This window comes from Caulobacter sp. GW821-FHT10A06, from assembly GCF_059415805.1.
Map to the genome: position 1 here is coordinate 217,404 of NZ_JBWKNY010000004.1, position 53,915 is coordinate 271,318.

General features: G+C 67.6%; 59 protein-coding genes and 2 pseudogenes (2 of these 61 cut by a window edge). 29 read left to right on the forward strand and 32 right to left on the reverse strand.

Going from position 1 to position 53,915, the window contains the following annotated elements:
• The 5 genes in view from dnaQ to AC07NF_RS12515 are tightly spaced (at most 31 nt apart) and all read right to left on the reverse strand, a layout consistent with a single transcriptional unit that may run on beyond the window.
• A protein-coding gene (gene dnaQ / locus AC07NF_RS12495) for a DNA polymerase III subunit epsilon (RefSeq protein WP_494626278.1) crosses the window boundary here: on the reverse strand, positions 1–641 show its 5' portion. It extends 70 nt beyond the left edge of the window; the window shows 641 of its 711 coding nt (coding positions 1–641); it begins with the start codon at positions 639–641; its stop codon lies beyond the left edge, outside the window.
• Between the two features lie 31 nt (positions 642–672).
• Positions 673–1,272, reverse strand: coding sequence for a dephospho-CoA kinase (gene coaE / locus AC07NF_RS12500; RefSeq protein ID WP_494626280.1), 600 nt, complete (start codon positions 1,270–1,272; stop codon positions 673–675).
• Positions 1,273–1,275: 3 nt separating this feature from the next.
• Positions 1,276–2,127, reverse strand: a complete 852-nt coding sequence (aroE, locus tag AC07NF_RS12505; RefSeq protein WP_494626282.1) for a shikimate dehydrogenase — start codon at positions 2,125–2,127, stop codon at positions 1,276–1,278.
• Positions 2,124–2,717: a Maf family protein gene (locus AC07NF_RS12510; protein ID WP_494626284.1), complete on the reverse strand. Its 594-nt coding sequence runs from the start codon at positions 2,715–2,717 to the stop codon at positions 2,124–2,126. The genes aroE and AC07NF_RS12510 overlap by 4 nt, the downstream gene beginning before the upstream one ends.
• Positions 2,714–3,619, reverse strand: a complete 906-nt coding sequence (locus tag AC07NF_RS12515) for a pyruvate, water dikinase regulatory protein (protein ID WP_492816160.1) — start codon at positions 3,617–3,619, stop codon at positions 2,714–2,716. Before AC07NF_RS12515 ends, AC07NF_RS12510 begins: the two co-directional genes overlap by 4 nt.
• 447 nt (positions 3,620–4,066) lie before the next feature.
• Between AC07NF_RS12515 and hemE the strand changes: the two genes are divergently transcribed.
• From hemE to rho, 5 genes and pseudogenes are all read left to right on the forward strand, one after another.
• Entirely contained in the window at positions 4,067–5,110 is a 1,044-nt protein-coding gene (gene hemE, locus AC07NF_RS12520) for a uroporphyrinogen decarboxylase (protein WP_494626286.1), read from the forward strand.
• The gene (hemH, locus tag AC07NF_RS12525; protein ID WP_494626288.1) at positions 5,111–6,139 is read left to right on the forward strand and encodes a ferrochelatase; all 1,029 of its coding nucleotides are present in this window, start codon (positions 5,111–5,113) and stop codon (positions 6,137–6,139) included. It abuts the gene before it with no gap.
• A complete protein-coding gene (locus AC07NF_RS12530; RefSeq protein WP_494626290.1) occupies positions 6,136–6,603 on the forward strand; it encodes a CopD family protein in 468 nt (155 codons plus the stop codon). The genes hemH and AC07NF_RS12530 overlap by 4 nt, the downstream gene beginning before the upstream one ends.
• Positions 6,604–6,702, forward strand: a pseudogene (locus tag AC07NF_RS12535) (hypothetical protein); the annotation flags it as partial.
• Positions 6,703–6,962: 260 nt separating this feature from the next.
• Positions 6,963–8,396, forward strand: a complete 1,434-nt coding sequence (rho, locus tag AC07NF_RS12540; RefSeq protein WP_492816152.1) for a transcription termination factor Rho — start codon at positions 6,963–6,965, stop codon at positions 8,394–8,396.
• Positions 8,397–8,477: 81 nt separating this feature from the next.
• Here rho and AC07NF_RS12545 read toward each other — a convergent pair whose 3' ends face one another.
• Both AC07NF_RS12545 and AC07NF_RS12550 read right to left on the reverse strand, forming a co-directional pair.
• The gene (locus AC07NF_RS12545; RefSeq protein ID WP_494626292.1) at positions 8,478–9,443 is read right to left on the reverse strand and encodes a quinone oxidoreductase family protein; all 966 of its coding nucleotides are present in this window, start codon (positions 9,441–9,443) and stop codon (positions 8,478–8,480) included.
• Positions 9,443–10,138, reverse strand: a complete 696-nt coding sequence (locus tag AC07NF_RS12550) for a dienelactone hydrolase family protein (RefSeq protein ID WP_494626294.1) — start codon at positions 10,136–10,138, stop codon at positions 9,443–9,445. The genes AC07NF_RS12545 and AC07NF_RS12550 overlap by 1 nt, the downstream gene beginning before the upstream one ends.
• Positions 10,139–10,265: 127 nt before the next feature.
• Between AC07NF_RS12550 and AC07NF_RS12555 the strand changes: the two genes are divergently transcribed.
• The 6 genes from AC07NF_RS12555 (at position 10,266) to AC07NF_RS12580 (ending at position 16,268) form a co-directional block, all read left to right on the forward strand.
• Positions 10,266–10,508 (forward strand): DUF6489 family protein, encoded by a 243-nt coding sequence (locus AC07NF_RS12555; RefSeq protein WP_454718555.1) that lies wholly within the window; start codon positions 10,266–10,268, stop codon positions 10,506–10,508.
• Positions 10,509–10,512: 4 nt separating this feature from the next.
• Complete coding sequence (gene mnmE / locus AC07NF_RS12560; protein WP_494626297.1) at positions 10,513–11,853, forward strand: tRNA uridine-5-carboxymethylaminomethyl(34) synthesis GTPase MnmE; 1,341 nt, start codon at positions 10,513–10,515, stop codon at positions 11,851–11,853.
• A 168-nt stretch (positions 11,854–12,021) separates the two neighbouring features.
• Positions 12,022–13,878: a tRNA uridine-5-carboxymethylaminomethyl(34) synthesis enzyme MnmG gene (gene mnmG / locus AC07NF_RS12565; RefSeq protein WP_494626299.1), complete on the forward strand. Its 1,857-nt coding sequence runs from the start codon at positions 12,022–12,024 to the stop codon at positions 13,876–13,878.
• Entirely contained in the window at positions 13,868–14,521 is a 654-nt protein-coding gene (rsmG, locus tag AC07NF_RS12570; protein ID WP_494626300.1) for a 16S rRNA (guanine(527)-N(7))-methyltransferase RsmG, read from the forward strand. Before mnmG ends, rsmG begins: the two co-directional genes overlap by 11 nt.
• Positions 14,511–15,314 carry a ParA family protein gene (locus AC07NF_RS12575; RefSeq protein ID WP_492816138.1) on the forward strand — a complete coding sequence of 268 codons (804 nt, stop codon included), beginning with the start codon at positions 14,511–14,513 and terminating at the stop codon, positions 15,312–15,314. Before rsmG ends, AC07NF_RS12575 begins: the two co-directional genes overlap by 11 nt.
• Positions 15,315–15,356: 42 nt before the next feature.
• A complete protein-coding gene (locus AC07NF_RS12580; RefSeq protein ID WP_454718560.1) occupies positions 15,357–16,268 on the forward strand; it encodes a ParB/RepB/Spo0J family partition protein in 912 nt (303 codons plus the stop codon).
• Positions 16,269–16,497: 229 nt separating this feature from the next.
• Here AC07NF_RS12580 and holA read toward each other — a convergent pair whose 3' ends face one another.
• The 4 genes from holA to AC07NF_RS12600 form a co-directional block, all read right to left on the reverse strand.
• Complete coding sequence (gene holA, locus AC07NF_RS12585) at positions 16,498–17,550, reverse strand: DNA polymerase III subunit delta (protein WP_492816136.1); 1,053 nt, start codon at positions 17,548–17,550, stop codon at positions 16,498–16,500.
• Between the two features lie 6 nt (positions 17,551–17,556).
• Positions 17,557–18,063: an LPS assembly lipoprotein LptE gene (gene lptE / locus AC07NF_RS12590; RefSeq protein ID WP_492816134.1), complete on the reverse strand. Its 507-nt coding sequence runs from the start codon at positions 18,061–18,063 to the stop codon at positions 17,557–17,559.
• Between the two features lie 5 nt (positions 18,064–18,068).
• Positions 18,069–20,654, reverse strand: coding sequence for a leucine--tRNA ligase (leuS, locus tag AC07NF_RS12595; protein WP_494626301.1), 2,586 nt, complete (start codon positions 20,652–20,654; stop codon positions 18,069–18,071).
• Positions 20,655–20,790: 136 nt separating this feature from the next.
• Positions 20,791–21,318, reverse strand: coding sequence for a DUF3576 domain-containing protein (locus AC07NF_RS12600; protein ID WP_492816130.1), 528 nt, complete (start codon positions 21,316–21,318; stop codon positions 20,791–20,793).
• A gap of 237 nt (positions 21,319–21,555) precedes the next feature.
• Between AC07NF_RS12600 and AC07NF_RS12605 the strand changes: the two genes are divergently transcribed.
• On the forward strand, positions 21,556–21,966 hold the full coding sequence (locus AC07NF_RS12605) for an NtrZ family periplasmic regulatory protein (protein ID WP_494626304.1): 411 nt from the start codon (positions 21,556–21,558) through the stop codon (positions 21,964–21,966).
• A gap of 6 nt (positions 21,967–21,972) precedes the next feature.
• Here AC07NF_RS12605 and AC07NF_RS12610 read toward each other — a convergent pair whose 3' ends face one another.
• Complete coding sequence (locus AC07NF_RS12610; protein WP_494626306.1) at positions 21,973–22,596, reverse strand: thiamine phosphate synthase; 624 nt, start codon at positions 22,594–22,596, stop codon at positions 21,973–21,975.
• 14 nt (positions 22,597–22,610) lie between these two features.
• Between AC07NF_RS12610 and AC07NF_RS12615 the strand changes: the two genes are divergently transcribed.
• The gene (locus AC07NF_RS12615) at positions 22,611–23,264 is read left to right on the forward strand and encodes a YggS family pyridoxal phosphate-dependent enzyme (protein ID WP_494626308.1); all 654 of its coding nucleotides are present in this window, start codon (positions 22,611–22,613) and stop codon (positions 23,262–23,264) included.
• On the opposite strand, the gene AC07NF_RS12620 is transcribed toward AC07NF_RS12615, so the two are convergent.
• Positions 23,261–23,767, reverse strand: coding sequence for a L,D-transpeptidase family protein (locus tag AC07NF_RS12620; RefSeq protein ID WP_494626310.1), 507 nt, complete (start codon positions 23,765–23,767; stop codon positions 23,261–23,263). The two genes, AC07NF_RS12615 and AC07NF_RS12620, sit on opposite strands and share 4 nt — an antisense overlap.
• Positions 23,768–23,842: 75 nt before the next feature.
• Here AC07NF_RS12620 and AC07NF_RS12625 point away from each other — a divergent pair, with 75 nt between their 5' ends.
• On the forward strand, positions 23,843–24,529 hold the full coding sequence (locus AC07NF_RS12625) for a response regulator transcription factor (protein WP_252635320.1): 687 nt from the start codon (positions 23,843–23,845) through the stop codon (positions 24,527–24,529).
• Positions 24,530–24,589: 60 nt separating this feature from the next.
• Here AC07NF_RS12625 and secB read toward each other — a convergent pair whose 3' ends face one another.
• Positions 24,590–25,078 carry a protein-export chaperone SecB gene (gene secB / locus AC07NF_RS12630; RefSeq protein ID WP_492816120.1) on the reverse strand — a complete coding sequence of 163 codons (489 nt, stop codon included), beginning with the start codon at positions 25,076–25,078 and terminating at the stop codon, positions 24,590–24,592.
• 126 nt (positions 25,079–25,204) lie between these two features.
• On the opposite strand from secB, the gene timA reads away from it, so the two are divergent.
• From timA to AC07NF_RS12645, 3 genes are read left to right on the forward strand one after another with little or no spacing between them, the layout of a single operon-like run.
• On the forward strand, positions 25,205–25,834 hold the full coding sequence (gene timA, locus AC07NF_RS12635; RefSeq protein ID WP_494627562.1) for a TIM44-related membrane protein TimA: 630 nt from the start codon (positions 25,205–25,207) through the stop codon (positions 25,832–25,834).
• Positions 25,834–27,000 (forward strand): murein transglycosylase A, encoded by a 1,167-nt coding sequence (gene mltA, locus AC07NF_RS12640; protein ID WP_494626313.1) that lies wholly within the window; start codon positions 25,834–25,836, stop codon positions 26,998–27,000. The genes timA and mltA overlap by 1 nt, the downstream gene beginning before the upstream one ends.
• A 1-nt stretch (position 27,001) precedes the next feature.
• Complete coding sequence (locus AC07NF_RS12645; RefSeq protein WP_494626315.1) at positions 27,002–27,571, forward strand: Smr/MutS family protein; 570 nt, start codon at positions 27,002–27,004, stop codon at positions 27,569–27,571.
• Here AC07NF_RS12645 and AC07NF_RS12650 read toward each other — a convergent pair.
• Genes AC07NF_RS12650 through AC07NF_RS12675 form a run of 6 tightly spaced genes read right to left on the reverse strand, consistent with a single transcriptional unit; the run spans position 27,568 to position 31,625 of the window.
• Positions 27,568–27,891: a phosphoribosyl-ATP diphosphatase gene (locus AC07NF_RS12650; RefSeq protein ID WP_494626317.1), complete on the reverse strand. Its 324-nt coding sequence runs from the start codon at positions 27,889–27,891 to the stop codon at positions 27,568–27,570. The genes AC07NF_RS12645 and AC07NF_RS12650 overlap by 4 nt on opposite strands.
• Positions 27,888–28,664 (reverse strand): imidazole glycerol phosphate synthase subunit HisF, encoded by a 777-nt coding sequence (gene hisF / locus AC07NF_RS12655; RefSeq protein ID WP_454718573.1) that lies wholly within the window; start codon positions 28,662–28,664, stop codon positions 27,888–27,890. Before hisF ends, AC07NF_RS12650 begins: the two co-directional genes overlap by 4 nt.
• A complete protein-coding gene (gene hisA, locus AC07NF_RS12660) occupies positions 28,664–29,398 on the reverse strand; it encodes a 1-(5-phosphoribosyl)-5-[(5-phosphoribosylamino)methylideneamino]imidazole-4-carboxamide isomerase (RefSeq protein ID WP_494626320.1) in 735 nt (244 codons plus the stop codon). Before hisA ends, hisF begins: the two co-directional genes overlap by 1 nt.
• Positions 29,386–30,027, reverse strand: a complete 642-nt coding sequence (hisH, locus tag AC07NF_RS12665) for an imidazole glycerol phosphate synthase subunit HisH (RefSeq protein WP_494626322.1) — start codon at positions 30,025–30,027, stop codon at positions 29,386–29,388. The genes hisA and hisH overlap by 13 nt, the downstream gene beginning before the upstream one ends.
• Before the next feature lie 9 nt (positions 30,028–30,036).
• The gene (gene hisB / locus AC07NF_RS12670) at positions 30,037–30,627 is read right to left on the reverse strand and encodes an imidazoleglycerol-phosphate dehydratase HisB (protein ID WP_492816106.1); all 591 of its coding nucleotides are present in this window, start codon (positions 30,625–30,627) and stop codon (positions 30,037–30,039) included.
• An 8-nt stretch (positions 30,628–30,635) separates the two neighbouring features.
• On the reverse strand, positions 30,636–31,625 hold the full coding sequence (locus AC07NF_RS12675) for an adenosine kinase (RefSeq protein WP_494626324.1): 990 nt from the start codon (positions 31,623–31,625) through the stop codon (positions 30,636–30,638).
• Positions 31,626–31,856: 231 nt separating this feature from the next.
• On the opposite strand from AC07NF_RS12675, the gene AC07NF_RS12680 reads away from it, so the two are divergent.
• A complete protein-coding gene (locus AC07NF_RS12680; RefSeq protein ID WP_494626326.1) occupies positions 31,857–32,717 on the forward strand; it encodes an ATP-grasp domain-containing protein in 861 nt (286 codons plus the stop codon).
• An 8-nt stretch (positions 32,718–32,725) separates the two neighbouring features.
• Here AC07NF_RS12680 and AC07NF_RS12685 read toward each other — a convergent pair.
• Both AC07NF_RS12685 and nth read right to left on the reverse strand, forming a co-directional pair.
• Positions 32,726–32,838: pseudogene (locus AC07NF_RS12685) on the reverse strand (hypothetical protein); the annotation flags it as partial.
• A gap of 5 nt (positions 32,839–32,843) precedes the next feature.
• A complete protein-coding gene (gene nth / locus AC07NF_RS12690; protein ID WP_494627564.1) occupies positions 32,844–33,551 on the reverse strand; it encodes an endonuclease III in 708 nt (235 codons plus the stop codon).
• A gap of 98 nt (positions 33,552–33,649) precedes the next feature.
• Between nth and AC07NF_RS12695 the strand changes: the two genes are divergently transcribed.
• Positions 33,650–34,555, forward strand: a complete 906-nt coding sequence (locus AC07NF_RS12695; protein WP_494626328.1) for a methylated-DNA--[protein]-cysteine S-methyltransferase — start codon at positions 33,650–33,652, stop codon at positions 34,553–34,555.
• A 6-nt stretch (positions 34,556–34,561) separates the two neighbouring features.
• On the opposite strand, the gene hslU is transcribed toward AC07NF_RS12695, so the two are convergent.
• From hslU to hslV, 3 genes are all read right to left on the reverse strand, one after another.
• Positions 34,562–35,857 (reverse strand): ATP-dependent protease ATPase subunit HslU, encoded by a 1,296-nt coding sequence (gene hslU / locus AC07NF_RS12700; protein WP_492816098.1) that lies wholly within the window; start codon positions 35,855–35,857, stop codon positions 34,562–34,564.
• Entirely contained in the window at positions 35,854–36,666 is an 813-nt protein-coding gene (locus AC07NF_RS12705; RefSeq protein WP_494626331.1) for a DUF4440 domain-containing protein, read from the reverse strand. Before AC07NF_RS12705 ends, hslU begins: the two co-directional genes overlap by 4 nt.
• Before the next feature lie 70 nt (positions 36,667–36,736).
• Positions 36,737–37,336 (reverse strand): ATP-dependent protease subunit HslV, encoded by a 600-nt coding sequence (gene hslV, locus AC07NF_RS12710; protein ID WP_494626333.1) that lies wholly within the window; start codon positions 37,334–37,336, stop codon positions 36,737–36,739.
• Positions 37,337–37,341: 5 nt separating this feature from the next.
• On the opposite strand from hslV, the gene AC07NF_RS12715 reads away from it, so the two are divergent.
• Together AC07NF_RS12715 and AC07NF_RS12720 are read left to right on the forward strand one after the other, a co-directional pair.
• Complete coding sequence (locus AC07NF_RS12715) at positions 37,342–38,079, forward strand: HesA/MoeB/ThiF family protein (protein WP_494626336.1); 738 nt, start codon at positions 37,342–37,344, stop codon at positions 38,077–38,079.
• Between the two features lie 59 nt (positions 38,080–38,138).
• The gene (locus tag AC07NF_RS12720) at positions 38,139–39,092 is read left to right on the forward strand and encodes an alpha/beta fold hydrolase (RefSeq protein ID WP_494626338.1); all 954 of its coding nucleotides are present in this window, start codon (positions 38,139–38,141) and stop codon (positions 39,090–39,092) included.
• Between the two features lies 1 nt (position 39,093).
• On the opposite strand, the gene AC07NF_RS12725 is transcribed toward AC07NF_RS12720, so the two are convergent.
• Positions 39,094–40,080 (reverse strand): 2-hydroxyacid dehydrogenase, encoded by a 987-nt coding sequence (locus AC07NF_RS12725; RefSeq protein ID WP_492816088.1) that lies wholly within the window; start codon positions 40,078–40,080, stop codon positions 39,094–39,096.
• A 72-nt stretch (positions 40,081–40,152) separates the two neighbouring features.
• On the opposite strand from AC07NF_RS12725, the gene AC07NF_RS12730 reads away from it, so the two are divergent.
• The 6 genes from AC07NF_RS12730 to AC07NF_RS12755 all read left to right on the forward strand — a co-directional run bounded on the left by AC07NF_RS12730 (position 40,153) and on the right by AC07NF_RS12755 (position 46,207).
• Positions 40,153–40,677: an SH3 domain-containing protein gene (locus tag AC07NF_RS12730; RefSeq protein ID WP_494626340.1), complete on the forward strand. Its 525-nt coding sequence runs from the start codon at positions 40,153–40,155 to the stop codon at positions 40,675–40,677.
• Positions 40,678–40,737: 60 nt separating this feature from the next.
• Entirely contained in the window at positions 40,738–41,253 is a 516-nt protein-coding gene (gene fabA, locus AC07NF_RS12735; protein WP_291876404.1) for a 3-hydroxyacyl-[acyl-carrier-protein] dehydratase FabA, read from the forward strand.
• A gap of 72 nt (positions 41,254–41,325) precedes the next feature.
• Entirely contained in the window at positions 41,326–42,540 is a 1,215-nt protein-coding gene (gene fabB / locus AC07NF_RS12740) for a beta-ketoacyl-ACP synthase I (protein WP_494626343.1), read from the forward strand.
• A gap of 234 nt (positions 42,541–42,774) precedes the next feature.
• Positions 42,775–44,358 carry an O-linked N-acetylglucosamine transferase, SPINDLY family protein gene (locus AC07NF_RS12745; RefSeq protein WP_494626345.1) on the forward strand — a complete coding sequence of 528 codons (1,584 nt, stop codon included), beginning with the start codon at positions 42,775–42,777 and terminating at the stop codon, positions 44,356–44,358.
• A gap of 57 nt (positions 44,359–44,415) precedes the next feature.
• Positions 44,416–45,318 carry a phytanoyl-CoA dioxygenase family protein gene (locus AC07NF_RS12750; protein ID WP_494626347.1) on the forward strand — a complete coding sequence of 301 codons (903 nt, stop codon included), beginning with the start codon at positions 44,416–44,418 and terminating at the stop codon, positions 45,316–45,318.
• Between the two features lie 73 nt (positions 45,319–45,391).
• A complete protein-coding gene (locus AC07NF_RS12755; RefSeq protein WP_494626349.1) occupies positions 45,392–46,207 on the forward strand; it encodes an enoyl-ACP reductase FabI in 816 nt (271 codons plus the stop codon).
• 60 nt (positions 46,208–46,267) lie between these two features.
• Here AC07NF_RS12755 and AC07NF_RS12760 read toward each other — a convergent pair whose 3' ends face one another.
• The 4 genes from AC07NF_RS12760 to AC07NF_RS12775 all read right to left on the reverse strand — a co-directional run bounded on the left by AC07NF_RS12760 (position 46,268) and on the right by AC07NF_RS12775 (position 51,476).
• Positions 46,268–46,876: a TetR/AcrR family transcriptional regulator gene (locus AC07NF_RS12760; protein WP_494626351.1), complete on the reverse strand. Its 609-nt coding sequence runs from the start codon at positions 46,874–46,876 to the stop codon at positions 46,268–46,270.
• Positions 46,876–48,450, reverse strand: coding sequence for a DHA2 family efflux MFS transporter permease subunit (locus AC07NF_RS12765; protein WP_494626353.1), 1,575 nt, complete (start codon positions 48,448–48,450; stop codon positions 46,876–46,878). The genes AC07NF_RS12760 and AC07NF_RS12765 overlap by 1 nt, the downstream gene beginning before the upstream one ends.
• A 12-nt stretch (positions 48,451–48,462) precedes the next feature.
• On the reverse strand, positions 48,463–49,566 hold the full coding sequence (locus AC07NF_RS12770; protein ID WP_494626355.1) for an HlyD family secretion protein: 1,104 nt from the start codon (positions 49,564–49,566) through the stop codon (positions 48,463–48,465).
• 119 nt (positions 49,567–49,685) lie between these two features.
• The gene (locus tag AC07NF_RS12775; RefSeq protein WP_494626357.1) at positions 49,686–51,476 is read right to left on the reverse strand and encodes a methyl-accepting chemotaxis protein; all 1,791 of its coding nucleotides are present in this window, start codon (positions 51,474–51,476) and stop codon (positions 49,686–49,688) included.
• A gap of 394 nt (positions 51,477–51,870) precedes the next feature.
• On the opposite strand from AC07NF_RS12775, the gene AC07NF_RS12780 reads away from it, so the two are divergent.
• A complete protein-coding gene (locus tag AC07NF_RS12780) occupies positions 51,871–52,005 on the forward strand; it encodes a hypothetical protein (RefSeq protein ID WP_454718595.1) in 135 nt (44 codons plus the stop codon).
• Here AC07NF_RS12780 and dut read toward each other — a convergent pair whose 3' ends face one another.
• Entirely contained in the window at positions 52,006–52,476 is a 471-nt protein-coding gene (dut, locus tag AC07NF_RS12785; protein WP_454718596.1) for a dUTP diphosphatase, read from the reverse strand.
• A 63-nt stretch (positions 52,477–52,539) separates the two neighbouring features.
• Positions 52,540–53,757 (reverse strand): bifunctional phosphopantothenoylcysteine decarboxylase/phosphopantothenate--cysteine ligase CoaBC, encoded by a 1,218-nt coding sequence (gene coaBC, locus AC07NF_RS12790; protein WP_494626361.1) that lies wholly within the window; start codon positions 53,755–53,757, stop codon positions 52,540–52,542.
• A gap of 120 nt (positions 53,758–53,877) precedes the next feature.
• On the opposite strand from coaBC, the gene AC07NF_RS12795 reads away from it, so the two are divergent.
• Positions 53,878–53,915 carry the 5' portion of a hypothetical protein gene (locus AC07NF_RS12795; RefSeq protein ID WP_494626363.1) on the forward strand. Its footprint extends 526 nt past the window's final position, so the window shows 38 of its 564 coding nt (coding positions 1–38); its start codon is at positions 53,878–53,880; its stop codon lies beyond the right edge, outside the window.

Sequence of the window (53,915 nt, forward strand, 5' to 3'; positions counted from 1 at the left end):
GCGGCGTGGACTTCGCGTTCGGCGTCGGTCGAGCGGAAGGGCAGGGGACGCTGGCGGGCGCCGTACGAGCCCTGGACCGCGGCCGAGACCGACAGGGCCTCGACATGGGTCAGTTCCAGGGCGCGTTCCTTGCCGCCCTGCAGTTCCAGATAGACCTCGGCCAGCAGGTGCGAGTCGATCAGCGCCCCGTGCTTGTCGCGGCTGTCGAGGCTGATCTTGAATCGCTTACAAAGCGCGTCGAGCGAGTTGTACATGCCCGGAAAGCGCTTCTTGGCCATGGCCAGGGTGTCGATCCAGCGTTCCTCGGCGATCGGCGCGCGGCCGCACTTTTCCAGCTCGAAATTGATGAAGCTGCGGTCGAAGGCGGCGTTGTGAGCGACGACGACGCTGTCGCCGACGAACTCCAGGAACTTGTCGGCGACCTCGTGGAACTTGGGCTTGCCGGTCAGGAAGGCCGACGACAGGCCGTGGACCTTCTCGGCCTCGGCCGGCATGTCGCGCAGCGGGTCGCAATATTCGTGGAACGAGCGGCCGGTCGGCATGAACTCGACCACCTCGATGCAGCCGATTTCGACCAGGCGGTCGCCCGTCTTCGGATCGAAGCCGGTGGTTTCGGTGTCGAGGATGATTTCCCGGGCCATGGCCCTTCAATGGAGCGCTTCGAGCGCCGCTTCAAGCGGAGCCGGGAGTTCTCAACAGAGTCAGAAGGTCGCGGACCTGGGCATGGGCGTGCTCAAGGCCTTGGCCGGTCTCGATGACGAAGTCGGCGCGCGCGCGCTTTTCGGCGTCGGGGGTCTGGCGGGCCAGGATCGCCTCGAATTTTTCCGGCGTCATCTCCGGCCGGGCCAGGACGCGGGCGCGCTGGACGTCGGCAGGGGCCGAGACCACCACCACCTTGTCGACCTTCTTCTCGCCGCCGGTCTCGAACAGCAGCGGGATATCGAGGACGACGATCTCGTGCCCCTCGGCCTGGGCGGTCTCGAAGAAGCCGATGCGGTGGGCGCCGACCAGCGGGTGGACGATCTGCTCCAGCTTGGCCAGGGCCTCGGAATTGCCGACCACCTGGGCGCTGAGCTTGGCGCGGTCGATCGCGCCGTTCACCACTACGCCCGGAAACGCCGCCTCCACCGGCGCGACCGCCGCGCCGCCGGTGGCGTAGAGGGCATGCACCGCCGCGTCGGAATCGTAGACCGGCACGCCCTCGGCCTGGAACATCGTCGACGTGGTCGACTTCCCCATGCCGATCGATCCGGTCAGGCCCAGCACCAGCATGACCTACGCCTCGCCAAGCAGCTTGAGGGCCAGGCCCCGCACATCGACCTCAGGGGAGGGCGTCACGCCATAGATCGCCTCGAAGGTCGGGATCGCCTGACGCAGCAGCATCTCCAGGCCATCGACCGTGCGACGGCCGGCGGCCTCGGCGCGGCGGAGGAACTCGGTGCGCAGCGGCTTGTAGACCATGTCCATGACCACGGCGGTTTCCGGGGTCAGGGTGAAATCGGCCACCGGACCCTCGCCGCCGTTCAGGCCCAGCGAGGTGGCATTGATGATCAGGCCGGCCTCGGCGAGCAGGGCGGGCAGGGCCGTTTCCTCGGCCGCGAACACCTTGGCGCCGAACGCGTCGACCAGTTCCTGGGCGCGGGCCAAAGTGCGGTTGACGATCGTGACCTTGGGCGCACCGGCCAGCAGCAGAGCCGCGACCGCGCCGCGGGCCGCACCGCCGGCGCCCAGGATCACGACCGGCGCGGCCGTGACGTCAAAGCCGGGAGCCTGGGCGTCGATCGCGCCGAGCAGGCCAGGGCCGTCAGTGTTATCGGCATGGACCGAGCCGTCCGCGTTGAAGATCAGCAGGTTCGCAGCGCCGGCCATTTTCGCCAGGTCGCTGGCGGTGTCGGCGCAGGCCAGGGCCCGCTCCTTGAAGGGGATGGTGACGTTGACGCCCTTGATCGCCCCGCCGCGCAGGCCGTCGACGAAGGCTTCGAACCGATCAGGCGCCGGCGCGAACGGCACATAGGCCGCGTCGAGGCCAGCCGCCTGGATCCAGGCGTTGTGCAGGACCGGGCTCATCGAGTGCTTGATCGGCGCGCCGCAGACGCCGCCGACGATGGCGGCTCCAGAGATCGTCATGCGGCCAGGGCTCCATGAAGGCGCAGGAAATCGAGCAGGCCGATCAACGGCAGGCCCAGGATGGTGAAGTAGTCGCCGTCGACCGCATCGAACAGCTGAACGCCCTCGCTCTCCAGCTCGTAGCAGCCGACCGACCACAGCAGGGCCTCGCCGCGACGCTCTATATAGGCGTCGAGCCACGCCTCGCTGAACGGGCGCACCGACAGCTTGGCGCTCTCGACGATCCGCCAGATCGGCTGGCCGTCGCGGGCCACGACCACGGCCGAGTGCAGCTTATGGGTCGTGCCGCGCAGTTCCAGCAGATGCTCACGCGCCTGAGCCAAGGTTTCGGCCTTGTCGAACAGCTTGCCCTTGAGGTCGAGCGTCTGGTCGGCGCCGATCACCAGGCCGGGGCGCTTGGTCGAAACCTTGACCGCCTTCATCTCCGCAAGCGCGTCGGCGATGTCGCGCGGTGTGACCTCTTCAGCCAACAGGCCGGCCTTGGCGGCGTCCTCGTCGACGCCGGGGCTAACCGCCTCGAAGGCGACGCCGGCGTTCTTGAGGATCATCTGGCGGGCGCTGCTCTTGGACGCGAGCGTTACAGACGTCATCCCAGGACCTCGACCTTGCCGCGACCACCCGACAAGAGATTGATGATCGCCGCCGCCGTCTCCTCGACCGAGCGGCGGGTGATGTCGATGGTCGGCCAGTTCATGCGCTCGAACAGCCGGCGAGCGGCGATGATCTCCTGGCGCACGGCGTCGCTGTCGACATAGTCGCTCTCTCTATTCTCTTTCAAAGAGAGCAGGCGGTTGCGACGGATCTGGATCAGCCGGTCGGGCGAGGTGATCAGGCCGACGATCAGGGTGTTCTTCAGCTCGAACAGCTCAGGCGGCGGCGGGCGGCCCGGCACCAGCGGCACATTGGCGGCGCGCACGCCGCGATGGGCCAGATAGATGCAGGTCGGGGTCTTCGACGTCCGCGACACGCCGACCAGGATGACGTCGGCCTGGGTCAAGTCCTGGCCGCCTTGGCCGTCGTCATGGGCAATGGCGTAGTCCAGGGCCTCGATGCGGTCGAAATAGTCATTGGTCAAAGCGTGCTGGGCGCCGACCCGGGTCGAGATCCGCGCGCCCAGATAGCGCGACATGGCGCTGATCACCGGATCCAGCGCGGCGATGCAGGGCATTTCCAGCTTGCGGCAACCCTCTTCCAGCGCTGCGCGCAGGTTCGGATCGACGATGGTGTGCATCACCACGCCCGGGGCGCCGCCGATCTCTTCCAACGCCCGGTCAAGTTGCCGCGTGGAACGAACCAGCGCGTAGATGTGTTCGATAGGCAGGATATCGGTGAAACGGGCGCACACCGCGCGCGCCATGGCGTTCAGGGTCTCGCCCGTGGAGTCCGACACCAAGTGAATATGGAAGTAGGTGGCGAAGCGCGGCGGCAGCCGTTCGCCGTCTCCCTGACCCAGACTCTCCTGTGGATCATCCGTTAACGGTTGCTTAACCACTTGCCTCGCCCCTGGGGACGCCTGGGCGCCAAAGGGGCCTCGAAGCGTCGTGACACGGCGCCGCTGTGATCAACGGTCGCATTGCTCGCGTATCATCCCCAGGCTCGCCCCGCATCCCCCATCAAGTGAATCCCGGCTGTCCCAAGCTGCGGACAGAGTCTCGTGAGGGGTCTTTGTCCCGCCGTCGCGAGTTAAGAATTCATTAAGGTCTTCAAAGCGCTGCTGGACCATCCACATGATTAACAGACCCTTAACCACATGTGGGAAGGCCTGGGGGTAAGGCGGGATGGGCTGTGCGAGTCACTCGCCTGTCAGGCGTTTTCCCCACTTTGCAGTTGCCCTCCAACACCCTCTTTCAAATCTTAAATTCTTATTAAGATATGAAGGTAGGGACTTAAGGGTCTTACGGGCTTGAGCCCAAGCGAGGACCGGGCTTTAACCCGAGCCATGACGTCTCCCACGCAAATCCCTAAATTTCTCTCAACGCTCGCCGGCGAGACGCATGCCCATCCGCCGATCTGGTTCATGCGCCAAGCGGGTCGGTATCTGCCGGAGTACCGCGCGGTGCGGGCCACGGCCCCGGACTTCATCTCGTTCTGCTTCGATCCCGAGAAGGCGGCCGAAGTCACCCTGCAGCCGATGCGGCGGTTTCCGTACGACGCCTCGATCGTCTTCGCCGACATCCTGCTGATCCCCGGCGCCCTGGGCCAGAAGGTCTGGTTCGAGGCCGGCGAAGGTCCGAAGCTGGGTGAAATGCCGTCGATCGAGTCCATGGCCGACAAGGCCGGGAATGCGGGCGAGGCCCTCAAGCTCGTCGGGGAGACGCTGACCCGGGTTCGTTCGGCGCTCGATCCGTCGAAGGCCCTGATCGGTTTCGCCGGCGCGCCGTGGACCGTGGCGACCTACATGATCGAAGGCGGCTCCAGCGATCGCAGCGGCGCGCGGACCTATGCCTACCAGAACGCCGAGAAGCTGGACGCCCTGATCCAGGTGCTGGTCGACTCGACGGTCGACTACCTGGCCATGCAGGTCGATGCCGGGGCCCAGGCCCTGAAGCTGTTCGAAAGCTGGGCCGAGGGTCTGTCCGAGCCGCTGTTCGATCGCCTTGTCACCCAGCCGCACATCAAAATCATCGAAGGCCTGCGGGCGCGGGGCGTGACGGTTCCGATCATCGGCTTCCCGCGTGGGGCCGGGACGCTGGTCGAGGACTATACGGCCAAGGTGCCGGTACAAGGCGTGGCGCTGGACACCTCGGCGTCGGCGAAGCTGGGTCAGGCGATCCAGAAGACCAAGACGATCCAGGGCGCACTCGATCCGCTGCTGCTGCGGGCTGGCGGTGATGCGTTGCTGCGCCGCGTCGACCAGCTGCTGGAACAGTGGAACCAGGGTCCCTACATCTTCAACCTGGGTCACGGCATCCTGCCTGACACGCCGATCGCCAATGTCGAGCTGGTGCTGGAGCGGGTGACCGGCGTGAAGGTGGGCGGCTAGGTGGGCAAGAAGCTCGCCGTCGTTCTGTTCAATCTGGGCGGGCCAGATGGTCCGTCGGCGGTGCGGCCGTTCCTGTTCAACCTGTTCCGCGATCCGGCGATCATCGGCTTGCCGGCGCTGTTTCGGTATCCCCTGGCGGCGCTGATCTCGACGACCCGCGAGAAGACCGCCAAGGCCAACTACGCGATCATGGGCGGCGGCTCGCCGCTGCTGCCGGAGACGGAAAAGCAGGCGTGGGCTCTGGAAGCGCAGCTGGCCAAGAGCCTGCCGGGCGTCGAGGCCAAGTGCTTCATCGCCATGCGCTACTGGAACCCGCTGACCGGCGAAACGGCTAAACAGGTCGGTGCGTTCGCACCCGATGAAATCGTGCTGTTGCCGCTCTATCCGCAGTTCTCAGCGACCACGACGGCTTCGTCGCTGAAAGCCTGGCGCGAGACCTACAAGGGCTCGGGTCGCCAGACGACGGTGTGCTGCTATCCAGATGAGGCCGGTCTGGTCGAGGCCCACGCCCGACTGATCCGCGAGACCTGGGAAAAGGCCGGTTCGCCGACGAACGTGCGCTTGCTGTTCTCGGCCCACGGTCTGCCGGAGAAGGTCATCCTGGCCGGCGATCCTTACCAGAAGCAGGTCGAGGCCACGGCCGCCGCGGTCGCCGCCAAGCTGCCGGCCGGCCTGGACTGGACCGTCTGCTACCAGAGCCGGGTCGGACCGATGAAGTGGATCGGACCCTCGACCGACGACGAGATCCGCCGCGCCGGCGCGGATGGGAAGGGCGTGATCGTCACCCCGATCGCTTTCGTCTCCGAACACGTCGAGACCCTGGTCGAGCTGGACCATGAATATGCCGAGCTGGCGCGGGAGGTCGGGGTCGCCCCCTATATCCGCGTGCCGGCCTTGGGTGTCGCGCCGGAGTTCATCTCTGGTCTTGCCGACATGGTCGCCAAGGCGATGGCCACTGGCGGGGTCATCCCCGGCGGCGATTGGCGCGGACCTGAAAACTGTCCCTGCAATGAGGAAGCCTCGGCGTGATCGATTTCCTGGTGGCCCACTTCAACGTGTTCCGGGGCCTGCACATCCTGTCGGTCATCGCCTTCATGGCGGGGCTGCTCTACCTGCCGCGACTGTTCGTCTATCACACCGGCGCCGCGCCCGGTTCGGAGATGGACGAGACCTTCAAGGTCATGGAGCGCCGGCTGCTGCGCGGGATCATCAACCCCGCCTCGATCGCGACCTTCGTGTTCGGCCTGTGTCTGATCCTGGCCGACAGCGCCATCCGCGGCTGGGGCTTCCTGGCCCAGCCCTGGATGATCACCAAGCTGGTCGCCCTGGTCGGCCTCTATGGCTGGCACGGCTTCCTGTCGGCCTCGCGCAAGAAGTTCGAGCGCGGCGAGAACACCCGCTCGGAAAAGTTCTGGCGGGCGACGAACGAGATCCCGTTCGTGCTGGCGATCATCATCGTCATCTCGGTGACGACCAAGTTCCTGAACCACTGAGGGTCCGTCCTCGCCCTTCGACAGGCTCAGGGTGAGGTCTACTGGTAAGGCCGAGACACTAGAAACCCTCATCCTGAGCTTGTCGAAGGACGAGGGTTTCGGACCCGCCGCTTGACCGGCCGCGTCCCACGTGGTTTGCATCCAAAAGGTTCGTGTTTCGAACCCACCTCTCTACGGACCGGCGCCCGTCCTGGCGCGCCCCGCGAGCGATCCGCTCCAAGGTCCGTCCCCCGAACGATCCGCGTCATCGTCAACCGACGCGCTCGCCTGGTCCGTCCTGATGGGCAGACCAGCGTGACTATCGAAGTCTTACCGGCCGGACTCCGCCCTGGGGTCCGCGCCCACTCTTGAGTCTTGTCATGACCGAAGAAACCGAAAACGAAATCCCGGCCGCTGAAGACGCGACCACCGAAGACTCCTCCGTCGATATCGATACGACGGTCGAGGCCGCTTCCGCCGATGCGGAAGCCGAGGCCGAAGGCGAAGACGACGGCTCCGACATCGCCGCGGCCGTCGCGGCCCTGGGCCTGAAGTCCATGTCCCTGCAGGAGCTGAAGGAGAAATCCCCGGCCGACCTGCTGGCGTTCGCCGAGACCTTCGAGGTCGAGAACGCCAACTCCATGCGCAAGCAGGACATGATGTTCGCGATCCTGAAGACCCTCGCCGAAGAAGGCGTGGAGATCTCGGGCTCGGGCACCATGGAAGTGGTGCAGGACGGCTTCGGCTTCCTGCGCTCGCCGGAAGCCAACTACCTGCCGGGCCCGGACGACATCTACGTCTCGCCCTCGCAGATCCGGAAGTATGGCCTGCGCACCGGCGACAGCGTCGACGGCGCGATCCGCTCGCCGCGCGAAGGCGAGCGCTACTTCGCCCTGACCAATGTCTCGAAGATCAATTTCGAGAGCCCGGACAACGTCCGTCACAAGGTCCACTTCGACAACCTGACGCCGCTCTATCCCGACGAGCGCCTGCACATGGAACTGCCCGATCCGACCATCAAGGATCGTTCGGGCCGGGTCATCGACATCGTCGCTCCGCTCGGCAAGGGCCAGCGCTGCCTGATCGTCGCCCCGCCGCGCGTGGGTAAGACGGTCATGCTGCAGAACATCGCCAAGTCGATCGAGACCAACCACCCCGAGTGCTACTTGATCGTGCTGCTGATCGACGAGCGCCCGGAAGAAGTCACCGACATGCAGCGCACCGTGAAGGGCGAGGTCATCGCCTCGACCTTCGACGAGCCGGCGACACGCCACGTGCAGGTGGCCGAGATGGTCATCGAGAAGGCCAAGCGCCTGGTCGAGCACAAGCGCGATGTCGTCATCCTGCTGGACTCGGTCACCCGTCTGGGCCGCGCCTACAACACCACGGTCCCGTCGTCGGGCAAGGTGCTGACCGGCGGTGTCGACGCCAACGCCCTGCAGCGCCCCAAGCGCTTCTTCGGCGCGGCGCGGAATGTCGAAGAGGGCGGTTCGCTGTCGATCATTGCCACGGCCCTGATCGACACCGGCAGCCGCATGGACGAAGTGATCTTCGAAGAATTCAAGGGCACCGGTAACTCGGAAATCGTCCTGGACCGCAAGGTTGCCGACAAGCGCATCTTCCCGGCCATCGACGTGCTCAAGTCGGGCACCCGCAAGGAAGAGCTCATCACGCCGCGCGACCAACTGACGAAGACCTACGTCCTGCGCCGCATCCTCAATCCGATGGGCGCGTCGGACGCGATCGAGTTCCTGCTCGACAAGCTGCGTCAGTCCAAGACCAACGGCGACTTCTTCCAGTCGATGAACACCTGAGTCCGACCAGACTCACTGCCGATACGAGAAAGGCCCCGGTTCTACCCGGGGCCTTTTTTGTTGGTCCTACCGCGTTCAGTCTTACGGAATGAGCAGGGTAGCTCCGGTCGTCTTCCGGCCTTCCAGCGCCTCATGCGCCGCACGGGCTTCGGCGAGTGGGAAGGTCTGGCCGATGTCGATCTTCACCGCGCCGGACGCGAGGACGACGAACAGAGCCTCGGCGCTCTCGTCCAACTCCTCGGTCGTGGCGATGTAGTCGAACAGGCGCGGGCGGGTGATGAAGGCCGACTTGGCCGACAGCTCCAGCGGCGCGAACGGGGGGACCGGACCTGAGGCATTGCCGAAGGTGACCAGCACGCCGCGCTTGGCCAAGCTCTTGAAGCTGGCGTCCCAGGTGTCCTTGCCGACGCCGTCATAGACAACCGCGACACCCTTGCCGCCGGTGATCTCGCTGACGCGGGCGGCGACATCTTCCTGGCCGTAGTCGATGACGTGGTCCGCGCCGAGGCTGCGAGCGAGGGCCAGCTTGGCCTCGCCGCCGGCCGTGGCGATCACCGTCGCGCCGAGAGCCTTGCACCACTGAACCAGGATCTGACCGACGCCGCCGGCGGCCGCGTGGATCAGAACCAGGTCGCCAGGTTTCACGTGGAAACACCGGCGGACCAGGAACTCGGCGGTCATGCCCTTGAGCAGGACGGCGGCCGCGGTCTCCAGGCTGACACCTTCTGGAACCTTCACCGCGCGCTCGGCCGGAACGACCGCCGCCTCGGCATAGGCGCCCATGGTCCCGTTGTAGGCGACGCGGTCGCCGACCTGGAACCGGCTGACGCCATCGCCAACGGCCTCGACGATCCCGGCCGCCTCCAGCCCGATCACCACCGGCATCTTCAGCGGGTAGAGACCCGAGCGATGATAGGTGTCGATATAGTTCAGACCGACGGCCTGATGCCGGATCAGGATCTGGCTGGCTGCGGGCGAGGGGACCTCGAGCTGGACGGCCTCGAGCACCTCGGGTCCGCCGGTGCGGACGGCTTGGATCGCCAGCATTACGCCAGGACCTTCTGGAAGAAGGTCAGGCTACGGCCGTTGGCCTTGGCCGCGTCGGCAGCGTCATAGTGTGCGCCGCCCTCGCGCGCGAAGGCGTGGTCGCGGTCGGCATAGGTATGCAGCTCGATCTGCGGGTGATCCTTCAGCGCGGCCAGGATGACCTGCTGGGCTTCCGGGGGCACGAACTGATCCTTCTCGGCGATGTGCATCAGCAGCGGGTGGGTCAGCTTCTCGGCCTCGCCGACATGCTTCTCGATGCCGACGCCGTAGTACGAGACCGAGGCGTCGACGTCGGTGCGGGTCGCGGTCAGGAAGGCCAGCAGGCCGCCCAGGCAATAGCCGACCGCCCCGACCTTGCCGTTGACGCCGGCCAGCGCGCGGGCGGCGGTGATCGTCGCGCCGATATCGGCGACGCCGGTTTCCACGTCGAACGCATTGAACAGTTCGAAGGCCCGCTTCCACTCGGCCTCGGATTTGTCGGTGATGTCGATGCCGGGCTCGATGCGCCAGAACAGGTCGGGCACGATGGCGACATAGCCCTGGGCGGCCAGGCCGTCGGCGATGTCGCGCATCACCTTGTTGACGCCGAAGATCTCCTGGATCACGACGATGGCCGGAGCGTTCTCTGCCTGGGGTCGCGCCACATAGGCCGCGAAGTCGCCGTCGGGCGTGGTGATGGTGAGGGTCTCGCTCATCGGAGCTCTCCGTCCTTTAAGCGTCCCAGAAAAGCGGGACGATGTGACTTTCGACCAAAGCGCTCTAACCTGCGCCGACGGGCTTGCCCCATAACAATATCGTGCCCTGACCGAAGGGAACCACCCGATGAAAATGACCATCGAAATCGACTGCTCGCCCGTCGAGGCGCGGGCCTTTCTAGGCCTTCCGGATGTCAGCGGCTTGAACGAGCATCTGGTCAAGGAGATGCAGAACCGCATGGACGCCAACATGGCCATGCTGGCGCCCGAGGAGCTGATGAAGAACTGGATGGCGTTCGGCACCGGCGCCCAGGAGCAGTTCCGCAAGCTGATGACGGCGGCGGCCGGCGCGGCGGTCGGGAAGCCCTGACGACATGACCGATACGATCTTCGCCCTGGCCACGGCGGCCGGGCGAGCGGCGGTGGCCGTGGTGCGCGTCTCGGGGCCGGCGACCCTGCCGGTCGTCGAAGCCCTCACGGGAAAACCGCCCAAGCCGCGCCTGGCGGCTCTGCGCAAACTGCGCCACCAGGGCGTCGAGCTGGACGAAGCGCTGGTCCTGCGGTTCGAGGGACCGGCCAGCTACACCGGCGAGGACAGCGCCGAGTTTCACGTGCATGGCGGCCGGGCTGTCGTCGAGGCGCTGCTGTCGGCGCTGGTCGACCTGGGCCTGCGCCTGGCCGAGCCGGGCGAGTTCACCCGCCGGGCCTTCGAGAACGGCAAGCTGGACCTGGCCCAGGCCGAGGGTGTCGCCGACCTGATCGACGCCGAGACGGAGGCGCAGCGCAGGCAGGCGCTTGGACAGGTCGGTGGCGCGCTGAGCCAGCGTTACGACCGCTGGCGGGATCTGCTGGTCCAGTCGTTGGCCATGCTAGAAGCCGCCGTCGATTTCCCTGATGAGGACATGCCGGAAGAGGTCGCGGAGCGGGCGCGTCCCGGCCTTCGTACTTTAAGCGCCGAGCTTGAGGCGGCCCTGGCCGATGTTTCCCGTGGACGCCGAGTGCGGGACGGTTTCAGCATCGCCCTGGTAGGTGCGCCGAACGCCGGCAAGAGCACCTTGCTCAACGGACTGGTCGAGCGGGATGCGGCGATCGTCACCGACACGCCCGGCACTACCCGGGACGTGATCGAGGTTCCGCTGGTTCTGGGCGGCTACAAGGTGCTGGTCGCCGATACGGCTGGCATTCGCGAAACGGCCGATGCGATCGAAGCCGAGGGCGTCCGCCGGGCGCGGGCTTGGGCTGAAGATGCTGACCTAAGGCTTTGGGTCGTCGATGGGTTTCACGTGAAACATACAGTGAAGCTTGAGGAGGCAATCCGGCCCGGCGACTGGCTGGTGCTGAACAAAGCCGACATCGCCGACGCCTCGGCATTGGACGAAGCCGAGCAGAAGTGGGCGGGGGAGGGGCTCAACGTCATGCGTCTGTCCGCCCGTTCGAGTGAGGCGATGGACGAGGTTCGTACGGCTCTAGCCGATCATGTCGCTGACGCGCTGTCCGGCGCTGAATTCCCAGCCGCGACCCGACTGCGTCACGCCGAGCGTCTCCGGGAAGCCCGGGACTATCTGGCGCGCGCCCTGTCAGAGGTCGGTCTCGAGGTCGAACTGGCCGCCGAGGATGTGCGGCTGGCGGCCCGGGCGCTCGAGAAGATCACCGGTCGGGTCGACCCCGAAGACGTGCTCGGCCGCGTCTTTTCGACCTTCTGCATCGGCAAGTGATGTTCCACGTGAAACGTCCCCTATATTATCCACAGCGCGCTCACAGCTGGGGTGGGGGTGTTTCACGTGAAACGCCTTTGAGTCACATCGACCGCCTCGCCTGATTGGCGTATATGTCGAGTCCAGCGCCCCCGCCCGTTCGGGGGCGTTCGCATTGAGGCGAAGCTTTTGTCCGATACCTGGGATGTCATTGTCATCGGCGGCGGTCACGCCGGCTGCGAGGCGGCCGCTGCGTCCGCGCGCGCCGGCGTTCGCACCCTGCTGCTGACCCACAAGCTTGAGACCATCGGCGAGATGTCGTGCAACCCGGCCATCGGTGGCCTGGGCAAGGGCCATCTGGTCCGCGAGATCGACGCCCTGGACGGGATCATGGGCCGTCTGGCCGACAAGGCCGGCATCCAGTTCCGGATGCTGAACCGCTCCAAGGGCCCGGCGGTCCGTGGTCCGCGTTCGCAGATCGACCGCAAGCTCTATCGCGAGGCGATGCAGGCCGAGTTGGCCGCCACGCCGAACCTGGACATCATCGCCGCCGCCGCCGAGGACCTGATCGTCGAGGACGGTCGGGTCGCCGGCGCGGTCGACGGGGCAGGGCGGACCTACCGCGCTTCACGTGTAATCCTCACGACCGGCACCTTCCTGAAGGGCGTCATCCATCGGGGCGACGACCGTATCCCGGCCGGCCGCGTCGGCGACCAGCCGTCGATCGGTCTGGCGGATCGTCTTTATGGTCTCGACTTCCAGATGGGCCGTCTGAAGACCGGCACGCCCGCGCGCCTGGACGGCAAGACCATCGCCTGGGACCAGCTGGAGAGCCAGGCGGCCGACGAGCAGCCGGTCCCGTTCTCGTACCTGACCGACAAGATCGACGTGCCGCAGATCGCCTGCGGCGTCACCTTCACCACCGAAGAGACCCACCGGATCATCGCCGAGCGCATCGGCGAGTCGCTGGTCTATAGCGGCCGCGCCACGGGGATCGGTCCACGCTATTGCCCGTCGATCGAGGACAAGGTCGTCCGTTTCGCCGACAAGACCAGCCACCAAATCTTCCTGGAGCCGGAAGGCCTGGACGACGACACGGTCTATCCGAACGGCATTTCCACGTCGGTCTCCGAAGAGACCCAGCTGCTGTTCCTGCGCACGATCCCCGGCCTCGAGAAGGTCGAGGTGATCCGCTACGGCTATGCGATCGAATACGACTATGTCGATCCGCGCGAGCTCTTCGCCACGCTGGAGACCAAGCGCCTGCCGGGCCTGTACCTGGCCGGCCAGATCAACGGCACCACGGGTTATGAAGAGGCGGGGGCGCAAGGCCTGGTCGCCGGCCTGAACGCGGCCCTGGCCGTGCAGGGCAGGGAGCGCGCCGTCTTCGCCCGCGACGAAGCCTATATCGGCGTGATGATCGACGACCTGGTCACCCGGGGCGTCACCGAGCCGTATCGCATGTTCACCAGCCGGGCCGAGTTCCGCCTGACCCTGCGCGCCGACAATGCCGACCAGCGCCTGACCGATCGTGGGATCGACCTGGGCGTGGTCGGCGAGACCCGCGCCAAGGCCTGGACCGAGAAGAAGGGTCGCCTGGAGGCGGCCCGCGCCTTCGCACGTTCGGTCACCCTGACCCCGAACGAGGCGGTGAAGGCCGGCTTCAAGGTCAACAGCGACGGCGTCCGCCGCGACGTCTTCGCCATGCTGGCCTATCCGGATGTGACCCTCGACGACCTGGGCCGCCTCTGGCCCGAAGTTTTCACGTGGAACACTGACGTCCGCGAGCAGATCGAGATCGAGGCGGCCTATGCCGGCTATCTGGATCGCCAACGCGCCGACGCCGAGTCGCTGCGCAAGGATGAGGATCTGCGCCTGCCGGCTGACCTGGATTATGCCGACATCGGCAGCTTGTCGAACGAAGTGCGCGAGAAGCTCCAGCGCGTTCGCCCTATGACTCTGGGCCAGGCGGCCCGGATCGAGGGTGTGACCCCGGGCGCTCTGACCGCTCTGCTCGCTCATGTGAGGCGCGGCCGTGCAGCCTGATCTTATCGTGACGGCTGAACCCCCGGTGCTGGACGCGGCTGGTTACCAAGCCCTTACCGGCGCATCTGATGCCCAGATGGCCGAGCTGGCCCGCTTCAAGGAACTGCTGGCCGAGTGGAACGCAGTGATGAACCTGGTCGGTCCGCTGACCATCGACACCTATTGGACCCGCCACGCCCTGGACAGCTCGCAGCTGCTGGCGCTGGCGCCCGACGCGGTGACCTGGGCCGACCTGGGCGCCGGCGCGGGTTTGCCCGGCGTGGTGCTGGCCATACTGCTGAAGGGTAGGGCTGGAGCCAAGGTTCACCTGGTCGAGTCGATGGCAAAGCGCTGCCGCTTCCTCGAGGTGGTCGCCAAGGATCTCGACCTGCCGGTCGAGATCCATAATGTCCGAGCCGAAGAGTTGAAGCTGAAGGTCGACGTCGTTACCGCGCGGGCCTGCGCGCCGATGACCAAGCTGCTCGGCTTCGCCGAACCCTATCTGTATCGCGGCGCGACGGGCCTGTTCCTCAAAGGGCAGGACGTCGCTGCGGAACTGACCGAGGCCTCCAAGGCCTGGGCATTCGCCAGCGAACTGAGCACCAGTCAAAGCGACCCCCGTGGCCGCATCGTTCAAGTGAAGAGGCTTTCCCGTGTCCGCTAATCCTCTCCGCGTCCTGGCCATCGCCAACCAGAAGGGCGGGGTCGGCAAGACCACGACCGCCATCAACCTGGGCACCGCCCTGGCCGCTTGCGGTGAGCGCGTGCTGCTGATCGACGCCGACCCGCAGGGCAACTGTTCCACGGGGTTGGGCATCACCCGCGTCCAGCGCCGGACCACGCTGTACGACGTGCTGATGGGCGAGTCGCCGGTGGTGGACGCCGCCGTGCGGACCGAACTGCCCGGCCTGGACGTCATCCCGGCCGACGCCGACCTGTCGGGCGTAGAGATCGAACTGGGCCAGACCGCCCGCCGGTCGTACCGCCTGCGCGACGCCCTGGAGTCGATCCGCGTCAACGGCCCCTACACCTATGTGCTGATCGACTGCCCGCCGTCGCTGAACGTGCTGACCGTCAACGCCATGACCGCCGCCGACGCGGTGTTCGTGCCGCTGCAGTGCGAGTTCTTCGCCCTGGAAGGCCTGACCCAACTGATGCGCACCATCGAGCGCATCCGCGGCAGCCTGAACCCGCGCCTGGAGATCCAGGGTGTGGTGCTGACCATGTACGACCGCCGCAACAGCCTGTCCGAACAGGTGGCCCGTGATGTCCGGGAGTACTTCGGCGACAAGGTCTATGACGCGGTCATCCCGCGGAATGTGCGGGTCTCGGAGGCGCCGTCGTTCGGTAAGCCCGTCCTGCTGTATGACCTGAAGTGCGCCGGCAGCCAGGCCTACCTGAAGCTGGCCCGCGAGGTGATCAGCCGCGAACGCGATCGCCAGGCCCAGGCCGCTTAAGCCGATTTCTGAGTAACGACCCGAGTTTGTACGAGAAGAAGAATGGAGTCTGTGGTGGCTGAGGCTGGTGGTTCCGAGGGGCGTCGTGGTCTGGGGCGTGGTCTGTCGGCCCTGTTGGGCGAGGTCGAGAACGCGCCGGCTCAGGCGCCGAGCGACAACACGGCCGGTTCGCGCGAAGCGCCGATCGAGATCCTGAAGCGTAATCCCGACCAGCCGCGCCGCACCTTCCGCGAGGAAGACCTGGAGGACCTTTCCAACTCGATCCGTGAGAAGGGCGTCCTGCAGCCGATCCTGGTGCGTCCCGCGCCCGGCTCTCCGGGGGAATACCAGATCGTCGCCGGCGAACGCCGCTGGCGCGCCGCCCAGCGCGCGGGCCTGCGCACCGTGCCGATCATGGTGCGCGAGCTGGACGATCTGGCGGTGCTGGAAATCGGCATCATCGAGAACGTCCAGCGCGCCGACCTGAACATCCTGGAAGAAGCGCTCTCCTACAAAGTGCTGATGGAGAAGTTCGAGCGCACCCAGGAGAACATCGCCCAGACCATCGGCAAGAGCCGCAGCCACGTGGCCAACACCATGCGCCTGCTGGCCCTACCCGACGAGGTGCAGTCGTACCTGGTCAGCGGCGAGCTGTCGGCCGGTCATGCCCGCGCCATCGCCGCCGCGGCCGACCCGGTCGCCCTGGCCAAGCAGATCATCGAAGGCGGCCTGTCCGTCCGTGAGACCGAGGCCCTGGCCCGCAAGGCGCCGACCGCGACGCCGAACAAGAACAAGGGCGGCCGTCCGCCGCGCGTGAAGGACACCGACACCCAGGCCCTCGAGGCCGACCTGTCGTCGGTCCTGGGCCTGGACGTCTCGATCGACCATCGCGGCGCTGGCGGCGCCCTGACGATCAGCTACGCGACGCTCGAGCAGCTGGACGACCTCTGCAATCGGCTGAGCCGGGGGGTCTGATCAGACGCACGGAAACGCGTGCGTTTGAGCGGTTTTCGGGCCTGAAAACGGCGCTCTAAAATTGCCTCTGTCGCGCACCAAGCGGCGCCTTTCCGTACTCCGGGAGGCGCCGTTTTCGTGAGAGGAGGGCGGCTTGAGTCCGATCAGACTCCAAACCCTTGTGCTGTAAGGCTTTCCTCGAAACCATCCACAGCGGCGCAAACCGCCTATTTTGGCGGATTCTAGAGCCCTACAGCCCCAACCGCCGCGCGCGGCCCGCGATCATCAGCGCCAGGCGCTCGGAGATCAGTTGGTCGGGCGAGCCGGAGGTCTTGCAGGCGCGGTCGGCGGCTAGGACCTCGCCCTGGATCTCGAGGATGGCTTCCAGGTTCCAGGCGCGGGCCTGGCGCAGGAACTCGCGCTCCTGTTTCCAGAAGACGCCGGAGGCCTTGGCGGCCGCCTGCAGGTCGACGCCGTTCTTGTGCAGGGTCAGGACCCGGCGCAGGCGGTTCAGATAGTAGCTGATGGCCCGCACGGCGGCGGGACCGCCTTCGCCCTCGGCGGCGGCGCGGCGCAGGGCCTGCTGGGCGAGACCGGCCTTACCCCCAAACGCATCGGCGGCGGCGTCGCTGAGCGAGGCTTCGGGTTCCACGCCCAGGAAGTCGGTCAGGTCGGCGGCGGTGGCCGTGATGCCGCTGCCCGGGCCGAGGTACAGCGCCAGGCGCTCGATCTCGGCCCGGGCCACGCCGCGCTCCTTGGGCAGGCGCGAGACGAAAAGGTCCAGGGCCTCGCTGTTGAGGCCGACCTTGTCGTTGGCCAGGGTGTCACGGGCCAGGCGGGCCAGGTCGCCGGCTTCATCCTCGTAGCAGGGGATGACGGCGCAGCCATTGGCCTTCTCGCCGACTTTGCGTAGCAGGGAGTTGCGGTCCAGCGCCCCGGCCTCGACCAGGAAGAAGGCGTCGGGGTTCAGTTGGCCCTCGACATGGCGGGTCAGGGCCTCGGAGGCCTGCTTGTCGGGTCCGGCCTTGTCGCCGTTCAGGCGCAGGCGCACCAGGCGCCGGCCGCCCATCAGCGACATGGCCGACAGCTCGTCTTCCAGCTTGGCCGGATCGGCGTCCAGGTCGCCGTCGGTCAGCATCGCGGTGTCGAAGGGGTCGTCCGGGCGCTCGACCACGCGCTTGGCCAGGGCGTTGGCGCGATCGCGCACCACGCCCCGGTCCTTGCCGTAGATGACCACGGCCCGGATGTCCGGGGTCGGCTCCCGCAGGAAGCGTTCGACGTCCGGACGCTTGGAGAGGATCATCGGGCCTTAAGCCCGCTTCTTCTTGCCGCCCGCCAGCCAGGTGGCCAGATCCAGCTGGATCTTGCGGGCGACCTCGGCCGCCGCGCGCTCCTGGCCGTCGTTCTGGGCCGCGATGGCCGCGTAGGGCTGGTCGGCCGAGTCGTAGGTCACCGAGACGTCGGTGACGCCCTTATAGGCCTCGCCGCCGGTCGCGACCTCGATCAGGCGCCAGGTGACGATCATCTTCAGCTCGTAGCGGTTGGCCGTGTTGTCCAGGCGCACGCCGCGGGCGAAGCGCTGTTCGTTGACCGACAGCAGCAGCTTGTAGGCGGTCGGATCGCCGGCGCGGTGGGCCAGGGCGTCGTCCAGCTGCTCGCGCAGCAGGTAGCCGCCACGGCCCTCGGACGCGACCGTCTCGATGCTGGAAAGTCCGCCCTCGACGCCCGGACGGCCATACAGCGGCGTGAAGCCGGCGCAAGCCGAGAGCGCGAGGGTCGAGAGGGCGAGAGCGGCCGCCGCCAGGGTGCGTTTCATCAGTCTCAGTTGGCCACGATGTTGATGATCCGGTCCTTCACCACGATCACCTTGCGGACCGTGAGGCCCTCAAGGTGGGCCATGACGTTGGGATCCGCCAGAGCGATTTTCTGGACCTCGTCCTCGGGGGCGCCGGCTTTCACCTTCACCTCGCCGCGACGCTTGCCGTTGATCTGGATGGGCAGGACGCGCTCGTCGTCCGCGGCCAGGGCCGGGTCGGCCTTGGGCCAGGGCGCGTTCACGACCATGCCTTCGCCGCCGATCGACGCCCAGGCTTCCTCGGCCAGGTGGGGCGTGAAGGGGGCGACCAGGCGGGCCAGGATGTTCAGGGCTTCCTTGCGGGCCGCCAGCACGCCTTGGGAGGCGCCTTCAGCCGGAGCGGTCTTCAGGGCATTCAGGAACTCGTACAGGCGCGCCACGCCGCTGTTGAAGCGGAAGCCCTCGATGCTGTCGGTCACAAAGCCGATCAGCTTGTGGGCCGACTTGCGCAGGGCCACGGCGGCCTCGTCGCTGTCGTCGTGGGCGAAGTCGCCGGCCGGTTGACTGTCGAACTCGTTCCACAGGCGGTGCGTGAAGCGCCATGAACCCTCGACGCCCGAGTTGGTCCACTGGACGTCGCGCTCGGGCGGGCTGTCGCTCATCACGAACAGGCGCGCGCTGTCGACGCCGTAGGCTTCGAAGATGTCCTCGGGGGCGACGACGTTCTTCTTGGACTTCGACATCTTCTCGACGTCGCCGATGATGATCGGTGCGCCGGTCGTGGCGTGAACCGCCGACCGGTTGTTACCCTCGACCGTGATGCGGATGTCCGACGGCTCGACCCACTCGCCGGCCTCGTTCTTGTAGGCCTCGTGGGTGACCATGCCTTGCGTGAAGAGGCCCGCGAACGGCTCTTCGACCGACAGCAGGTTCTCGTCCTTCAGGGCGCGGGTGATGAAGCGCGCGTACAGCAGGTGCAGGATCGCGTGCTCGACGCCGCCGATATACTGGTCGACGGCCATCCAGTAGTCGGCCGCGGCCTTGCCCACCGGCTCGTCGGCCGTCGGATCGGCGAAGCGGGCGAAGTACCAGCTCGAGTCGATGAACGTATCCAGCGTGTCGGTCTCGCGCTCGGCGCGGCCGCCGCACGAGGGGCAGCTGGTGTGACGCCAGGTCGGGTGACGCAGCAGCGGGTTGCCCGGCTTGTCGAAGGTGACGTCGTCGGGCAGGGCGACCGGCAGCTGGTCTTCCGGCACTGGCACGACGCCGCAGTCGGCGCAGTGGATCACCGGGATCGGGCAGCCCCAGTAGCGCTGACGCGAGACGCCCCAGTCGCGCAGGCGATAGACGGTCGCGCCCTGGCCCTGGCCGGCCGCTTCGATGCGGCTGACCGCTTCAGCCTTGGCGGCCTCGATGTCCAGGCCGTCCAGGAATTCCGAATTGTAGATCTTGCCGGGGCCGACATAGGCCTCCTTGCCGACCTGGAAAGTCGCGGCGTCCTCACCGTTGGGCAGCACCACCGGCAGGACCGGCAGGTCGTACTTGCGGGCGAAGTCCAGGTCGCGCTGGTCATGGGCCGGGCAGGCGAAGATCGCGCCGGTGCCGTAGTCCATCAGGATGAAGTTGGCGATCCAGACGGGCAGGGTGATCGACGGGTCCAGCGGGTGCTGCACCCGCAGGCCGGTATCGTAGCCCAGCTTCTCGGCGCTCTCGATCTCGGCTTCCGAGGTGCCGCCCTTGCGGCAGTCGGCGATGAACTGCTGGACCTCGGGATTCTCGATGCCCAGGCGTTCGGCCAGCGGATGCTCGGGCGCAATGCCGACGAAGCTGGCGCCGAACAGGGTATCGGGACGGGTGGTGTAGACCTCCAGCCCGTCGGCCATGCCGTCGGGAGCCTCACCCTCGAATTGGAACTTGAACCGCAGGCCCTTGGAGCGGCCGATCCAGTTCTCCTGCATCAGGCGAACCTTGTCGGGCCAGCGGTCCAGGGTCTTCAGGCCCTCGATCAGGTCGTCGGCATATTGGGTGATGCGCAGGAACCACTGGGTCAGCTTGCGCTTCTCGACCGTCGCGCCCGAGCGCCAGCCCTTGCCGTCGATGACCTGCTCGTTGGCCAGGACGGTCATGTCGACCGGGTCCCAGTTGACCGAGGCTTCCTTGCGATAGACCAGGCCGCGCTTCAGCAGGCGCAGGAACCAGGCCTGCTGCTTGCCGTAATATTCCGGGTCGCAGGTGGCGAACTCGCGCGACCAGTCGACCGAAATGCCCAGCGACTTCAGCTGCTCGCGCATGGCGGCGATGTTGTCGTAGGTCCAGCCCTTGGGGTGGACGCCGCGCTCCATGGCCGCGTTCTCGGCGGGCATGCCGAAGGCGTCCCAACCCATCGGGTGCAGGACGTTGAAGCCTTGCGCGCGCTTGTAGCGGGCCACCACGTCGCCCATGGCGTAGTTGCGGACGTGGCCCATGTGGATGCGGCCCGACGGATACGGGAACATCTCGAGCACGTAGTATTTCGGACGGCCGTCGTTGATCTCGCCGGTCTTGAAGACGTCGGCCTTCGCCCAGGCTTCACGCCACTTGGGTTCGGTGTCTTTGGGATTGTAGCGGGCCATCGGAAACCAGGTGTCTAGATGCGGAAAAGCGCCCCGAAGGCGAGTCCGCAACGAACGTAAGCGGTTTCGCGGCCGGAGCGCGCAGAGAAATAGGAGGGCGGGGTCCCTTTCGCTCGGAAAGAGACCCCGAAGAGCCTTAGCCCTTGATGTTCGAAAGTCGGAGCTGACGCGCGCGGGTCAGGATCGCGTTCTCGATGTCGGTGGCGGTCTGGTCGGCGACCGGAGCGTCGACCCAGTTACCGGTGATGTCCTTGGACTGCTTGAACACCGTGACGTTCAGGCCGTCGGCGCGCAGGCGGGTGTCCAGGATGTAGACCGTCGCCTTGAAGCGCTCGGCCGGGGTTTCCGGGTTCACGTACCAGTCGGTGACGATCACGCCGCCGTACGGGTCGGCCGAGGCCAGCGGCATGAAGGCCAGGGTGTCCAGGCTCGCGCGCCACAGATAACCGTTGACGCCGATGCCCGCCTCGCTGGGGGCAGCCTTGTTGCCGCCGCCGAAGCGCTTGAACGGGTTGAGGCCCGGCTCGTCGCTCTGCGTGGAAAACGTCTTGGGGGGCTTGCTGCTGGCGCATGCGGTCATGCCCAGCATCGACAGAGCCAGGACGCCCGCGGCGACGCCGCGCATCACAGACCCACGCTCAAACGCCATAGTACCTCGCTCCAATGTATCGCCGTTCCTGGCGCGCCCCCGCGGCCGGGAGCCGGTCTATAGCATGGCTACGCCGCCTCAAAACAGGAATCGCGTGACCTCATCGACACAGGAGTCGATTGAATCGCTCAATTCAGCCCGAAGTGCGACCAAACCCCGGTTGACCGCGTTCCGGCCAAGCCTTTAATCGCAAATCAAGGGGCTCAATCCTATATGGAGCGAGTGGGGACATTGTATAGGCGGCGAGTAGCGATGGTCGCGAAGCGTTATTTCCTGGCGGGTGCAGCCGCGCTGATCCTTACCGGATCGGCGGCGACGGCGTTTGCCCAGGCCAAGCCGCATGCTGTCGCCCCCGATTTCTCGGTCAAGAACGACTTCACCAGCGCGCCGGTCGGCGTCCAATACCCGACCGACGACAAGCGCACGCTGAAGTGGGACGCCAAGAAGGGCCGCTGGGGCCTCAAGCTCGACCTGGACCAGCCGTCCAGCCGCGAGATGGAATTGCAGGACGTCCAGGCCGGGGCCTATTTCAAGGTCACCCCGTCGATCCGCGTCGGCGGCGCCGTCAGCCTCGGCGAAACCAACCCGGCCCTGGCCGCCCGCAAGGCCCAGCAGGCCGAGCCGGCGCCCCGCGTGCGCCTGGAAACGGCCTTCAAGTTCTAGAAACCGTCAGCCGGCGAGCGCTTCGACCGCCGCCATCCCGACGATTCCGCTGCCGATCAGCTGCGTGACCGTGCGCGCTCGTACGCCGCCCAGAGCGTAGACCGGCAGGGCCGTGGCCGCGACCAGGTCCTTCAGGCCCTCGATCCCCAAAGGTTCGCCCGCCGACGGGCTGTTGCTGGCAAAGACCGGCGAGACCACGACCGCGTCGGCGCCCGCGCGCTGCGCCGCCTGGACGGCCAGTACATCGTGGGCGGCGGCGGTGATCAGCCAGCGGGCGTGCTCGGCGCGCAGGCGCGGGATCGCGGCGACGCTGGCTTCGGGCAGGTGCAGGCCGTCCGCGCCAATGCCCTCGGCCAGGCCGGCATGGGCTCCGGCCAGAAGGATCAGGCCGCGTGCGTCGGCGATGGCCCGCAGGCGGCGGCCTTGGTCGACCGCGTCCTCGGCTCCAAAGGCCCGGAAGACGATCCCAGCCCCAGCCGGCAGCCGCTCGGCCACGGCTTCGGGGTTCGAGACCCGCGCGGGATCGGTAAAGAACAGCAGGGCCGGCAGCGTCTTGCCGCGCGCGGTCCTTGGCGGGAAGGCCGTCGCCGCACTAGACAGGAGTTCCAGTTCGCTCACGTTTCCGTCCAAGGCCACACCCCCCGATGTCGCATGCTCTCGCTCAGGTCCAGGCTAGCATTGCAGAGGCCGAAATCCGAGCCGGTCGTCCGGTCGGGTCGGTAAGCTTGGTGGCCGTGTCCAAGACCCAGCCCTGGGAGAACGTCGCGCCGGTGCTCGAGGCAGGGCAGCGCGTGCTTGGCGAGAACCGGGTCCAGGAGGCCATGGAGCGCTGGGGCGACCGCCGCGAAGGCCTGGAGCTGCGCCTGATTGGCCCGCTGCAGACCAACAAGGCCCGCGAGGCGGTGAGCTTCTTCGACGTCATCGAGACCCTCGACCGCGAGAAGCTGGCCCGCGTGCTGGCCGACGAGATCCAGCGGGCCGGCAAGGCCCCGCGCCTCTACGTCCAGGTCAATATCGGTGAGGAGGCCCAGAAGGCCGGTATCGCGCCGGTGGAGGCCGACGCCTTCATCGCCGCCTGTCGGGGAACCTATGGTCTGCCGGTGGAGGGCCTGATGTGCATCCCACCCTTCGACCAGGACCCTGCGCCGCATTTCGCGGCCCTGCGCGCCATCGCCGAGCGCAACGGCGTCGAGAAGCTGTCGATGGGCATGAGCGACGACTTCGAGATCGCCATTGCCGAGGGCGCGACCTCCGTGCGGGTCGGGTCGGCGATCTTCGGCAGCCGCAATTACGGCTAGGCCACGATCTCCACGGCGTCGCCCGGCTTGGCGGCCGCCAGCACCGCCTCGATATCCGGCCGTTCCAGCGCCACACAACCCTCTGTGCCGGGATAACCCTCCCGCGCCAGGTGCATGAAGATCGCCGAACCCATGCCCGGAACCGGCGGGTCGTCATTATGGCCGAGTATCACCACCAGGTCGTAGACAGGGTCGTCGCGCCACATCCGTTCGGCGCTGGCCGGGTAGGGCAGTCTCACGGGTCGATTATAGTTCGGATCGCCCGGCGCATCGCACCAGCCGTCCTGCTCCTGCGTCGCTCGAATCGGCAGGGCGGTCGTCGGACCGTCTGGATAGACGTCCGGCCGGTACCAGACCTCGCGCATGACCCAGGTCCCCAGCGGGCTCTTGTTGTCGCCCTCGCGCTTGTCGGCGCCCGCGATCACGCCCGCCTTGCCGATCGCGCAGCGCAGGATCCGTCCGTCCAGCTCGAAACGGCCGTCAGCGTGGGCGCGAAACAGCATCGACGACCTACTCCTCAGACTAATGAACCTTCACGGGGTTGTCCCGAGGGGCCGCAGCGGTGCATGTTTCCCCTTATGGCGCAACGCAAGACCCTTCTGCTGATCGACGACGACGATGACCTGCGCGGCGCCTTGGCCGAGCAATTGGCCCTGCACGAGGAGTTCGCGGTCGCCGAGGCCTCGACCGCCGGCGAGGGCGTGCGGGTGTCGCGCGAGATCAAGCCCGACCTGATCCTGCTGGACGTCGACCTGCCCGACATGGACGGCCGCGAGGCCTGCCGCCTGATGCGCAAGAATGGGGTCACGGCCCCGGTGATCATGCTGACGGCCGCCGCCAGCGACAGCGACACGATCCTGGGCCTGGAGTCCGGGGCCAACGACTATGTCACCAAGCCCTTCCGCTTCGGCGTGCTGTTGGCCCGCATCCGCGCCCAGCTGCGCAGCTACGAGGCCTCGGAGGACGCCCTCTTCCGCATCGGTCCGTACGAATTCCGCCCGTCCGCCAAGCTCCTGGTCGACGAGAAGCAGAAGAAGGTGCGACTGACCGAGAAGGAAACCAACATCCTCAAATATCTCTACCGCGCCGGCTCCAAGCCCGTGTCGCGCGAGGAGCTGCTGACCGAGGTCTGGGGCTATAACGCCGGCGTCACCACCCACACGCTGGAAACCCACGTCTACCGCCTGCGCCAGAAGATCGAGCCCGATCCGGCCGTGGCGCGGATCCTGATTACCGAGATGGGCGGGTATCGCCTGCAGCCGTAACGAAAAAGGCCCGGTCAGCGATGACCGGGCCTTCTTGTATTCAGCTGTAACGCCTGAAGCTTAGGCGTTGCCGATCGGCTGGCCTTCGGCCTGGGCCTTGCGCGCGGCGTAGACGCCGGCGAAGTCGATCGGGTCGATCAGGAAGGGCGGGAAGCCGCCTTCGGCCGTGACGTCCGAGATCAGGCGACGGGCGTACGGGAAGAGGAAGCGCGGGCACTCGATCAGCAGCACCGGCTCGAGGTCGGCTTCAGCCACGCCCTCGATGTGGAACAGGCCGCCATAGACCACTTCGACGTGGAACACGGCTTGCTCGTCGCGCAGGGCGCGGGCCGAGAGCTTCAGGTCCACTTCGAACAGGCCATCGGGACGGCCGCGGGCGTTCATCTCGACACCCATGTCGATCGCGGGCTGGGCCGCGCCGGCGCGCAGGCTGTCGGGGGCCAGAGGATTTTCGAACGAGAAGTCACGGACGAACTGGGCCAGGATGCGGATGCCCGATTGCCCAGCGGCCTCTTCCGGGGTCCCCACGGGGGCAGTGGTGTCGGTCATTAGGATAAAATCCGTAATCAGCGTTCTAGAACGCCTGTAAGAAAGGTGCGCGCTGCTACCATGAGGGCCCGTCTGGCGCAACGCCAGGCGCCTGACGGGAGAACGCGTCTCGCCTATATAGACACCATTCGCTGGGCCAAAAGCCCGTCAACGGACGTTGAAGTGCTCCAGATCCTGTTCCTCGCCGCGGTCGCCGCTGTCGTCCTCTACCAGCTGTACGCCACGCTGGGCCGCCGCGTGGGCCGTCAGCCCGAGGATGTCGTCGACAAGACCATCAAGCCGGCCAACGGGACCGTGCTCGACGCCCTGCCCAATGTTCGCGCCGAGGACCTGGCGGCGATCAAGTCCAAGCAGCCCGACTTCGATCCGACCAAGTTCCTGTCCGGCGCCCGCGCGGCCTACGAGCAGATCGTCACGGCCTATGCCGCAGGCGACCGCGAGACGCTCAAGCCCCTGTTGGCCACCGAGGTGATGGACAATTTCGAGCAGGCCATGGCCTCGCGCGAAGCCGCCGGCCGCAGCGAGAAGGTCGAGTTCCTGACCCCGCCGCGCCTGGACCTGGAAAAGGTCGACGTGGTGGGCGATCTCGCCAAGGCGGTGGTGCGGATCCTGGCCGAGGTGCGCACCCGCACCAAGGACGAGCGCGGCGAAGGCGTCGACGATCGCCGCACCGCCGAGCTCTGGACCTTCGAGCGCGAGGTCAAGAGCGCCAATCCGAACTGGCTCCTGACCTACGTCGCCGCCGCCGAGGCGTAATGACCCGCGTTTCGACCCCCTTCGCGCCGCTGGTTCTGGCGGGCCTGCTGCTGAGCGCCTGCGCCAGCGCCGTCACGCCTCTGCCGCCGATCGCGACGGGGCCGACTCCGCCTCCGCCCAGCACGACGGTCCCGCCGCCGCCTTCGACGACCCTGCCGGCGACGGCGATGTCGTTCTCCAGCCTGGCTGGCTGGAGCGAGGACGACCACCTGGCGGCGCTCAACGCCTTCCGCGCTGGTTGCGGCGTCTCCAAGGACCCGGCCCTAACCCGCGTCTGCGGCCTGGCCAAGGCGACGGTGATCCAGGACGAGCAGGGCGCGCGGGCGTTTCTCGAGGCCAATTTCCGGCCCGAGCCGGTCGGCGACGAAGGCCTGCTGACCGCCTATTTCGCCCCGCAGTACGAGGCGCGGATGTCGCGCAACGCTGAGTTCACGGTCCCCGTGCGCGGCCTGCCGGCCGACCTGGTGGTGCTGGACCTGGGCGCCTTCGAGCCCGGCTTCGTGGGCAAGAAGATCACCGGCCACGTCGAAGGCCCGACCTTCGTGCCCTATCCGGCCCGCGCCGAGATCGAGGCCGTTCCGACTGACAAGCCCCTGGCCTGGATGCGGCCGGAAGAGCTGTTTTTCCTGCAGATCCAGGGCTCGGGCATTCTGGTCCTGCCCGACGGCCGCCGGGTGCGCGCGGCCTTCGCCGGCCACAACGGCAAGCCGTTCGTCGGCATCGCCAACGCCATGCGCGACCAGGGCCTCTTGCCCGACAACAACACCTCCGGTGACGCGATCCGCACCTGGCTGGCCGCGCATCGCGGTCCCGAAGCCGACGCGATCATGCAGCTGAACCCGCGCTACGTGTTCTTCAAGATGGCCGCCGATGATGGCAAGGAAGCCGTCGGCGCCGCCGGCGTACCGCTGCCGGCCGGCCGGGCCATCGCCGTCGACCCCAGCAAACACGGCTATGGCGGGCTCTACTGGCTGGACGCCGCCGCGCCCAAGCTGACGGGGGCCTTCCCGGCCTATCGCCGCCTGGCCGTGGCGCTGGACACCGGTGGAGCCATCAAGGGCGAGGTCCGCGCCGATCTCTATATGGGCAGCGGGACCGCCGCCGGGGCCGAGGCCGGCCGCGTGCGCCACGCCCTGCGCCTGTACCGGCTGGTTCCGCGGTCGTAGCGTGGCCAAGAAACCGCCGCCCGCACCTGAGGACGACAAGCGCCTCTGGAAGCTCGTCGCCTCGACCGTGACGCCCCGTGCGCCGGTCGCGCCCGAGAAGATGCGGTCCAAGGCCCGGATCCGGCCTTCGCTGAAGGCCGCCACGGCCCTGCCGGCCGATCCGCCGACACGGCTGGTCTCGATCGCCCCCCTGCGCGTGGCGCCCGAGGAGCTGAAGCCGGTTCCGGCCAAGACCCTGAAATACGCGCCCGACCGCATCGAGCCCAACCGCAAGCGCCGCATCGTCAAGTCGCACGACCCGATCGGCGCGCGCCTGGACATGCACGGCCTGGACCAGGACCAGGCCCGAGCGACGCTGGAGGGGTTTATCCGCAGAGCCTATGAAGACGGCCACCGCGCCGTGCTGGTGATCACCGGCAAGGGCAAGGTCGGCCACGGGGTGCTCAAGCAGCGCACGCCGGAATGGCTGGCGGGGCCCGCGGTGCGGGAGATGATCGCCGGGGTGTCGACCGCCGATCAGCGGCACGGCGGCGAGGGCGCGCTCTATGTGGCGCTGAAGCGGAAGGGCTAGCTCTTCCGCGAAGCCTTCTCGGCGATGCCGGAGGTTCCCTCGCGGGCCTCTAGCTTCTCCGCCACGGCGTCGAGCGACACGCCCGAGGCCGCCATTAGCGCCAGCCAGTGATACAGCAGATCGGCGCTCTCGGCCGCCAGGGCCTCAGGCCCTTGGGCCACCGCCGCGATCACGGTCTCGACCGCTTCCTCGCCCAGCTTCTTCGCCGCCAGCGCCGGATCGTTCAGCAGCTTGGCCGTATAGGACACCGACGGATCGCCGCCCTTGCGGGCTTCGATCGTGGCGGCCAGGCGATCCAGGACCTCGGTCAGGCGGCTCATGCGGCGCTCCGGTCCAGGCGCACGGGGATGCCGGCGTCGGCCATGGCCTGTTTGGCCTCGCCGATGCTGATTTCGCCGAAGTGGAAGATCGAGGCGGCCAGCACGGCGGCGGCGTGGCCTTCGCGGGCGGCTTCGACCAGGTGCTCGGTCTTGCCCGCGCCGCCCGAGGCGATCACCGGCACGTTGACCGCGCCCGTCACGGCCTTCAGCAGCGGGATGTCGTAGCCGATCTTGGCGCCGTCGCGGTCCATCGAGGTCAGCAGGATCTCGCCCGCGCCACGCTCGACGACCTTGGCGGCCCAGTCGACGACGTCCAGGCCGGTGTCCTTGCGGCCGCCATAGGTCCAGACGTTCCAGCCCGAGCCGTCCTCGCGCAGCTTGGCGTCGATGGCCACGACCACGCACTGGCTGCCGAAGGCGTCAGCGCCGCCGGCGATCAGGTCGGGGTTCTCGACGGCGGCGGTGTTGGTCGAGACCTTGTCGGCCCCGGCCAGCAGCAGGCGGCGCATGTCCGACACCTGCCGCACGCCCCCGCCCACCGAGACGGGCATGAAGCAGACCTCGGCGGTGCGCGAAATGACGTCCAGGATCAGGCCGCGGCCTTCGCTGGAGGCCGTGATGTCCAGGAACATCAGCTCGTCGGCGCCGGCGGCGTCATAGGCCCGCGCCTGCTCCACCGGGTCGCCGGCGTCGCGCAGGGAGACGAAGTTCACGCCCTTGACCACCCGCCCGTCCTTCACGTCGAGGCAGGGAATGATCCGGGTCTTCAGCATCAGACCGCCGCCGCGATCAGGGCTTCGGACGGCTTGATCGTGCCGGCATAGAGCGAGCGGCCCAGGATGGCCCCGGCGATCTCGACGCCCTTGCGGGCCTTGAGGCGCTCGATGTCGGCCACGGCGGCGACACCGCCCGAGGCGATGACGGGGATCGAGACGGCGTCGGCCAGTTCGCCCACGCCCTCGACATTGACGCCGGTCAGGGCGCCGTCGCGGCTGATGTCGGTGATGATCAGGGCGGCGACGCCGGCGTCCTCGAAGCGGCGCGACAGGTCGATGGCCGACAGATCCGACAGGCCGGTCCAGCCGTCGATGGCGACCTTGCCGTCACGGACGTCGACGGCCACGGCGATCTGTTCGGGCCACAGGCGGGCGGCCTTCTTGACCAGTTCGGGATCGTGCACGGCCACGGTGCCCAGGATGACGCGCGAGACGCCCGCCTCGATCCAGGCCTCGACGCCTTCCAGGGTGCGGATGCCGCCGCCCAGCTGCACGGGGATGGAGATCGACTCCAGGATCTGCTCGACGGCGGCAGTGTTGACCGACTTGCCCTCGATGGCGCCGTTCAGGTCAACGACGTGCAGCCACGAGAAGCCGTCCTTGACGAAGCGCTGGGCTTGATCGGCGGGCGAATTGTTGAAGACCGTGGCCTTCTCCATGTCGCCGTGCAGCAGGCGCACGCACTGGCCGTCCTTCAGGTCGATGGCGGGATAGAGGATCATGGGCGCCATTCCAGGAAGTTGGCGAGCAGGGCGAGCCCGGCACTTTGTGATTTTTCGGGGTGGAACTGTACGCCCGCGACATTGCCCTTGGCCACCGCCGCCGTGAACGGACCACCGTGGTCGGTCGTGGCGACGATATCAGCAGGGTCGGCCGCGTTCAGGGCGAACGAGTTGGCGTAGTACATGTGAGCGCCGTCCTCGATGCCCTGGAACAGGGCATGAGCGCGGGCGAAGCTGATGGCGTTCCAGCCCATGTGCGGGATGGTCAGCGAAGGGTCGGACGGCTCGAGCTTCTTCACCTGGCCGGCGATCCAGTCGAGGCCCGGCGTGACGCCAAACTCCAGGCCCTCGGTGGCCAGGAGCTGGTGGCCGACGCAGATGCCCATGAAGGGCACGCCGCGACCGTGCACGGCCTGGTTCATCGCCTCATAGACGCCGGTGGCGTCCAGGCCGGCGCGGCACGAGGCGAAGGCCCCGACGCCGGGCAGGAAGACGCGATCGGCCTTGGCGACAAGGTCGGGGTCAGCGGTGACGACAATCTCGGCGTCGAGCGCGCGGCGGCGGGCCGCCTCACGCAGGGCCTTCTCGGCCGAACGCAGGTTGCCCGACCCGTAGTCGATCAGGGCGACGGTCTGCATGGAGTATCCTTACAGCACGCCCTTGGTGGACGGCGCCTGGCCACCGGTCTTCGGGTCGATCTCGACCGCCTGACGCAGCGCCCGGGCCAGGGCCTTGAAGCCGCTTTCGGCCACATGGTGGGTGTTGTCGCCGTACAGCGTTTCCAGATGGATGCACGCCCCGCAGTTCATGGCGAACGCGTGGTGGAACTCCTTGAAGAGCTCGGTGTCCATCTCGCCGACCTTGGGCCGCTTGAACTCGACCTTCCAGATCAGGTACGGCCGGTTCGACAGATCGATGGCGCAGCGCGTCAGGGTCTCGTCCATCGGGATATAGGCCGCGCCAAAGCGCCGGATGCCCTTGAAGCCATCCAGCGCCTTGTTGATCGCCTGGCCCAACACGATGCCGGTGTCCTCGACCGTGTGGTGCATGTCGATATGCAGGTCGCCCTTGGTCTCGACCTTGAGGTCGAAGCCGCCGTGGCGCGCGAAGCTCTCCAGCATATGGTCGTAGAAACCGATGCCGGTGGAGATCGTCGAGACGCCGGTCCCGTCGAGATCGATCCAGACCCGGATCTGGGTCTCCTTCGTCTCGCGGACCACTTCAGCGGTGCGGGCCATGAGTGTCCTTAGAGTCCGTTCTTTTGGGCCAGCTCACGCAGGTTGACCTGCGGGCGCGGACCGTAGTGGTCGATGACCTCGGCGGCGGCGAGAGAGCCCAGCTGGCCACAGACCGGCAGCGGGCGACCCTGCGACAGGCCGTAGAGGAAACCAGCGGCGTATTGGTCGCCCGCGCCGGTCGTGTCCACGACTTTTTCCACGGGGTAGGCCGAGATTTCGTGAAGCTGCCCATTGGCGGCAATCACCGAACCCTTTTCGCCCCGGGTGACGGCGGCGATCTCGCTGCGTTCGGCCAGGGCCTTCACAGCGGCGTCGAAGTCGGTGGTCTCGAACAGCGAGCAGACCTCGGCCTCGTTGGCGAAGACGATGTCGCACTGGGTCTCGATGAAGCCCAGCAGGGCGCCGCGGTGACGGTCGACCATGAAGCTGTCGCTCAGGGTCATGGAGATCTTGCGGCCGGCGCCGTGGCTCAGCGCGGCGGCCTTGGCGAAGGCGCGGCGGGCTTCCGGCGGATCGAACAGATAGCCTTCCAGATAGGAATACTGGGCGGCTTCGATGATCTCGGGATCGACGTCGGCCGGGGTCAGCTCGACGCAGGCGCCCAGATAGGTCGACATGGTGCGTTGGGCGTCAGCGGTGACGTTGATTAGGCTCTGGGCGGTGGCGGGACCTTCGGCCAGCGACGGCGTGGTGAACACGCAGCCGATCGCCTTCATGTCGTGGCGGAACACGCGGCCAAGCTGGTCGTCGGCCACCTTGCCGATGAAGGCGGCCTTGCCGCCGAAGCTGGCGACGCCGGCCAGGGTGTTGGCGGCGCTGCCGCCCGAGGCCTCGATGCCCGCGGCCATGGCGTCATACAGGGTCGCCGCGCGCGCCGGATCGATCAGGGCCATCGAGCCTTTGGTCAGGCCTTCCTTGGCGAGGAAGGCGTCGTCGCACTGGGCGATGACGTCGACGATGGCGTTGCCGATGCCGGCGACGTCGTAGAGCGCGGTCATGGAGCGGGACAAACCTTTGAAAGAACAGGGGCGGGAAGCGCGGTAGGCGAAAGTGTAAACGGTTTCGCCGCCTAGCCGCGCGCTAGCCCCCAGAAAGTAGAGCCTGCTAATGCAGGCTCTACGCCACAAACACTTGGCGATTAAAGGATGTGGCCGCTCAAGGCAACGCAAGGCTTGCCCGGAGGACTGCGACATCCTAGCTGCGAAGCCCTAAGCCACGTGAGTAAACCAATGGTCGACGTCCTGATCCTGGTCCCCGCCCGCGACGAAGCCCGCTTCGCCAACGCCTGGAGCCCGCTGTTCGAGCGCCTGGCCGCGCCGCTGCGCGCCAAGGGTCTGAGCGTCGCCTCGCAGCCGTGGACCGACAAGATCGAGAAAGATCAGGCGCGGCTGGTCATGCCGTCCCTGGCTTGGGGCTATCACGGTCGCCAGGACGAATGGTTCGGCTTCCTGGACGGCTTGGAGCGCGATGGTATCCGGGTCGCTAACCCGGCCGCGACCATGCGCTGGAACTCGACAAAGACCTATCTGGTCGAGCTGGCCGGGAAGGGCGCGCCGGTGGTGCCGACCCATGCGCATGATCTGCTGACCCGCGAACATGTCCGCGCCGCCTTCGACGCCTTCGGGGTCGACGAACTGGTGGTCAAGCCGCAGGTCTCGGCCGGCTCGCACGAGACCATCCGGGTCAAGCGGCATGGTGGTTCGCTGGTCGGCGGTCCCAGCGGCCCGGCCCTGATCCAGCCGTTCCTGCCGGCGGTGGGCGAGGAGGGCGAGCTGTCGTTGTTCTTCTTCGACGGCCAGTTCAGCCACGCGGTGACCAAGGTCGCGGTCGAAGGGGATTTCCGGGTGCAGCCGCAGTTCGGCGGCCAGGTCAGCGAGATCGCGCCCGAGCCGGAGGCCCTGCGGGCAGCGGAGATGGTGCTGCAGGCGGCGGGCGAGGTCCTGACCTATGCCCGGGTGGATTTGATCCGAGGCCTGGACCACACGCCGCAGCTGATGGAGCTGGAGGTCATCGAGCCGGACCTGTTCCTGCAGCACGCGCATGATCGGGGCGGGGCGTTCGCCGAGGCGGTGGTGCGGGCGATCGGCTAGTAGGCCCAGATCCTCCCCCTAGCGGGGGAGGTGTTCGCGAAGCGAACGGAGGGGGAAGAGGCAGGCTCAGCAGCACTTCCCCCTCCGGCCTTCGGCCGCCTCCCCCGCTAGGGGGAGGATCTTGGGTCAGGCCCCCAGAAACAACTCCCGCGACGGACACAGGTCGCTAATCCTGCAAACCTCGCACTTCGGCTTCCGCGCCACGCAGACATATCGCCCGTGCAGGATCAGCCAGTGGTGCGCCCGCGTCTGGTAGGGCGGCGGCACGATCCGCATCAGGTCCTGTTCGACCGCATCAGGGACCTTGCCGGCCGACAGCTTTAGCCGGTGCGAGACCCGGAACACATGGGTGTCGACGGCGATGGCCGGTTCGATGTCCAGTTCGTTTAGCACCACCGAAGCCGTCTTGCGGCCCACGCCCGGCAGAGCCTCCAGGTCGACGCGGTTCAGCGGCACCTGGCCGCCATGCTTGTCCATCAGGATGTGCGCCGCGGCGATGACGTTCTTGGCCTTGGTGCGGAACAGGCCGATCGAGGCGATGTACTTGATCAGCCCCTCTTCGCCGAGCTCCAGCATCTTTTCGGCGCTGTCGGCGACCTGGAACAGGGGGCCGGTGGCCTTGTTGACCTGGACGTCGGTGGCTTGCGCCGACAGGGCCACGGCGGTGACCAGCTCGTAGGCGTTCGAATAGTGCAGCTCGGTCTTGGGATGCAGTTCCAGGCTCTCGAAGCGCTCGAACAGGATCTCGACGCGTTCCCGCTCGTCGGGGCTGATCCGCTTCTGGGCGGGTTTTTTCTTCTTCGGAGCGGGAGCCTTGGCCATGGCGCGGACCATGCCGTGATGCGCGCGGCTCGCCAAGCACGTGGAGCGCCCCTAGATTTGGGGCCGACCGCAAGAACCGGGCGGACGCCGTTATGCGAGGGCCGTAATTTATGAGCATGGCATACGACGCATCCCCCCTTCCGGAGACCGTGAGCCCAGAGACCGCCAGCGAAGAGCTGGTTCGGCTGGCCGAGCGCTCCGTCGACTATCACCGCATGGCCAAGGCGCTCGACTGGCTGGCCGAGCGGTGGTCGGATCACCCGTCGCTGGACGAGGCGGCCCAGGCCGTGGGCCTGTCGCCGTTCCACTTCCAGCGCATCTTCACCCGCTGGGCGGGGGTCAGCCCCAAGAGCTTCGTCTCGGCCATCGCCCATGCCCAGGCCCGGCGATCGCTGGAGGCCGGCGGTACGGTGCTGGACGCGGCCTTCGACGCCGGGCTCTCCGGTCCGTCACGGCTGCACGACCTGTTCATCGCCCAGGAGGCCGTGACCCCCGGCGAGGTGCGCCGGCGCGGTGCGGGCATGCGGCTACGCTGGGGCTGGGCCCCGACGCCGTTTGGCCGAGGCCTGTTCGTGATGGCCGATCGCGGCCTGGCGGGCCTGGCCTTCTCGGACGGCGACGATGAGGCGACCTTCGCCGACATGCATCGCCGCTTTCCGGCCGCCGACTGGATCCGCGACGACATGGCCGCCCAGGCCACGGCCCTGCACGCCTTCACCGGCGGAGAGGGGCCGCTGCCGGTGGTGCTGATCGGCTCGCCCTATCACGTGCAGGTCTGGAAGGCGCTGTTGCAGATCCCGACCGGCGAGACGGCCACCTATGGCCAGGTCGCCTGCTGGGCGGGCAAGCCCAAGGCCTTCCAGGCCACCGGCGGCGCGATCGGGGCCAATCCGATCTCGCTGCTGATCCCGTGTCACCGGGCCATCGGCAAGAGCGGCAAGCTGACCGGCTACCACTGGGGCCTGGCCCGCAAGGCGGCGATCCTGGGCATGGAGGCGGTTCGCGCCGCCTCCTAATCGCCCTTAGAGGATGAAGCGGCTCAGATCGGCGTTGGCCGCCAAGGCCCCGATGCGCTCTTGCACGTACTTGGCGTCGATCGCCACGGTCTCGCCGCTGCGGTCGGCCGCCGAGAAGCTGATCTCCTCGACCACCTTTTCCATGATCGTCTGCAGGCGGCGGGCGCCGATGTTCTCGACCGAGCCGTTCACGGCCACGGCCGCGTCGGCCAGGGCGTCGATCGCCTCGTCCGAGAAGGTCAGGGTCACGCCCTCGGTCAGCATCAGGGCCTGGTGCTGGCGGATCAGGTTGGCTTCCGGCTCGGTCAGGATACGGCGCATGTCGTCGCGTGACAGGCCCTTCAGCTCGACGCGGATCGGCAGGCGGCCTTGCAGCTCGGGCAGCAGGTCGCTGGGCTTGGCCACATGGAAGGCGCCCGAGGCGATGAACAGGATGTGATCGGTCTTCACCGGACCATACTTGGTCGAGACGGTCGTGCCCTCGATCAGCGGCAGCAGATCGCGCTGCACGCCTTCGCGGCTGACATCCGCGCCCGAGCGCTGCGAGCTGCTGGCGACCTTGTCGATCTCGTCCAGGAAGACGATGCCGTGGTTCTCGGCCAGCTCCAGGGCTTCCTGGGTCAGGGCCTCCTGGTCCAGCAGCTTGTCGCTTTCCTCGGCGATCAGCGGGGCCCAGGCGCCGGAGACGGTGGTCTTGTGGGTCTTGGTGCGATTGCCGCCCAGCGACTTCATCATTTCCGACAGGTTCAGCACCTGGGCGCCGGGCTGGCCGGGGATCTCGAAGCTGCCGCCGCCACCGGTGTCGGCCAGCTGCAGCTCGATCTCCTTGTCGTCCAGCTCGCCGGCCCGCAGCTTCTTGCGGAAGCTGTCGCGGGCGGCGGTCGAGCCGGGGCCGGTCATGGCGTCCAGGATCCGCTCCTCGGCGGCCGCCTCGGCCTTGGCCTTCACCGCGGCGCGACGCTTGTCGCGCACCATCGAGAGCGCACTTTCCACGAGGTCGCGGACGATCTGGTCGACGTCGCGGCCGACATAGCCGACCTCGGTGAACTTGGTGGCTTCCACCTTCAGGAACGGGGCCTGGGCCAGCTTGGCCAGGCGGCGGGCGATCTCGGTCTTGCCGACGCCGGTGGGGCCGATCAGCAGGATGTTCTTGGGGGTGACCTCGTCACGCAGGTCGGCCGGCACGCGACGGCGGCGCCAGCGGTTGCGCAGGGCCACGGCGACGGCCTTCTTGGCCTCGGCGTGGCCGACGATGTAGCGGTCCAGCTCGGAAACGATCTCGCGGGGGGAAAACTCGGTCATCGGTCGTTGATCAGGGTCTCGAAGATCAGGCGCCACCCATCGGGTCGCCTCTGCCAGACATGCATATAGTGAGCTTGGGCGGATTTTTGACCCGGCTCGCTCCAATGAGCCTCGCCATGGGTCCAGACGAAGTCGCCGGCCTTCGACGCGCCGCCGCCGCGCAGGGTCAGAGTCGTAGATGTCGGGCGCAGCGCCAGACGCTGCTCGGCGGCGGTCGGCGCGAGCTCACGGGTCCCGCGCGGCCCCAGAAGGCGGGCGTCGCTCGTCAGGAAAGCCTTGTAGGCAAGGGCCGTGTCTTGCTTAGCTTTCTGGCTAAGCGTTGCCTCGGCCAGGCGGACGGCGTCGAAAGCCTTGGCGGGGCTGGATTCTCCGGCCTTCGCGACCTGACCATGGATCGCCGCAACCTCTGGACCCTGGGCGGAAACAGCGTCGCCCGGACCGCCGCCGTCATAGATCCAGCGCCAGGTCCCGTCGGCGTCCTTGCGCCAGATCGAGGCGTACCAGCCGGCCCGCTTGCCGTTGAAGGCCGAGGGACCGATCGACAGGCCTAGATCGCCGGACTTGGCCGCCACCACATAGGCCGGCCACCATTCCAGCTTGGGCTCGCCCTCGCCTGACCTTGTCTCGTACAGGGCCTTGGCGCTGACCGGGGTAGGGTCGAAGACCATGGCGTCGTCGGCCATGTGCTTCAGGAACGAGCCCCTGATCCCCAATTTCAGGCCGTCGGCCGCGAAGGCGCGCTCGGCAGCCTCAATCTGGGCGGCGGGGGTCGTGGCGACCGACAGGGCGAAAAAAGCGGCGACGAGCATGGCGAAGGATCCTCCCGGCCGCGATCAAGCGCCGCCGGGAGCAGGTCCGCATCCGTCTTGCGACGAAAGCCTACAGCACTTCGACGGTCAGGTTTCCGTTCGTGTAGACGCAGATCTCGGCGGCGATGCTCATCGCCTTGCGGGCGAGCTCTTCGGCCGAAAGGTCCTGGTCGATCAAGGCCTTGCCGGCCGCCAGGGCGTAGTTGCCGCCCGAGCCGATTGCCGCCACGGCGTTGCCGTCGGCGCTTTCGCCCGGCTCCAGCACGTCGCCGACGCCGGTGACGGTGTAGATGGCGGTCCTGTCGGCCACCAGCAGCATGGCTTCCAGCCTGCGCAGGTAACGATCGGTCCGCCAGTCCTTGGCCAGGTCGACGCAGGCGCGGGCCAGCTGGTCGGGATACTGCTCCAGCTTGGCCTCCAGACGCTCAATGAGCGTGAAGGCGTCGGCCGTGGCGCCGGCGAAACCCGCCACCACCTTGCCGCCGGCGAGGCGTCGCACCTTACGGGCGTTGCCCTTGACGACGGTTGGCCCCATGGAGACCTGTCCGTCGCCGGCGATCACGGTCTGTCCGTTCTTGCGCACCGCCAGAATGGTCGTGCCGTGCCAGTCGGGGAAGGAATTGCTGCTTTGCATGGCTTCGCATGTGGCGAGGCCAGGCCGGAGGGTCAAGCGCCATGAGTTTTTCAGAGGCCGAGGTCGAGCGCTACGCCCGCCACCTGGTCCTGCGCGAGATCGGCGGCCCGGGGCAGCAGAAGCTGAAGGCGGCAAGGGTTCTCGTGGTCGGGGCCGGCGGCCTGGGCGCGCCGGCGGCGCTGTATCTGGCCGCCGCCGGGATCGGGACCATCGGTCTTGTCGATCCGGACACCGTCTCGCTGTCGAACCTGCAGCGCCAGGTGCTGTACGCCGCCACCGATGTCGGCCGGCCCAAGGTCGAGGCGGCGGTCGAGCGGCTGGGCGCGCTGAACCCGCACACGACCATCGAAACCCATCCGGTATGGCTGGACGCCGCCAATGCCGGCGACATCGTCTCGCGGTATGACCTGGTGCTGGACGGCACCGACGACTTCGCCACCCGCTTCGCCGTCAGCGACGCCTGCCTGGCCCATGGCAAGCCTCTGGTCAGCGGCGCTCTGGGCCGCTGGACGGGCCAGGTCGGGGTGTTTCACGGCAAGCCCTGCTATCGCTGCCTGGTGCCCGAGGTCCCGCCGGACGCCGAGACCTGTTCGCTCGTCGGCGTGGTTGGCGCTCTGGCCGGGGTCATCGGCTCGATGATGGCCCTGGAAGCGGTCAAGCTGGTGGCCGGAGCCGGTGAGCCCTTGTCCGGCAAGCTATTGATCTATGACGCCCTGGCGTCCGAGACTCGCACGGTGCGGATCGGGGCCGATCCCCATTGTCCGTCGTGCGGCGCTTGACGGCTTTCGTATAACGGCGTTCGGTTGGTTTTGATGGGGTCTCTCGGGGGAGGGCGGAAATGAAGATGCTGCTCCGCGGTCTGGCGACCGCTCTCTTGCTGATCGTCGGGCTGGCGGCGGTGGGCTGGCTGCTGCTGCAGCGGCCGGACATTCCGTATGCGGCGCTGGAAGCCAAGTATGGCTATGCCGACAGCCGCTACATGGACCTGCCGGGCGGGGTGCGGGCGCACTATCGCGACGTCGGGCCGCGCGACGCGCCGGTCATCGTGCTGGTGCACGGCTTCGCCGCCTCGACCCACGCCTGGGACGGCTGGGTGAAGGCGCTGTCGAGCGACTACCGCGTGGTGGTGCTGGACCTGCCCGGCCACGGCCTGACCCGCACGAGCGATGCCTATGTCGTCCAGCCCGACAGCTTCGAGAACGTCGTCGACCAGGTGACCCGAGGCCTGGGCCTGACCCGCTTCACCCTGGGGGGCAACTCGATGGGCGGCGAGGTCGCCTGGACCTATGCCTTGGACCATCCCGACCGCGTCGCGCGCCTGATCCTGGTCGACGCCGCCGGCTGGCCGACCAAGGGGCGCGGCGGGGCGACGATCTTCAAGTTCTTAGGGAATCCGGTGGGCCGGCGGGTGCTGAAGGAGATCGAGATCCGCCCGCTGATGACCCAGGCGCTGAAGGCGGCCTATATCGATCCCAAGCTGGTCACCCCGGCCCTGATCGATCGTTATGTCGACCTGGCCCGCGCCCCCGGCCATCGCACGGTGCTGCTGGGCCAGCGGCCGCGCCGGGTGGCCACCGCGCCGGACCTGTCGACCATCCACGTCCCGACCCTGGTGATCTTCGGCCAGGACGACCGGCTGATCCCGCCCGCCGACGGCGAGAAGTTCCACAAGGCCATACCGGGCGCGACCCTGATCCTCTATCCGGGCGTGGGCCACGTGCCGATGGAGCAGATCCCCGACCGTTCCGCCGCCGACCTCAAGGCCTGGCTGGCGGCGCATCCGGCCCAGTAGGCTAAAGCATCGAAGGAATAACCCGGTCCGGCGGCCGGTGGCCGTCCATGAAGGTCTTCACGTTGACGATGACCTTCTCGCCCATGTCGATGCGGCCCTCGACCGTGGCCGAGCCCATGTGGGGCAGCAGCACGACATTGGGCAGCTTCAGGAGCTTGGGATTGATGGCCGGTTCGTGCTCGTAGACGTCCAGGCCGGCGCCGGCGATCTCGCCCTTGGCCAGCATGTTGGCCAGCGCGCCCTCGTCGATCACCTCGCCCCGGGCCGTGTTGACGATCACCGAATGGGGCCGCAGCAGCTTCAGCCGGCGGGCCGACAGCAGATGATAGGTGGCCGGGGTGTGCGGGCAGTTGACCGAGACGAAGTCCATCCGGGCCAGCATCTGGTCCAGGCTTTCCCAGTAGGTGCAGCCCAGCTCCTCGGCGATGCGCGGGCTGACGGGCTTGCGGTTGTGATAGTGCACCTGCATGCCGAAGGCCTTGGCGCGGCGGGCCACGGCCTGGCCGATGCGGCCCATGCCGATGATGCCGATCCGCTTGCCCCACAGGCGCCGGCCCAGCATCCAGGTCGGCGACCAGCCGTGGAAGCCGCCGGCCTTGACGACCTCGGCGCCCTCGACCACCCGGCGCGACGTGGCCATGATCAGGGTCATGGTCAGGTCGGCGGTGTCCTCGGTCAGGACCCCCGGCGTATTGGTGACGATGATGCCGCGGGCATTGGCGGTGGCGACGTCGATATTGTCCACGCCGGCGCCGAAATTCGCGATCAGCTTGAGCCGATCGCCGGATCGCGACAGAAGACGCGAGTCGATACGATCGGTGATCGTCGGCACCAGCACGTCGGCGCGACCCATGGCGTCGACCAGTTCATCCGCCGTCAAGGGTTTGTCGGAGACGTTCAGTTCGGTGTCGAACAGTTCGCACATCCGCGTCTCCACCGGATCGGGGAGTTTGCGGGTGACGATGACTTTGAGCTTGCGAGCGGCCATGGGCGGTTTGAAAAGCTCTCACTGACGGGCGTTTGAAAGCTGTAGCAAAGGGGCCCGAGGGGGCCAAGCAACATGCCGTCGAAAAGAGAACATCGTTCGCTTCGTGTCGTCTTTGGGGCGATCTGCGTGTTGTTGGCGGGGCCGGCTTTCGCCGAAGGCCCTCGGATAACGCCCTCCGGCCTGGAAGTGCCGCGCTACGTCTCGCTGAAATACGCGGAAGTGAACGCCCGTAACGGCCCGGATGAGGCCCACCAGCTGCTGTGGATCTACCACGCCAAGGGCATGCCGGTGCAGATCGTGGCCGAAACCCGCGAGTGGCGGCGGATCTGTGATCCCGAAGGTGGTTTGGCCTGGGTCCACCGCCGGGTGATCGACGGCCGCCGCTCGGCCATGCGGGTGCAGCCAACCAATCTGGCTTTGCTCAGCGCCCCCAAAACGGGGGCCAAGGTCAGCGCCTATCTGAAGGGCCGTTCCACCGCCAGCCTGGACAAGTGCGAGGGCGGCTGGTGCCGTCTGCGGGCCGACGGCTCGTCGGGCTGGGCGCGTGAAACCGACATCTGGGGCGCGGACCCCGCCGTCCAATGTCGCAAGGGATAGGAACATGTGGCCTCAGGGAAACGTTGAGACCTGACCCGCCGCCGTGCTAGGGCGTCCCCTATGCAGAAGAACGCCTATACCTACGAAGAACTCCTGGCCTGCGGTCGCGGCGAGCTGTTCGGCCCCGGCAACGCTCAGCTTCCGGCCCCGCCGATGCTGATGTTCGACCGTATCGTTCGGATCGAATCCGACGGCGGCAAGTACGGCAAGGGCTATGTCGAGGCTGAATTCGACATCAATCCCGACCTCTGGTTCTTCGGTTGCCACTTCATCGGCGACCCCGTCATGCCCGGCTGCCTGGGCCTGGACGCCATGTGGCAGCTGGTCGGCTTCTTCCTGGGCTGGTCGGGCGCGCCCGGTCGTGGCCGCGCCCTGGGCGTCGGCGAGGTGAAATTCACCGGCCAGGTGACCCCGGACGTCAAGAAAGTCGTCTACAAGATCGACCTGAAGCGGGTGATCATGCGCAAACTCGTCATGGGAATCGGCGAAGGCGTTCTGGAAGCCGACGGCAAGGTGATCTACGAAACCAAGGACCTGAAGGTCGGCACGTTCACCGCCGAACAGATGGCGTCTTGATCCGTTAGACGAGACCGGCCCCCGAGAGTCGGTCCCTTAGCGGGTCGCCTGGGGGAGAAGAGGATTTACAATATGCGTCGCGTCGTCGTCACCGGACTGGGGATCGTCTCGTCCATCGGCAACAACGCCAATGAGGTGTTGGCGTCCCTGCGGGAAGCCAAGTCCGGCGTGGTCTCCGCGCCGGAATATGCCGAGCGCGGGTTCCGCTGCCAGGTCCATGCCGCGCCCCAGATCGAGTGGGAGTCGCTGGTCGACCGCCGTGCCGCGCGCTTCCTGTCGCCGGGCCTGGCCTATGCCCACGTCGCCATGGAGCAGGCGATCGCCGATTCCGGGCTGGAAGAGGGCGAGATCTCCAACGAGCGCACCGGCCTGATCGTCGGTTCGGGCGGTCCCTCGACCAGCATCATCGTCGAGGCCGCGGCCACGACGGTCGAGAAGGGCCCCAAGCGGATCGGCCCGTTCGCGGTGCCTAAGGCCATGAGTTCGGGCCCGTCGGCCGTGCTGTCGACCTGGTTCAAGATCCGCGGCATCAACTATTCGATCAGCTCGGCCTGCGCGACCAGCGCCCACTGCATCGGCGCGGGCGCCGAGCAGATCCAGCTGGGCAAGCAAGACATCATCTTCGCCGGCGGCTGCGAGGAGCTGGACTGGACCCTGTCGAACCTGTTCGACGCCATGGGCGCCATGTCGACGCACTTCAACGACACCCCGGCCGTGGCCAGCCGCGCCTATGACAAGAACCGCGACGGCTTCGTCATTGCGGGCGGCGCGGGCATCGTGGTCCTCGAGGAATACGAGCACGCCAAGGCGCGCGGGGCCAAGATCTACGGCGAACTGGTCGGCTACGCCGCCAATTCGGACGGTTTCGACATGGTCGCCCCGTCGGGCGAGGGCGCGGCGCGCTGCATGAAGCTGGCCATGGCCGAGGCCGGCGGCCGCACCATCGACTACCTGAACCCGCACGGCACCTCGACGCCGGTCGGCGACAGCAAGGAGATGGGCGCGGTGCGCGAAGTCTTCGGCGACAAGGCCCCCCTGATCTCGTCGACCAAGTCCCTGACCGGCCACAGCCTGGGCGCGGCCGGCGCGCAGGAGGCCATCTACTCGATCCTGATGCTCAACAACGGCTTCGCCGCCGAGAGCGCTCACATCGAGGAGCTGGACCCCGAGTTCGCCGACCTGCCGATCCTGCGCCAGCGGTCGGACAAGCCGCTGGAAACGGTGATGTCCAACAGCTTCGGCTTCGGCGGCACCAACGGCACGCTGATCTTCAGCCGCGCTGACTAGGGCGAGCGGGCGTCGGTGAGCGCTCGCGAGGCCTTCAATCTCTACAAGGCCGGCCGGTTGGCCGAGGCTGTCGCGCTGTGCGAGCGGCTGGTCTTGGCTGCGCCTAGCGTCGAGGCTTGGCACATTCTGGGCGTCTCCCGGCTGGGTCTAGGGCGCGCGGAGGGGGCGCTGGACGCCCTTGATCAAGGGCTGGCATTGGATAGTAAGCGGCCTGGCTTACTGTCGGCAAAGACCTTGGTTCTCAATAGCTTGGGGCGCGATGCCGAGGCGGTGGTCGCTGGTCGCGCGGCCCTGGCGGCTGATTCCGACAATCCGCCGGTGCTCAGCGCTCTAGCCGTCTCGCTGCAGAGACTCGGCGGTTTCGAAGAGGCGCTGGCGGTTCTCGACCACCTCGTCCAGGCCTCGCCGGGCGACGCTAAGACGCTGGCCAACCGCGCGGCGCTGCTGTTGCTGCTGAACCGGCCCGCCGAGGCGGCGCGAGACCTGGAAGCGGTGATGGAAATCGATCCGCTGCATCCCCGCCTGGCCGGCGACCTGATGTGGGCGCGCCGCCAGACCTGCGACTGGCGCGAGGACGCGGCGCTGGACATGCTGGTCAAGGCCGAGCTGAAGCTTGGCCGCGCGGTGATCGCGCCGTTCGCGGCCCTGGCCATCTTCGATGAGCCCGTCGTGCACCGCCGCTGCGCCGAGCTTTCCGCGCCACCGCCGGTTCCGGCCCCGGTATGGCCGCAGCGGCTGGAAGGGACGCGGATCCGCGTGGCCTATCTGTCGGCCGACCTGCACGAGCACGCCACGGCTCGCCTGCTGGCCGGGGTGCTGGAGGCGCATGACCGCGAGCGCTTCGAAATCTTCGAGGTTTCGTATGGTCCGGAACTGCAAAGCCCTATGCGGGACCGCCTGAAGGCGGCCTGCGAGCACTGGGTCGAGGCACGAAAACTCAACGATTCCAACATCGCTGCCCTCTGCCGGGAGGCAGGGATCGACATCGCCGTCGACCTGAAGGGCTACACCCAGGACGGCCGGCCGGGGGTCCTGGCCCATCGCGCGGCGCCGGTGCAGGTCAGCTGGCTGGGGTATCCGGGGACCCTGGGCCGCCATGCCGACATCGTGCTGGCCGACGCCGTCACGATCCCGCCGGGCGAGGAGGGCCAATGGTCCGAGGCGGTGGTCCGCCTGCCGCTCTACCAGCCCAACGACGCCCTGGGCGCGGTGACTCTACCGCCCAGTAGGGCCGAGGTTGGTCTGCCCGAGGGCGCGGTCGTGCTGTGCTGCTTCAACAACCCGGCCAAGATCACGCCGGCGACCTTCACGGCCTGGATGGCGATCCTGAAGGCCGCGCCGGACGCCGTGCTGTGGCTCTATGACGGCGCGCCAGGCGCGGTCGAAAACCTGCGTCGTGAGGCGGAAGGGGCGGGGGTGGCGCCCGAACGACTAGTCTTCGCTGGACCCGTTCCACACGAAGCGCACCTGGCGCGTCACGCCCTGGCCGACCTGGTGCTCGACACCTGGCCCTATGGCGCCCACACCACGGCCAGCGACGCCCTGCGCATGGGGGTTCCAATACTAAGCCTTCCAGGCAAGAGTTTCGCCAGCCGGGTCGGGGCCAGCCTGCTTACCGCCCTGGATCTTCCGGAACTGATCACAACCGATTCAAAGGCTTACGTCGTCACGGCGTCCCGCCTCGCCAACGATCGCGCGGCCCTGGCGACCCTCAAGGCGCGGGTGGCCGAGCGTATCCGGACCGCCTCGGTGTTCGATCCCTCCGCCTTCGCCCGAACGCTCGAGGCGGCTTTCGAGAAAATGATCACCCAAGGTTGATCGCGCTCAGCGCTGGACGGTAAGCTTGGCCATTACCGTTCGAGCGAGCGTCTCCGCATGCCTCCCGTCGATCTGCCGCAAGTCCCGTGGATCGAAGGCGAGTCCGTGACCGCCTATCTGGACGCCTCGGGCGCCGACGCCGAGCAGCGCCGCTTCGTCACCGATCTGCATCGCGACGGCGTGGCCGTGTTCGATCTGGGGCCGGACGCCCTGGCGCTGATCGACCGCGCCACCGCCGACGCCGAGCGGTTCTTCCGCCCCGGCAAGCGTCGCGCTCAGGATGTCTGGCGGCGATCCGAAGCCGTACGCGCCTTGGCCAGCCATACCAAGCTCACTACGATGCTGGAGCTCGCGTATGGCCGCACGCCTTTCGCCTTCCAGACCCTGAATTTCCGCGAAGGCAGCGAGCAGCACGCCCATTCCGACATCGCCCACTTCCACAGCCAGCCGCCGCGCTTCATGTGCGGGGCCTGGATCGCGCTGGAGGACGTGGCGGCCGACGCCGGGCCGTTGTTCTACCATCCGGGCAGCCATCGCGACCGGATCTTCGAGATGAGCGATGCCGGGGTGGAAGGGCGTCGTCCCAAGCGCGGCGACTACGCCGCCCACTATGTCGAGGCCTTCGCCCGCCAGGTGACCGGCGATCGCCGTCCGGCCTTGCTGCGCAAGGGCCAGGTGCTGGTCTGGGCGGCCAACACCACCCATGGCGGCTTGGCCATCCAGCGGCCGGGCGCGACGCGGCGTTCGCTGGTCACGCACTTCTTCTTCGAGGACTGCGTCTACTACACGCCGCTGTATTCGCGGCCCGAGACCAACCAGCTTTATTTGCGGCTGCCGGCCGATGTGCGCACCGGCGGCGTGGTCTGGCCCAGGCGCGACGGCAAGCCCGTTCCGCTGGGTCCGCGACCCCTCGCCCAGGCCCTGCGCGACAGGCTGGGACGGATCGTCCGGGTCGACTGAACGCGGGTCGGGGTTTCGAAGCGTCGCGTCGCCTGCTAACCACGGGCAACGACTTCTAGAAGGGGCCCGACACATGGCCGACGATTACGCGTTCCCCAAGGGCGAGCTGATGCGGGGCAAGAAGGGCCTCGTCATGGGCGTGGCCAACCACAACTCGATCGCCTGGGGTATCGCCAGCCAGCTGGCCGCCCAGGGCGCCGAGATGATCTTCACCTATCAGGGCGAAGCGCTGGAGCGCCGCGTGCGGCCGCTGGCCGAGAGCATTGGCGTCACCACCCTGGTTCCGGCCGACGTCACCGACGACGCCTCGATGGACGCGGCTTTCGCCGCCATCGAGGAGAAGTTCGGGACGATCGACTTTGTCGTCCACTCGGTGGCCTTCGCCAACAAGGACGAGCTGAAGGGCTCGTTCGTCGACAACACCACCCGCGAGGGTTTCCTGACGGCCATGAACATCTCGGCCTTCAGCTTCGTGGACGTCGCCAAGCGCGCGTCCAAGCTGATGCCGAACGGCGGTTCGCTGATCACCATGACCTATCTGGGGTCGGAGCGGACCATTCCGAACTACAACACCATGGGCGTGGCCAAGGCCGCCCTGGAAGCGGCGACCCGCTACATCGCGCGCGACCTGGGCCCGAAGGGCATCCGCTGCAACGCCATCTCGGCCGGCGCCATGCGCACCCTGGCCCTGGCCGGCATCGCCGGCGGCCGCGGCATGATCGCCCAAGGCCGGGCGTTCAGCGCCATGAAGGAAGACACCTCGATGGAAGGCGTCGCGGGCGCGGCCCTGTGGCTGGTCTCCGACCTTGGCCTGTCGACCACGGGCGAAGTCGTCCACGTCGACGCCGGCTTCCACATGATGGGCATGCCGGACGCCGAAGAGGCCTAAGGCTCTCTTTGGCGCGCGATGGCCGCCAAAACCGGCGGCCACTTTTGGCTATCGCGCTCGCTACGGCGCATACGCTCTCATGAAACGAACGGCCGCCTCTTTCGCGAGGCGGCCGTATTCGTCTGGGGTCTTGTCCGACGGCAGGCGCAGCAGCGAGCGCAGCTGGCTGTGACCCATGACCATGCCGGAGAAGAACTCCGCCGCCTGGTCGGGATCGTCGACCTTCATGCGTCCCAGCTCGGTCTCGGTCCGCAGGAACGCCGCCAGTTGCTTGCGGGCGCTCAGGGGGCCGGCCTCATAGACCTCGCGGGCGACGTCGGGCATCTCGCCCGAGCCCAGGATGATCACCCGCATCATCGAATAGCTTTTCGACGTGATCACCGTCTCCAGCACCGAGCGGGCATAGGCCTCCAGCGCCTCGGCCGGATTGTCGACCGCGCCCGGTTCCCGCAGCGAGGCGGTGATGGCCTCGACCCGGCGGTTCATCAGGGCCCGCATCAGGTCGGCCTTGGAGCCGTAGTGGTTATAGACCGTCTGCTTGGAGACCCCGGCGCGCTTGGCGATCGCCTCCATCGGGGCCGAGAGGCCGCGCTCGCCGATCACCTCGACGGCGGCGTCGAGGATGGCCTCGGTCTTGGCGACGTCGATCTGTCCGGGAACGCGGGGCATCAGTGAGCGTCCGAAGGCGGGGGAGGGGCATTCTTGACCGGCGCGGCCAGCAACGAGACGACGGCGGCGACGAAACAGCCGATGGCCAGCAGGGTGAAGCTGTCGCCGAAGGCCATGACGGTGGCCTGCTGCTGCATCATGCCGCCGATGGCCTTGCGGGCCGCGCCGGCGGGGTCGGCGACCCCCAGCTGCATCATGCGTTCGGTCAGGCCGGCCATCATGTTGGCCGTCGGCCCGCCCTGCATCACCTTCGAGGTCATGTCGTCGTAGTACAGCGCGGTCTGCTGGGTGATCGAGGTGGCCAGCAACGCAAGACCAACGGCGCCGCCGGTGTTGCGGGACAGGTTCACCAGGCCCGAGGCATTCTTGACCATGTGCGGGGGCAGGGTGCTCATCGTGATCTGCTGGGTGGCGATCATGGCGATCATGACCCCGACGCCACGGCAAGCCTGAACGCCGGCGAACTCCCAGAAACCCCAGTCCTTGCTCACGCTATGGGCCATGTACATGCCCCAGCCCGCCAGCATGAAGCCGATGAACATCGGGATGCGCGGGTCGCCCTTGCGCACCAGACGCCCCGCCAATGGCCCGGTCAGGAACATCGACAGGCCCGAGACCACCATGGTGGTGCCGACCTCCGACGCCGAATAGTGGCGCACGCGGCCCAGGAACTGCGGCAAGAGGAAGGTGCCGCCGAACAGGCTGGCGCCCGAGACGGCGGTCATCACCACGCCGATGGTGAAGTTGCGATTGGCGAAGGCGCGCAGTTCGACGATCGGGTTCTTGTAGGTCAGCTGCCGCCAGATGAAGGTCACGCCGCCCAGCACCGCCACGACGGTCAGCCACAGGATGCCGCTGTCGTCGAACCAGTCGTCCTTGGCGCCTTCTTCCAGCACGAACTGCATGCTCATCAGGAAGACCGCCATCACCGCCAGGCCGAACCAGTCGAAGCCCTTGGCCAGGCTGGGGTCGCCCTTGTCGAAGTCAGCCCAGCGATAGACGCCGAACAGCACGATCAGGCCGGTGGGCACGTTGATGAAGAACAGCCAGCGCCAGGACAACGCCTCGGTCAGGTGGCCGCCCAGGGTGGGACCGACGGTCGGGGCCAGGGTGACGATCAGGCCCATGATCACGCTGGCCGTCACGCGCCGCTCGGGCGGGAAGGCGGTGAAGGCCACGGCGAATACCGTCGGGATCATCGCCCCGCCGATGAAGCCCTGCAGGGCCCGGGTCAGGATCATCATGTCGATCGACGAGGACAGGCCCGTCAGCACGCTCATGATGATGAAGCCGGTGCACGAGATCAGGTACAGGCGCTGGGTGCCCCACAGGCGCGAGAGGTATCCCGACAGCGGGATCATCACGACTTCCGGGATCAGGTAGGCGGTCTGGATCCAGCTGATCTGGTCGGTGCTGGCGCCCACGCCGGCCTGGATCTGCGGCAGCGAGGCGGCCACGATCTGGATGTCCAGGATGGCCATGAACTGGCCGATGACCATGGCCCCGAAGCCGAGGAACAGCTTGGTCCAGTTGACTTCGGGCTTTGGGGTGGCGGCTGCGACGGCGTCGGTCATGACCGTCCGCCTCTAGCGCGCCTCGCCCTGACGGGCGACCTGCGGCTCGGCCTGGCCGGCCTCGGCGAACGAGGGGCCCGAACGATCGCGGACGTCGACCTTGATCTCGACCGACAGGCCCGGACGCAGAGCCGCGCCCAGCTGGCTGCGGTCGACCACGATCTTGACCGGCAGACGCTGGGTGATCTTGGTGAAGTTGCCGACGGCGTTCTCGACCGGGATCAGGGCGAACTCCTGGCCGGTGGCCGGGGCGAAGCTGTCGACCTTGCCGACGATCTTCTGCTTGCCGAAGGCGTCGGCCTTGATCTCGACCGGCTGGCCGACGCGGATGCGGGCGACCTGGGTTTCCTTGAAATTGGCGACGATGAAGGCCTGGCCCAGCGGCACGACCGACATCAGGGCGACACCCGGCTGGACCAGCTGGCCCGGACGCACCGAGCGGGCACCGACCACGCCGGCGACGGGCGCGCGGATCACGGTGCGCTCCAGGTCGAGCTTGGCCTGCGCCACGGCGGCGTGGGCGGCGGCGGCCTGGGCGATGGCTTGATCCTTGGCCGAGCCCAGCGACTGGGCGGCGCGGCGTTCGGCCTCCAGGGCGGCCTGGGCGCTGGCGACGCCGGCGGCGGTCTGGGTGGCGGCGGCGCGCTCGGTCTGGACCTTTTGCTGGCTGACCCAGCCTTGCGTGGCCAGGCTGGCGTAGCGGTCGAGGTCGGCCTTGGCGCGCCCGGCGTCGGCCTGGGCGCTGGTCACGCCGGCGGCCTTCTGGGCGATCATCGCCTGTTCCAGGCTGTTCTTGTCGTCAACGGCCTTGATCGCCGCATCGGCGGCGCCGGCATTGGCGATGGCCTGGTCAACACGCGCCTGGAAGGTCGACGGATCGATCTTGGCCAGCACCTGGCCGGCCTCGACCCGCTGGTTGTCGGCCACCAGGACCTCGGCGACATAACCGCTGACCTGCGGGCTGACTTGCACGGTGTCGGCTTGAACGAAGGCGTTGTCGGTCGCCTCGTAGCGCTGCTTGTCGAGGAACCACAGGGTCCCGCCGACGACCACGCCCAGCAGGACCACCCCGCCGACGATCATCGGAACCAGCTTCTTGTTACCCGCCGTCGCCATGACCCAGACCCCTGTCGAAAGGCTTCAAGCGCGCCGGATATTCTTGTCCGACGCGCTCAGCAAGGGATAAATGGACGCAGTCGTCCAATTTTCAATTAACGCCGGACGAGGATTTTCGATCAGGCGGCGCGGCGGGCGTTCCGGCTGTCTGCCAGCCGGAACCGCTCGACGAGACGGCCCAGTTCGCGGGCCTCGTTCGACAGCGCATGGCTGGCGGCCGTGCTCTGCTCGACCATGGCGGCGTTTTGCTGGGTGGCCTGGTCCATCTGGTTCACGGCCGTATTGACCTGCTGCAGGCCGGTGGACTGCTCCTGGGCCGAGGCGGCGATCTCGGCGACGATGCGGTTGATGTCCTGCACGCCTGCGATGATCCGTCGCAGGGCCTCGCCGGTTTCGCCGACCAGGCCGACGCCCTCGTCGACCTGCTGGGTCGAGGCGCCGATCAGGGCCTTGATTTCCTTGGCGGCCTCGGCCGAGCGCTGGGCCAGGGCCCGCACTTCCTGGGCGACGACGGCGAAACCCTTGCCGCTCTCGCCGGCGCGGGCGGCTTCGACACCGGCGTTCAGGGCCAAGAGGTTGGTCTGGAAGGCGATCTCGTCGATCACGCCGACGATATTGCCGATCTTGGACGAGGATTCTTCGATCTGGGTCATGGCCGCGACCGCGCGGTCGACGACGTCGCCGCCGCGCTCGGCGTCCTTGCGGGCGCTGTCGACGGTGCGCTGGGCGCTGCCCGCGCCGTCGGCGGTCTTGCGGACCGTGGCGGTGATCTCATCGAGCGCCGCGGCGGTCTCTTCCAGGCTGGCGGCCTGCTGCTCGGTGCGGCGCGACAGGTCATCGGCGGCGTGGCTGATCTCGCCCGAGCCGGCCTGGATGCCGCCGACCGCGCCGTTGATCACGGTCATGGTCTGGGCCAGCTGGTCCATGGCGGCGTTGAAGTCGGCCTGCAGCTTGCGATAGGCGGGCGGGAAGGCCTCGTTCAGGCGGAAGGTCAAGTCGCCGCCGGCCAGGGCTTCCAGGCCCTCGCCGACGCGGCCGACCACCACCGATTGCTCGCGGGCGTTGGCGGCGCGTTCGGCCTCGCCGGCCTCGCGATGGCGCTCGGCTTCGGCGCGCTGTTCGACCGACAGGCCTTCCAGGCGGATCTTCTCGATGGCGGCTTCCTTGAAGGTCAGCACGGCGGCGGCCATGCCGCCGATCTCGTCCTTGCGGCCCACGGCTGGCACGTCGACGGTGTTATCGCCGCCGGCCAGGCGGCGCATGGCGACGGTCATGGCGGTGACCGGGACGGCGATGGCGTTCGACAGCAGCCAGCCCATCAGGATGGCCACGCCCACGGCGACAGCGCCGCCGATGGCCAGGGTGAAGAGGCCGGCGCGGAAGGCGCTGGCCTGCTCGGCGCGACGCTCGACCAGTTGCTGGTCCTCGATCTTGGTCATCGCCTCCAGCACTTTGCGGACATTGGTCAGGCGACCGGTCGAGGCGATTTCCGAGCGGGCCTGCTCGCGGGTGACCAGGTTGTCGGCGTCGGCCAGCTGCTTGCCGGTCTCGGCCTCGAAGGTCTCGACGGCGGCTGTCAGCGCGTCGGCGCGGGCCTTCTCGTCGGCGTCCTCGACCCCGGCGGCGATGCGCTTGAAGGCTGCCTCGTATTCTTCGTGATACTTGGCGCGCTTCTTCAGGAACGAGGCGTCCTGGCTGGCGACATAGCCGCGCACGGCGTTCTGCTCCTCGACCAGGGCCCCGGTCGTGTCGGCGATCGCGTCGATATAGGCGTAGCTGTGCTCGTTCAGCGCGGTGATCTTCTGGATCGAATTCAGGCTGGCGGCCACCAGGGCGCCGGCGATGACGACGCCGATCACCAGCGCGGCGAATGCAGCCAGAAGTTTGTGCGCAACTTTCAGATTAGACATGAGCAGTGTCCCCGGCCCGGTAGTTCGGCCAACAACTGCGCTTTCAGGGTTAACAAGCCCGTAAGGCTGTGAAGAAGACCAGTGTTCACTGGAATCTTACTGAAGGAAACCGGTTTCCGGCCCAGTAAAACTCAGGAATCCACGTGCCGGGCGGCGTTTTGACGCACCGCTCTATACCTGAGACTAGTCCCGCGTCGACACCTTCCGTGTTCGGACTATCTGCGCTCTACTTTGAGGCGCAAAACCGCCTGCGGCGTCCGGTCGCAATTTCCGCTTGCGTCGGAATCACGACAGAGTAAAAGCCGCTCCCCAACGCAACCAACGTCCCGGGAGTGCGTATCTCCTCCAGCGCGAGTTCCCGCTGGCCCCCGCTCAAGGTCGCAGGAGTTACCCCATGAAGACGCAGACCCAGACGCCGCTCGACATGATCCGCCCGGTGCTGTGGATGGCCGCGGCCGCTTTCGCGGCCGGCTTCGGCGGCTATCTGATGATCGGCCTTAAGGCCGTTCACGCGGCCCCGAGCTTCTAATTATTTAGAGCCCGTCGAGCCGAAGCCGCCGGCGCCACGATCGGTGGCGTCCAGGTCCTCGACCTCAACCATCGGCCATTGCGGAGCCGCCGCGATCACGCCCTGGGCGATGCGATCGCCGCGACGGATCGTGAAGTCCTCTTCGCCCAGATTGATCAGCAGCACGCAGACCTGGCCGCGATAGTCGCTGTCGACGGTGCCCGGCGCATTGACCACCGTGACGCCGTTCTTGAAGGCCAGGCCCGAGCGCGGACGCACCTGCATCTCGAAGCCGTCCGGCACCGCCACCGAGAAGCCGGTGGGGACCATGGCCCGCGCGCCGGGCTTGATCACCATCGCCTCGTCTTCCGGCACGTGGGCGCGCAGATCGAAGCCCGCCGCCCCGGCGCTGGCATAGGCCGGAACCGGCAGGTCGGCTTGGCCTTCCCAGCGCTTGAAGCGGATGGCGAGACCGGCGGGGATGGCGGACATGGGAGGCGCTCCTGAAAGACCGCCCGGCTGTAGCTGATTTGCCCGCGATCAGGCCAGAGTCCGTTAAGAGAGCGCCTGAGCGATCCGCTGAGCGATCTGGCTGGCGACCTGGTCCTTGGCCGCGCGATCCCAACGCTCAGTCCCGTCCTGGGTGATCAGCAGCACGGCGTTCTCAGCCCCGCCCATCACGCCGGGCTGGGTGACGTCGTTGGCGATGATCCAGTCGCAGCCCTTGCGGGCCAGCTTGGCGCGGGCGTGCTCTTCGACATGGTCGGTCTCGGCCGCGAAGCCGACGACCAGTTTCGGCCGTTGCGGGCCGCTGGCCGACAGCGTGGCCAGGATGTCGGGGTTCTCGACGAAGGTCAGGGCCGGCGGGCCGCCCTTTTCCTTCTTCAACTTGGTCCCGAAGGCCTCGTCCACGCGCCAGTCGGCGACGGCGGCGACGAACACGCCGACGTCGGCGGGCAGGGCGGCCTGGCTGGCGGCCAGCATCTGACGGGCGGTCTCGACGTCGACGCGCTTAACCCCGACCGGGGTGGGTTGGGCGACGGGGCCGGCGACCAGGGTCACTTCCGCGCCCAGCTTGGCCAGCGCCTCGGCAATCGCGAAGCCCTGCTTGCCGCTGGAGCGGTTGGTGATGCCGCGCACAGGGTCGATCGGCTCGAAGGTCGGACCGGCGGTGACCAGGGCGCGCTTGCCCTGCAGCGGCCGAGCGGCGGGGCCTTCCAGCTGCGCGACGATGGCGGCGAAGATCTCCTCCGGCTCGGCCAGGCGGCCATAGCCGAACTCGCCACAGGCCATGGAGCCTTCCTCGGGACCCACGAAGCTGACGCCGTCGGCCTTCAGGGTGGCGACGTTGCGCTGGGTGGCGGGGTGCAGCCACATCCGCACGTTCATGGCCGGGGCCATCAGCACCGGCTTGTCGGTGGCCAGCAGGGTGGTGGAGGCGAGATCCCCGGCCAGGCCGTTGGCCGCCTTGGCGATCAGATCGGCCGTCGCCGGCGCGACCACCACCAGATCGGCCGAGCGCGACAGCTCGATATGGCCCATCTCGTGCTCGTCGGTCAGCGAGAACAGCTCCTGATAGACCTTGTCCTCGGCCAGGGCCGCCAGGGACAGGGGCGTCACGAACTCGGCCCCGGCCTTGGTCAGGATCGGCCGCACGCCGATGCCGGCCTTGCGCAGCAGGCGGGTCAGCAGCAGCGCCTTGTAGGCCGCCACGCCGCCGCCGACGATCAGAAGAACCCGCTTACCGCTCAACGTCGCGCTCCGCTCTCGCATGCGTCTTGTCCCTGCACATGCCCACCCCGGGGCCAAAGCGCCAGAGTGAAAGAAGGGACTCGACTCGTGTTCCGCTTTCGTTCAATAAACGTAAAAGTAGAGAAACGGGGCGATGCCATCATGAAGATTGTGCGAAACGTCTTGTCGGGCGCGGCGGC

Excerpts from the sequence above, each read along its gene's own strand:
- AC07NF_RS12715 (WP_494626336.1), top strand. The coding sequence starts at position 37,342 with ATGAGTTTTTCAGAGGCCGAGGTCGAGCGCTACGCCCGCCACCTGGTC.
- mnmE (WP_494626297.1), top strand. The coding sequence starts at position 10,513 with ATGACCGATACGATCTTCGCCCTGGCCACGGCGGCCGGGCGAGCGGCG.
- hslU (WP_492816098.1), bottom strand. The coding sequence starts at position 35,857 with ATGACCGAGTTTTCCCCCCGCGAGATCGTTTCCGAGCTGGACCGCTAC.
- hisH (WP_494626322.1), bottom strand. The coding sequence starts at position 30,027 with ATGCAGACCGTCGCCCTGATCGACTACGGGTCGGGCAACCTGCGTTCG.
- fabB (WP_494626343.1), top strand. The coding sequence starts at position 41,326 with ATGCGTCGCGTCGTCGTCACCGGACTGGGGATCGTCTCGTCCATCGGC.
- hisA (WP_494626320.1), bottom strand. The coding sequence starts at position 29,398 with ATGGCGCCCATGATCCTCTATCCCGCCATCGACCTGAAGGACGGCCAG.
- lptE (WP_492816134.1), bottom strand. The coding sequence starts at position 18,063 with ATGAAACGCACCCTGGCGGCGGCCGCTCTCGCCCTCTCGACCCTCGCG.
- nth (WP_494627564.1), bottom strand. The coding sequence starts at position 33,551 with ATGGTCCGCGCCATGGCCAAGGCTCCCGCTCCGAAGAAGAAAAAACCC.
- dut (WP_454718596.1), bottom strand. The coding sequence starts at position 52,476 with ATGTCCGCCATCCCCGCCGGTCTCGCCATCCGCTTCAAGCGCTGGGAA.
- AC07NF_RS12550 (WP_494626294.1), bottom strand. The coding sequence starts at position 10,138 with ATGAGCGAGACCCTCACCATCACCACGCCCGACGGCGACTTCGCGGCC.
- AC07NF_RS12760 (WP_494626351.1), bottom strand. The coding sequence starts at position 46,876 with ATGCCCCGCGTTCCCGGACAGATCGACGTCGCCAAGACCGAGGCCATC.
- AC07NF_RS12725 (WP_492816088.1), bottom strand. The coding sequence starts at position 40,080 with ATGGCCGCTCGCAAGCTCAAAGTCATCGTCACCCGCAAACTCCCCGAT.
- AC07NF_RS12650 (WP_494626317.1), bottom strand. The coding sequence starts at position 27,891 with ATGAGCCGCCTGACCGAGGTCCTGGATCGCCTGGCCGCCACGATCGAA.
- AC07NF_RS12605 (WP_494626304.1), top strand. The coding sequence starts at position 21,556 with ATGGTCGCGAAGCGTTATTTCCTGGCGGGTGCAGCCGCGCTGATCCTT.
- AC07NF_RS12555 (WP_454718555.1), top strand. The coding sequence starts at position 10,266 with ATGAAAATGACCATCGAAATCGACTGCTCGCCCGTCGAGGCGCGGGCC.
- secB (WP_492816120.1), bottom strand. The coding sequence starts at position 25,078 with ATGACCGACACCACTGCCCCCGTGGGGACCCCGGAAGAGGCCGCTGGG.
- coaE (WP_494626280.1), bottom strand. The coding sequence starts at position 1,272 with ATGCTGGTGCTGGGCCTGACCGGATCGATCGGCATGGGGAAGTCGACC.
- AC07NF_RS12720 (WP_494626338.1), top strand. The coding sequence starts at position 38,139 with ATGAAGATGCTGCTCCGCGGTCTGGCGACCGCTCTCTTGCTGATCGTC.
- fabA (WP_291876404.1), top strand. The coding sequence starts at position 40,738 with ATGCAGAAGAACGCCTATACCTACGAAGAACTCCTGGCCTGCGGTCGC.
- AC07NF_RS12620 (WP_494626310.1), bottom strand. The coding sequence starts at position 23,767 with ATGCTGTTTCGCGCCCACGCTGACGGCCGTTTCGAGCTGGACGGACGG.
- hisF (WP_454718573.1), bottom strand. The coding sequence starts at position 28,664 with ATGCTGAAGACCCGGATCATTCCCTGCCTCGACGTGAAGGACGGGCGG.
- AC07NF_RS12675 (WP_494626324.1), bottom strand. The coding sequence starts at position 31,625 with ATGACCGCGCTCTACGACGTCGCCGGCATCGGCAACGCCATCGTCGAC.
- AC07NF_RS12510 (WP_494626284.1), bottom strand. The coding sequence starts at position 2,717 with ATGACGTCTGTAACGCTCGCGTCCAAGAGCAGCGCCCGCCAGATGATC.
- AC07NF_RS12625 (WP_252635320.1), top strand. The coding sequence starts at position 23,843 with ATGGCGCAACGCAAGACCCTTCTGCTGATCGACGACGACGATGACCTG.
- AC07NF_RS12780 (WP_454718595.1), top strand. The coding sequence starts at position 51,871 with ATGAAGACGCAGACCCAGACGCCGCTCGACATGATCCGCCCGGTGCTG.
- AC07NF_RS12765 (WP_494626353.1), bottom strand. The coding sequence starts at position 48,450 with ATGACCGACGCCGTCGCAGCCGCCACCCCAAAGCCCGAAGTCAACTGG.
- AC07NF_RS12755 (WP_494626349.1), top strand. The coding sequence starts at position 45,392 with ATGGCCGACGATTACGCGTTCCCCAAGGGCGAGCTGATGCGGGGCAAG.
- AC07NF_RS12580 (WP_454718560.1), top strand. The coding sequence starts at position 15,357 with ATGGAGTCTGTGGTGGCTGAGGCTGGTGGTTCCGAGGGGCGTCGTGGT.
- AC07NF_RS12705 (WP_494626331.1), bottom strand. The coding sequence starts at position 36,666 with ATGCTCGTCGCCGCTTTTTTCGCCCTGTCGGTCGCCACGACCCCCGCC.
- AC07NF_RS12730 (WP_494626340.1), top strand. The coding sequence starts at position 40,153 with ATGCCGTCGAAAAGAGAACATCGTTCGCTTCGTGTCGTCTTTGGGGCG.
- AC07NF_RS12775 (WP_494626357.1), bottom strand. The coding sequence starts at position 51,476 with ATGTCTAATCTGAAAGTTGCGCACAAACTTCTGGCTGCATTCGCCGCG.
- leuS (WP_494626301.1), bottom strand. The coding sequence starts at position 20,654 with ATGGCCCGCTACAATCCCAAAGACACCGAACCCAAGTGGCGTGAAGCC.
- rho (WP_492816152.1), top strand. The coding sequence starts at position 6,963 with ATGACCGAAGAAACCGAAAACGAAATCCCGGCCGCTGAAGACGCGACC.
- AC07NF_RS12750 (WP_494626347.1), top strand. The coding sequence starts at position 44,416 with ATGCCTCCCGTCGATCTGCCGCAAGTCCCGTGGATCGAAGGCGAGTCC.
- AC07NF_RS12615 (WP_494626308.1), top strand. The coding sequence starts at position 22,611 with ATGTCGCATGCTCTCGCTCAGGTCCAGGCTAGCATTGCAGAGGCCGAA.
- aroE (WP_494626282.1), bottom strand. The coding sequence starts at position 2,127 with ATGACGATCTCTGGAGCCGCCATCGTCGGCGGCGTCTGCGGCGCGCCG.
- mltA (WP_494626313.1), top strand. The coding sequence starts at position 25,834 with ATGACCCGCGTTTCGACCCCCTTCGCGCCGCTGGTTCTGGCGGGCCTG.
- AC07NF_RS12695 (WP_494626328.1), top strand. The coding sequence starts at position 33,650 with ATGAGCATGGCATACGACGCATCCCCCCTTCCGGAGACCGTGAGCCCA.
- hemE (WP_494626286.1), top strand. The coding sequence starts at position 4,067 with ATGACGTCTCCCACGCAAATCCCTAAATTTCTCTCAACGCTCGCCGGC.
- AC07NF_RS12545 (WP_494626292.1), bottom strand. The coding sequence starts at position 9,443 with ATGCTGGCGATCCAAGCCGTCCGCACCGGCGGACCCGAGGTGCTCGAG.
- holA (WP_492816136.1), bottom strand. The coding sequence starts at position 17,550 with ATGATCCTCTCCAAGCGTCCGGACGTCGAACGCTTCCTGCGGGAGCCG.
- AC07NF_RS12680 (WP_494626326.1), top strand. The coding sequence starts at position 31,857 with ATGGTCGACGTCCTGATCCTGGTCCCCGCCCGCGACGAAGCCCGCTTC.
- hisB (WP_492816106.1), bottom strand. The coding sequence starts at position 30,627 with ATGGCCCGCACCGCTGAAGTGGTCCGCGAGACGAAGGAGACCCAGATC.
- AC07NF_RS12770 (WP_494626355.1), bottom strand. The coding sequence starts at position 49,566 with ATGGCGACGGCGGGTAACAAGAAGCTGGTTCCGATGATCGTCGGCGGG.
- coaBC (WP_494626361.1), bottom strand. The coding sequence starts at position 53,757 with ATGCGAGAGCGGAGCGCGACGTTGAGCGGTAAGCGGGTTCTTCTGATC.